Raw genomic sequence first — 57438 nt, forward strand, 5'->3', positions numbered from 1 at the left:
TGAAGGGTACCGGTCCCGTGCTTCATATAAATTGCTTGATATCCAGGCAAAATTTGAGATCATACGGCCAACAGATTCGGTGGTAGATCTCGGATCGGCACCGGGATCCTGGCTACAGGTATTGAGAAATCTCACCGAAGGGGTAATTGTCGGGGTTGATCTCTCGCCAATTGCACCTCTTCAGGGAGTCACTACAATAACAGGCGACTTCACGAACCCGCTTATACTCGCGCAAGTCAAAAGGATTATCGATCCTGTAAGTATTGTCACCTGCGATGCCTCACCAAAACTATCCGGAAAAAAGAGCTACGATCAGGCGCGCATAATCGATCTGAATGAAGAAGCGCTTCGTTTTGCCAAAGCCATCCTGAAACAGGGAGGAAATTTTATTGTAAAAACTTTCCAGGGGGAACTGTTCAATGATTTTCTCGCAGATGTAAGGGCGAATTTCTATTCAGTCCGTGTATATCGTACAAAAGCCACCCGGAAAGGCAGTACTGAGACCTATATAATTGCGAAGAACTATATACATGCACGAAATGAACCAGGCACTGATTGATCCATTCGGGCGTCAGATAACAAATGTGAGGATCTCCCTGACACCCGCCTGTAATCTCAACTGTATCTATTGCCATGCAGAAGGTGAAGAGCATCCAAAGAACCAGTTGAGTACTGACGAGATTAAAACAATTATACATGCATTCTCCCGCTATCCGATACGGAGCATGAAATTCACAGGGGGCGAACCCACACTGCGAGATGATCTGACAGAAATTATCAGATCAGTTCCATCACATATCGAGTCTTCAATGACAACGAACGGGACGCTTCTTGAGGATATTGCTCATGACCTGAAGGATGCAGGGTTATCACGTGTAAATATCAGCCTTGATACACTCAGGCAGGATAGGTATAAGCAGATTACAGGAAAAGATCTCCTGGGGGATGTGCTTGCCGGTATTGACGCTGCCCTTGATGCAGGCCTAACTCCAGTCAAATTAAATATGGTCCTTCTAAAAGGCATCAATGATGATGAGATCCCTGATTTCTTCCAGTTTGTTCGGGGGAACCGGGATCTAGTACTTCAGATTATTGAATTGATGGAATTTAATGACTGCACCTCCCATGCAGATGTGGATAATCTCGAGAAGAAGATCGCTTCGCAGTCGACGGAGATACTGACACGAAGGATGCATCACAGAAAAAAATATTGTGTCGACGGTGCCGAAGTTGAGGTGGTGCGCCCATTGCATAATACAGAATTCTGTGCGCATTGTAACCGCATCAGGGTCACTTCAGATGGTAAGCTCAAGCCATGCCTTCTCAGGAGAGATAATGAGGTCGATGTCAGGGGAAAAAGCGGCGAAGAGCTGGATGCGTTGATCCATAAGGCAGTTCAACAGCGTAGACCTTTTAATCAGTAACAGAACCCCTCCATATGAGGTTGTCACAATCCTTTCTTGTAGCAACCTTCCCCCGATACCATCCTTCATCGAATCATATCATCTGCAGCCACAGTAATCCTTTTTTCTCACCCCTTCATATATTCCCATATGATGATGGAGAAAAATGAATATGTTCGTGAACTAGAGTATCTCTATTCAAAATCTCTTGTTCTTGAATCTGTATCAGAATTCCACCCGGTATTGTGGTTTCACTGGATTGATGCCGTTGCTCATATAGATTATACGCTGAGCATTGCCGGATATAGTTACGAATCCCCGAGATCCATCATGGCTGGAGAATATATGCGGTGGAGAATTGACGAGGAGAAGAAAGGGGATCGTCCGCTCTTCCGTCCATTTGTGAACTGGCTGAGAGAGAACAATCCGGAAACCTATGGAAAACTTCCACTTATCTGGCAGGGCATTTACTCTGATTCTGATCCAGCCCAGTACAGGAGTTTTCGGATTGTGCTCGATCCGGCATCAACAAAACCGATTCCGGCACACGTGTACCACAGCATGATCGAGGATCTCTTCCAGAAGGATCTTATAAAGAGCATATACAAAGGAGCCTCGCTGGCATCGCTCTTTGAAGCATTCAAACAGAATCAGACAATATAGGATGCCATTATGGATCCGGTTCGGATATGTTCGGAGCTTATCAGGATAAACAGTGAGAACCCCCCGGGGATCACCTCAGACGTCATTGAATACCTCAGCAATCTCCTCAGTTCACTTGGCATCGCCACAGATACAATTGAGAATGCCCCGGGCCATTGCAATCTCATAACACGGAGACAGGGAGATCCCCTTCTCCTCTGCGGGCATGTCGATGTGGTTCCAGCCCTTGATGAGGGTTGGACACATCCGCCTTATTCCGGCTTTGTCGATGACACCTTTGTCTGGGGCAGGGGCAGCACCGACATGAAGGGAGGCTGTGCCGCAATAATTGCAGCAATTGGAGAACTCATAGATACTGGCCATGAACCCGCCGTCTCCCTTGCCTTTGTCTGCGACGAGGAGGTAGGAGGTCCTCACGGCATACATCACCTCCTTGAAAAAGAACTGATCCTCCCCTCAGACTGTATAATTGCCGAGCCAACTCCGGCAATAGCTCCATGTATCGGACAGAAAGGGCTGTATCGCTTTAGTATGACCTTCAACGGCACTCCAGGACATAGCTCGTTGTATCCTGCAATTGGGACAAGTGCAGTGATGGAGGCTCTGAAGTTCCTTGGCTTTTTGAAATCTCTCCACGAACGTGAATTTCCGATAGATCCGGCTATGGCAGGTATTATCGATCATTCAGAGAGAGTCCTTGAGACGATCTTCCAGATACCCAATCTTCGATCCGTTCTCACCAGGATTATGTATAATCCCGGGATCATATCAGGTGGGGAAAAAGCCAATATCGTTGCCCAGAAATGCGTTCTTGAAGTCGATCTTCGACTGCCTTTTGGATGTGACGCCCATGAGCTCCAGAGAGAGATCCAATCATTGGTGCCTGATGTCAACATTCAACCTTCAAGTGTCTGGAACCCATCACTAACTCCGCCTGATGCGGGTATTGTACATCGAATCTGTAATCAGATTGGCAGAACATATGGAATAACAACTGAGCCGATCGTCCAGTGGGCTGCCAGTGATGCACGGGAGCTCCGAAAGAAAGGTTTCGATGTGGTTGAATATGGGCCAGGAGATATCAGGACGCTGCATGCCATTGATGAGCGGGTCCGGCATGAAGATCTCAGAAAAGCAGTGGAGGTGTATTCCGGGGTTATACTCTCTTACGATGAGGGTCATCACTGATTCAACCATCTTCTCTTATATACTTTAAGTGGCAACTGATGAACCATGAGCCTGGGGAATGGGAAGTATCTGTTTATTGCATTCCTCCTCCTTGTTCTCGCGGGAGGGTGTACTGCCCCCCCACAGACAATGGTGGAGAACCCGGAATCCACGCCAGAACTGATGCAGCCAACGGCACCACCCACAGCGACGCCTGCTGCTGTCCTTGATCCATCATATGTCATACCAGCAACTCCCTATGCAACAGGGACATCCAGGCCTCAGGGCGAGCCAACGCCTGCAAGTGCCACCGCACAGCCGGAAACCGTCGGTTACAAGACGATCTATTCTGAAACGATTCATCCTCAGTTTACTGAAACCGCGATGATCGTCGAGGTGACACAGGCACCACTCATCATTACCGCTACAATCACTCCTGAAACTGTAACTCGTTCAGTTGTGAGCCAATATGGATCAAAAGATTTTTCAGTCGTTTATACAAGACCCTCAGACCTCGCATGGTTTGAATGTACTGTCCGAAATGCCGGAACAGGAGAGATCATCGTGCAGGACGGATATGGCCGTGGCTATACTCAGAATACCAATCTGGCAATCACGATACGGAGAACAGGCGTGTATCATATCACCTTTGGAGGGAATTTTGTGAGAGCAGAGGTCAGGATGCAACTCCCCGAGACTGGAATTTTGACAGAGCCCATTAACTAATCAATATCTTTTTATCAGAACATCACGTATAGAGTAGAGCACCTTTGCAGGGTCCCGGTAGGGTAGTGGATATCCTAGAAGCCTGCGGAGCTTTTGACCCGGGTTCAAGTCCCGGCCGGGGCGTTTCATCTTTTTGTTAAAATTCAAGGATCGAATCGTTTTCGTATTTTTTCCATGCCCCACCGGGATACCTTCATCTATTTTCCAGCATATACAGAACATCAGGTGAAAAACGATGAAATACGAGATTCGGTACAAACCATCCTTCTCACTCCTGGTGGTAACTTTAAGTCCCGGTGAGAAGATCACAGCAGAAGCCGGTGCGATGACGTATATGCATCCCTCGATTACTGTATCGACAAGAAAACGCGAGAAGAGCCTCCTCGGGTCGATCGGGCTCTCGCTTCTTGGGGGGCAGAGCTTCTTTGTTACAGATTATACAGCCGGAAACGAACCCGCCGAGGCCGCATTCAGTGCAGCTCCGCTTGGTGATGTGGACACCCTCCAGATAGCACCCGGAAAGGGCTATATCGTCCAGAAGTCATCGTATCTTGCCGCAACTGAAGGAGTTGACCTGAACATGAAGTGGGAGGGCTTCACAAAAGGCCTCTTCGGGCAGGGGCTGTTGATGATAAAGGTCTCGGGAGAGGGGACGCTCTTCATTAATACGTTTGGAGCAATCGATAAACATGTCCTAAAAGATGGTGAAAAGATGGTCGTTGATAACTTCCATCTTGTTGCCTTCAGCGACACCTGCCAGTACCGTGTAACGAAGTTCGGAGGTTTAAAAGAGACTCTTCTCTCAGGTGAAGGTCTGGTCACAGAGATTACAGGGCCTGGAGAGATCTATATCCAGACAAAGAATGTCCGTGAACTTGCAGAGATGATCTGGTCGATCATTGAGCCAAGGGTGCAGGCTAAATCCAGGTAATCTTTTTAATTGAAAATGTATGGAAACAACCATCATTTTCATCTTATATGCCTGTTGCCCTCGATGGCATCACAGATGTTTTTTCGTGAGGATGAAGCCCACCCTCACACCTTAATACTTCTCCCTGCGATTATATTTGGTTAACAGGATTTTGATGAATTGCAATTTTCGCAAAGAAATCATATCCAGAAACACTCTCACAGAGGGAGATAATGAATGAATGAGACGCCCGGCCTGAATTTTGATGAACAGAAAGTGGATAAACTCAAGGAACTGCAGGAGAGCGGGATTTTAGTCTATCCCTGGGAATATGCAAGAATAGATCATGCAGCTGAGATAAAAGACAGATTCTCAGAAATCTCGCATGAAAAAAGTGAAGAGGCAGTATCTGTTGCAGGCAGGCTCTATACCAAGCGATCACATGGGAAGACTGTCTTTGCCGATCTTGGAGATGAAAGCGGAAGGATTCAGCTTTATATCCGGAAAAATGATCTTGGCGATGATGCGTTTTCCTTCTTTGCAAAAAATATAGATGTCGGGGACATCGTCGGTGTCAGAGGACATATCTTCAGGACAAAGGTTGGCGAGATCAGTATCTGGGTTGATGAGATCACTCTTCTCTCCAAGGCAATCTGTCCACTTCCTGAAAAGTACCATGGTCTGACAAATGTTGAGACGAGATACCGCCAACGATACCTCGATCTCATCATAAACGATGAGGCGCGATCAATTTTTAAAACCCGGAGCAGAATCATCAGCAAGCTCAGATCAGATCTCTCCGGGAACGGGTTTATGGAATTTGAGACTCCAACTATCCAGCCGATTTATGGAGGTGCAAATGCCCGGCCATTCACGACATACCACAACTATCTCGATCAGAAACTCTACCTCAGAATTGCTCCGGAACTCTACCTGAAGCGCCTGATTGTCGGGGGCTTTGAGAAAGTCTTTGAGATTGCCAAAAACTTCAGGAACGAGGACATCGATACCCATCACAACCCTGAGTTCTCGATGGTTGAGATCTATTCGGCATATGCAGACTATAACGATATGATGAGTCTCACCGAGGAGCTCATTTCCGGCATCATACAGGATGCAGCCGGGACATCTGAAGTGGAATTTGATGGAAAGATGATAGGCTATTCCAGGCCCTGGAGACGGATATCCATGGAAAAGGCAGTACTTGATGCAGCCGGCATTGATATCCATGCCCAATCAGTTGAAGAGCTCAGGAAGCTTGCAGAGAAGGAGAGAATCGATGGCTGGGATAAAGCCGGTTCACCTGGTGAATTCCTTGTCCTCTTCTTTGAACATTTTGTCGAACCGACGCTTATCCAGCCGACATTCATCTATGACTTCCCGATCGAGAACTCTCCACTCGCAAAAAAGCACAGGTCAAAGCCGGGCTATACGGAACGGTTTGAACTCTTCGTTGCCGGGATGGAGCTTGCAAATGGGTTCTCGGAACTAAATGATCCCCTTGACCAGAAGGCGCGGTTTGAGGAGCAGGATGCAAAACGCCAGCGTGGTGATCTTGAAGCCCAGATGATCGATTATGACTTTATCAATGCACTTGGATATGGAATGCCCCCGACCGGCGGGGTTGGGATAGGTATTGACCGGCTTGTGATGCTCGCAACAGGGCAGAACTCCATCAAGGAAGTGATTCTCTTCCCATCAATGAAGCCCGTCAGAACTTCAGATGAGCAAACAGAGGAATAATATGCTGAATAACAGAATGCCAGCAGACATTAAGTTCATCAGACACCCCTGACGACCATTGCACTTTTTATATAATATTCTCTGAAAAAATTGGGATCATTCCCAATTTTCAGGCTTTGATTTCAGAGCTTCAGTAAGGATCCGGATTCCATCCCTGATATCCTGCATATCAACAACTTCAACAGGAGAATGGATGTAACGAGCTGGAATTGAAAATGGAACGCTTGGAATGCCACCCTGCTCGAGATGAATGATTGTTGCATCGGTATTGCCGCCTGTCCCAACCTCAATCTGGTATGAAATGCCGGCTGAATCTGCCGATTCGCGGAGCCACTGAACCATCTTCTGGTCAGATAAAAGCCCTCTCCCACTTGCCGATACAAGAATGACAACAGGTCCTTTCCCCATCTCAATACTTGCATCTTTTTTGTCAATGCCCGGATGATCACCGGGTATAGTGACATCGATTGCTATTGCACAATCCGGTTTTATTGAATAAGCACTCGTCTTCGCACCCTTCAGCCCGACCTCTTCCTGTACAGTAAAAACGGCGTAGAGCGTATGATCGGTCTCAAGGTGTTTCAGCGTCTCGATAATCATCGCAACACCGACCCTGTCATCAAAAGCCTTTCCAGTGACCCGCGTGCCAGCAAGTTCTTTCAGCTCACGATCGATCGTGATTGGGCACCCGATCTCGATCCCAAGACCCGCCACTTCTTCAGCCGAGGCGGCACCGACATCGATGAAGAGATCGTCCTGCTTCAATGACTTCTTTTTGTCCTCATCAGTCATCATGTGAGGTGGCTTTCCGCCAAGAACACCTATGACAGGACCTTTCTTTCCATGGATGATCACTCGCTGGGCATAGAGGGCAGGGGTAAACCAGCCGCCAATTGTGACAAACCTGATGAAACCACGTTCATCAATGTACTGGACCATACACCCGATCTCATCCATATGGGCGGCAAGCATCACTTTGAAATCGCTCCCTTTCTTTACTGCAATGAGGTTGCCCATCGAGTCAACCTTAATCTCATCCACATATGGGGTAATTTCAGCTCTGATAATCTCCACGATATTCTGTTCATGCCCGGAAAGTCCATGTGCATCCGAGAGTCGCCTGAGTAATTCAAGTACCACAATAATCACTTATATAACGCTTTCAATTCGATTAAGTGCTTCTTTCAGGGCATCCTGTGAGGCTGCATAACTGATCCGTGCATATCCTGCTCCATGCTCACCAAATGCGGTTCCAGGCACAATGATAACGCCTGCTGCGATGATCGCTTCCATCAGTTCAGTCCCCATAGGCACGAAGAGATAGAATGCTCCTTCAGGTACCGGGAACTCAAAACCCAGCCCCTGCAATCCTTTCACCATCAGATCACGGCGGTCGCGATATTCATCCCGCATTCTTGCGACAACGCTCTGATCGCCGGTGTATCCTGCGAGAGCAGCATACTGGGAGATGGACGATGCACAGGCGATGGTATACTGATGGACTTTCAGGCATTCCTCGGCAATCTCTAAAGGTGCTGCCAGAAGGCCAAGCCGCCATCCCGTCATGGCATAGGTTTTGCTGGTAGCATTGATGGTGATGACATTATCTCCATAAAGAGCTGCGCTGTAGTGTTTTCCTCCATAAATAAAGTGTTCATACACTTCATCTGAGATGACAACAGTCCCCTGATCATCGGCATATTCAACGATCCCCCTGATAGTCTCCTCGGATTCAACCACTCCTGTAGGGTTAGCGGGGGAGTTGAGCACAATCATCCGGGCACCATCGATTGCCTCGCAGGTTCTATCCATATCTATTCTGAGATCCTCTCCAAGCGGAACCGGATCGGCAATACCGCCAGATAGCTCGGCTAAGGCCCCATAGGAGACAAAACCAGGATCCGAATAGACAACCCGATCACCGGGATTTACAATTGCCTGCATAGCAATATTGAGTGCTTCACTCGCACCTGCACATGCGATAATCTCTGAGGGCAAGTATTTAAGCCCATTTTCACGCTCAAATTTTGCACATATTGCCTCCCGAAGTTCAGGTATGCCTGAATTCTGTGTATAGCCTGTCTTTCCATCCCGGATCGCCTGTATTGCTGCTTCCTTAATGTGGTCGGGCGTATCAAAGTCCGGCTGGCCAAGGGCAAGGCTGATCGCATCAGGCCCCGCCGATTCGAAGATCTTCCTGATACCGGAGATCTCAAGATTCATTACCCTGTCTGCAAATTGCATAAACAATCCTCATTACTCGATATTCGTATGTCTTTTCTTCAGCTCCCCTTCAGAGGTCTGCGTGATCTCCATAATGTGAGATACCAGTGCATCAGAGAAGACCATAGACGTTGTCTCAAAGATGGTGCCAAGAGGTGCAAAGGATTTATGTTCTCCCATCATCTGGCGGATGTCATATTCATGGGATTCATCTGTCACCGCATCCCTCTGGCTTTCGATCACAACGATTACATCAGCAATTATTCCAATAGTCGAATCCTTATTTGAGGTGATCAGCCCAATGGTTGATCCGATACCTTTGGCGGTCTGGGCAACATCTGCAATCGATTTTGTATTTCCTGATCCTGAAAAAGCGATGAACATATCATTCTTTTCAATTGCCGGTGTAATTGTTTCACCAACCACAAACGAGGTGAAACCAAGATGCATTAGCCTCATTGCAAATGCCTTTGCAACGAGTCCTGATCTTCCTGCACCCATTACATAGATCCTATTGGCAGAGAGGATAGCATGTGTGAACGCGTCCACCTCTTCATCTGCAATCGAATCGGCAATAGACTGGATCTTTTGGGCCATCAGCCTCATCATATCCAGCACTCCCCCATTCCTACTCATTTAGAACACCTGTAATCATCTTGTATCGCACCCTAGATGAGAATATCCCACAAACCCTACAGTTTGAATAGGGGAGTTATGATATGAGCATAAACATGCGATGGAAGAAACGTGATCCTTATCTAGTGGCATACACACTGTTACAATAACTATGGATTACCTGCACTATGTATTAGATCTCTTTATACTCCTTTTCGAAGCAATTGGTGCTGTTATGATCATCTATGGCGGCGTCCGTGGAGCCATAGGGTTCCTCAGGATTGAAGTTCTTCAGCACAGAACACTCTCATATGATTCTATACGAAGAGATTTTACAAATAAACTAATATTTGGGCTTGAATTTATCATCGCGGCCGATCTACTTGCAACAATCATTGCACCATCTATGGAAGACGTCCTTCTCCTTGGTTCGATAGTGGCAATTAGGACGGCACTCTCGTATTTCCTTTCAAAAGAGACGCTTGAATATCCGATGAGTGACGAATACAATTCCTCGATGATAAAAAGGATAAAAAACGAGCAATAATCGCTATCTGGAACCAAGCAAAAGACGAATCAGTTCCTCTGGCCGCTCGATACGGAGTGTCCTTATAGAGGACGCTTTTGTTTCATCAGGATGCCAGTCGCCATATGCAGCATGAATGGTACACATACCAAGCCTTTTTGCGGGTTCTATATCCCGGCGGATGCTATCGCCGACATGGATAGCATGAAGCGGGTTGGATCGAAGCGAATCAAGCGCCATCAGGAAAGAGTCAGGATCGGGTTTTCTCCTGCCGCTGATATCCGGTGAAATAACTACATCAAAGTATTCCCTAAGATTTGCCTGCTTCAGGCGTTTTTCGGCCTGAACGGAATCCGCATCCGTAACAACTCCAAGGCGCATTCCTTTTGATTGAAAGGCATCAAGTGCCTCTTCAATCCCTACGTAGGGTTGTATATTTGAGAGTTTCACATCCTCATAGATTGTACATGCTTTCAGATAAGTTGCCGAACCGGTGATCTCCATATCCGAAAGATAGTCAAAGATATTGGCGTAATCTTCAAATCCATGTCTTTTCCTGAGGAAATATGAGAAAAGAATGTCAGGGTCGCCACATCCGAGCTCGTCAATCACGGCAACACAGGCCTTTTGTTTGGCTGATATGAAATCAACAAGCGTATTGTCAAGATCAAAAAGAACAGCATCGAAGAGGCCATCCCGGAGTAGGAAATCCTGCATATCCATTAGACACTCTTATGGTTGCATGCGCATCTTGATACAGGTTTGGATAGAAACAGTTGATAGCATGAGCGAAAGAAGGGATTCTGATGACGAGGAGAGTTAGTCTCCGTATCATCTTCATCGCGGTTTTTGCCTCGATGCTCGGACTTGGAATTGTCGTCCCGTTGCTCCCTTATTATGCAGATGCCCTTGGCGCAACGGGTATTGGCATCGGACTGATCTTTTCAGGCTTTGCCCTCTCGCGTGCTGTGTTTATGCCCTTAATCGGCAGATATTCAGACAGAAAGGGACGCAAATATTTCATCCTGATTGGACTTGGCCTTTTTGCCATACTTTCTGTTGCCTATATCTTCGCCTCATCAGTGGCCGGGCTGACCCTCATCCGGATTGCCCATGGTTTTGCTTCTGCAATGGTAGTTCCCGTTGCAATGGCATATGTAGCGGATTTCTCTCCACCCGGAAAGGAGGGTATCGATATGGGATCGTTCAACGCCTCTCTCTTCCTTGGACTTGGATGCGGACCATTGATCGGTGGCGCGGTTCTTGATTCAGTTGGAATTGAGATGGTATTTCTGCTTATGGCAGCCCTGTCAGGTCTTGCTTTCGTTATCTGTCTGGCATTTTTGCCTGAAGCCCCCACTCTTCACAGAAAGCGTTCATCCATACGCCTTGCTGCAGGAAGTATCCATATGAAACCGATCCTTTTTTTCAGGATTATGAATGCATATGCAAATGGCACATTTATGGTATTTCTGCCAGTCATAGCAATATTCTGGTTTCATCTGACTGCTTTTGAATCAGGCATCATCATCTCCATGTCGATTTTGGCAACCGGTTTCCTCCAACGCACATTCGGCGGTTTTGCGGATCGTTTTTCAAAAACAGGGCTTATCGTTATCGGAACGGTCATTGTTTCTCTCTGTCTTATCATCATTCCCTTTTCATCAGGTTTTTTCGGTCTTTTTGTTGTCTCATTCATCCTGGGCATTGGAAGTGCTCTTGCAATACCGGCATCAACTGCAGTTGTTGTAATAGCCGGGAGGGAATTTGGACAGGGAGCCTGTATGGGTGCATTCAATACTGCCATGAGTGTCGGCATGGTAACCGCACCGATCATATCAGGGCATCTGATGGATATTCTTGATATACGGGCATTATTTGAAATTGCAGGAGCTATATCACTTCTTTCAGCATTTCTCTTTCTCATATTTGCACGCCGTGCCGGCATAGATTCATATCGATGATGCAAAACCAATAGCTTTAAACGGGCTGAGACAGTATCGATCATTAGGTGAATGGATGGAGATTATCAAGATCCCAAAGATGGAGAAGAAGGAGTACGACCGGCTCATTGAAGAGGGGTATGTCTCCCGTATAGCATTCCAGGGTGAAAAGTACCCATATATTGCCCCCTTCCTGTATGTGTTTGATGGCAAATTCCTGTATTTCCTCTCGACAAAGTATGGAAGAAAGGTAAATCTCTTCCGTGAGAGCCCGTATGTATCCGTTGAAGTTGAGAAATACTCAAATGATCTCTCCTGTTACACATTCGTGACAATGCAGGGGCGGATTGAGGAAGTGACCGACTCAATAGAGAAGAAAATTGTGCGGGAGAAATTTGTGAACCTGATTACAGAGCGGAAGCTCTCAAACAATATCCTCGCCGCGCTTGGCCACTCACCTCAGGATCCACCGGAATCTATAGCCCGTGAGGAGAGATCGATGGTCTGGAAATTGTCAGGAGTAAAAGATATCGTGGCGCTGAAGAATGTATGATTACTTATATTCATTCTTTTATTGAGTAGACGCCGGCTTCCTCACGGACAAAACCTTCCTTTTCGAGGTCGTTTAGTACCTTCTCGATTCGTCCATCCTCTCTTTCATTTGAAGCATTTAGCGCACTGATAAAGGAACTTTTGTTGATCTTTTTTCTATCAAGGAGGAGGCGTAGTGCCTGGCCACGGATCTTTCGATCAGATCCATCGAAAGGAGCCTGTCGTGTATAATGCGTGCTTCGCCTGTTCGGATTTGGCAGCCGTTTTTTCAGATAGGTTCCATAATCCATGAGTGCGCTATACCACTCCCTCGGGTTATCCGGAGAGAGAGCAGCATGAATGATCGGCAGAATCTCAGTATCAGGAATATCATTTTGATCCTGGAAGAAATAATGGATACAAATCCGCCTGATATTCGTCTCAATATAGACAACAGGCATGTTGAATGCATATGCACAGATTGCAGCAGCAGTTGCTTTCCCAATACCCGGGAGCCTAGCAAGAATATCCGGATTGTCCGGAACAGATCCCCCATACTCGTCTCTCAGGATGATTGCCGCTTTCTGGAGATTGATTGCCCTCCGGTTATACCCAAGTCCTGACCAGGCAGAAAGAACCTCGGAGAGCGGAGCTGATGCAAGGCTATTAATCGTTGGGAATTGTTCAATGAAAAAGATAAATTTTGGAGCAACCCGTTCCACCTGTGTCTGCTGGAGCATTACTTCTGAAACAAGGATAGAGTATGGATCGGTCGTTCTTCGCCAGGGGAGATCTCGTCCGTATTGCTGGTAATATGAGAGTACCATATCAGAAAAAAGCGATATTGCCTCATGACACGGCCCTTTCACAGCAGCTTTCATCACTGCCAGCTCTTTTGTTGCAAGTTCATAATCAAGAGTACTATTCACAAAGACTCATTCGAATCTCATTAAACAAATACTTCCTGATCCGGCATATGGGAGGTATTATCGTCTTGATCCGAGATATCACATCTCATGATCAGCCCGGAACGCATACATTACCGAAAAGAAGGGAGTCAGGGGCGCGGAGATCGTGTAGTTTACTGGATGCAGCGATCTCAGAGGGCAGAAGAGAACCATGCCCTTGAATATGCTGTCAATGAAGCAAACCTGCGCCAAATCCCCCTGAATGTGGTTTTTTGTATCGATCCGGAGTATCCCCTCGCGACATCACATTCATTTCGTTTTATGGTTGAGGGGCTGGCTGAAACCAGGAATAATCTCCTTGAACGCGGTATACCCCTTTCATTGATGACGGGCGATTCAATTCATGAAGTTCCGCGATTTGTTCAGGATGCTGCGCTCCTGGTCGTAGATCGCGGCTATCTCAGGCATGAGCGGCAGATCCGCAATGCTGTTGCTGAACAGACAGGCTGCCAGGTTATTGAGGTTGAATCAGATTGTGTGGTTCCGGTGAGGGCAGCTTCCCTGAAAGAGGAATGGTCTGCTGCCACGCTTCGGAGAAAACTAAACCCCCAGGTGTCACATTTTCTTCATCTGACTGAAAAAATAGAACTGAAAACTGACTCCCTGAATGATATTGATGATTCAGATCAGATTCTATCAGATCCTGATCGCTTGCTGAAGCAGATAGGCTTCTTTGATCCACCCAAAATCCTCTTTGCACGCGGTGGCAGAAGTGAAGCATTGAAGAGGCTCTCGGCATTTCTCGCCACTCCTGTAACACTCTATGACAGAACAAGAAACGATCCTGGCGTTGAGGTTACATCGGGTCTTTCTCCGTACCTCCATTTTGGCCAGATATCTCCTCTTGAAGTGGCACGCGCCGCTGCCGGACGCGCAGGGTTTCTGGAAGAGCTAATCGTGCGGCGCGAACTGGCAATAAACTTTGTCTGGTATAACGAAAAGTATGACCAGATTGACTGCCTGCCTGATTGGGCTTTAAAAACATTAGGCGAACACCGGGATGATCTGCGGGAATATACCTATTCACTAGAAGAACTCCGGCATGCAGAGACGCATGATCCCTTCTGGAATGCAGCCCAGAAGGAGATGCTGCTCACCGGTAGAATGCATAATTACATGCGGATGTACTGGGGGAAGAAGATCCTTGAGTGGTCTGACACCCCGGAAATCGCATACCAGAATACAATTCAGCTAAACGATATATATGAACTCGACGGCCGCGATCCAAATGGCTATGCCGGGGTTGCCTGGTGCTTTGGCAAACATGACCGTGCCTGGAAGGAACGACCAGTCTATGGAAAGGTGAGGTACATGAATGCAAACGGTTTGCTGAGAAAAGGGGATATCCGTGGTTATGTCGAGAAGGTGGAAGAGCTGGAAACGATGCTGGACGATCAAACCGGGATCTGATAACAGATATTGCCATTTCAGAATGGAGCTATAGCAAAGAACCCGGATAGCGATTAATCGTCAGAGAACATCATTCTCTTCCAATAGAGTTTGGGATGCAGAATATGATAGCAGCTTCTTCTTCAAAACACCCGGATGCACAGGAAGTGATAATACCTCTTCTGCAAGCTGTCTGGCAATGAGACAGGCAGACACATTCCCCCGGTATACCGGCTTGTTTTAGAAGGGATTTTGGGTAATAAATTGTGGTTTCGACTCCATCGACCTTCATGTATGCTGCAGGCTTGTCACGGGAAAAAGGCATCCCTTGCGAACCTGCATCACATACTGGCAATAGACATGCCTGACACCCGACCCCACCCGGGGGCATGGAAATTCCGGGTGCGGAAATCAGTTCATCTTAAAAACTCGCATTCCAAATCCGCACCTCATTATAGTATTCAAGCCTGCCAGGCTGCACAAGCCCGATTGCCGCTCCGATATCAGTCCTACGGAGATTTACCTGAACATCAAATGGAGATACTTCTTCGCCCTGCCAATGATTCACAAGAAGCCGCACCTTCTCAGCAAGAATTTGATCATTAGTTGTCCCCATCCCTCCTTCACTTGTTGTCATATTCTTTATCGGATAAAAGGAGAAGGATCCAAATGATTCAAAACTGCCTGCTCTTCTGTTATTCATCCCGGCTCCGCGATCCTGTGCGGCATCCAAAAAAAAGCATGAAATTGTGAGCATTGCAGATATCAGTGATAGCAGAGGATCAAAAGGTTGACCAAAGAGATGAATTTTTTGGAGAAATCTAACTGATTTTCATTCGGAATCAATTCAGGCCTGGATCCTCCCGATCAGCCCGATCCAGATGACACCAATATCCATCCAATTTCGTAAGAAAATCGAACCTTCCTGAATTCGATGTACAGTATACTTCTCATGTTGCGGGCTAAAAGGGTTCAGACAAGAGCCATTTCATCTTATAAGCCTTATGTATTTGCGATGACCACCCATATGCGGAAGAACCGATATGAATAAAAAATGGTATGGTTGAAGTGAGATCATCCATACCCGGTGATCTCATAGTCAATTACAGTCGATTGTCCGGCGCATTCCTTTGCATTCTTCATTCCCTCCTCGATCATCTTCCTGATGAGTGCCGGATAGACGGCGCCCACAATCTGGGCTACAGGACGGCCCTGGCAGAAGACAGCAAATGTGGGCGTGCTCATAATCCCGTAGCGCTCAGCAATCCAGGGATTAATTGAGATATCTATCCTGACGAAGCTGATTGCACCTTCAAGCTCCCCCGCATAGTTTTCGAAATAGGGCATTATCGATCTGCAATGGGGGCATGTCGGAGAATAAAAGAGGACGGCGACTGGATCTGCTGCTTTCTCGACATTCGTCTCCCAGTTCATTGTATTCAGATCAAAAACAGGTGACACAGTACCACCATCTTCGATTATTGCTGCCCCACTACTTGAATTTACTCCTCGCCAATGCAGTGGTTGATGACGATCTCTGAAATATCACTCGAATACTCACCTATCCGGGCGATGCTGTTTGCAATATATCCGCAATAGATACTGGACGGGCTCTTAAGCTGTATACTCTCATGCTTGAGTTTGGTATAAAGCTGGGTAAGCGCAGTCAGCGATTCTATTCCTGCATTCGCCTCGCGGATGTTTTTGTCATAGAAGGATCTCATGCTCCGCTTGAAGATCGATAGTGCCATCTCATCCGCGATCCTGAATTTCGTGATGAGATCAGATCCGAGATCCGGTTCCACACCGGATTCGGGGGCCAATAGAAGAAGGCTCTGGATATTTGTTGCAATCGTTACGGCATGGTCAGCAATCCGCTCAATTGTCCTGGATATCTGGAAAAATGTCATTGCCGCCCCGACCGTTATATTCATCTTCCGTGAAAGGGACGGATTATGTGTGATCAGGTGATACTGCCTGCTGATCAGCCAGTGGAGGCGATCGATATCGTTATCACGTGAGATGATATCCTGGCAGAGTAGAGGATTATTCTCTTCAAGTGCGGTGATAGCATCCTCATGCATCGACTTCACAATCGTATACATCCGTTTGATCGTATTGTCAAGCGGCATCTCAATCGGATTTAAGATATCTTTCAGGAGAATTGACGTATCATTCTCTTCAGCCACCTCCTGGCCGATGGTCATCTGGGTGTAAAGCCGGACCCTCTGCCGCACTTCCGGGGGAATTCTGATTTTTGAAGTGATCTTAATCGCAGTATATCCTGTTATATATGCACTGATCAAGCATCGGAAAAGGCAATCCGGATCGGCATAGTCCTTCAGGAAAAACTCCTTCTCCCTCTGGGAGGAGATTCCTTTAATATCTGCTGTAATCAGCAGATTCCCATCTGCCTGGGTGATGATCCCGATTGGATCGTTTTTCTGTATATTATGTTTCACTGCCCAGTTTTTTGGCAAAGAGAGGACAAAGGATGAGCCTCCGGTCACCTGGATCTTCCGGATATCCATAGTATCTAATCACATCCTGAAGAGAAGATATACTCCTATAGAGAATAATTATTAGTATATATACACATATACTTTCTGATTGATCATTATTCTCTATCAGGATTTATCATAGTTTTTTCTACCCAACAGATGATCGATGACTCGTTCATTCAGCATTCGATCATCTTCGGCATTCCTCGCCGGAGCAGTAGTTCTCCTGCTTGCAGCAGCCCTTGTGAGTGGTTGTGTAGGCAGCGACCCATCAGTTGAACAACGCTCGATCTCAGTCACCGGATCGACAACCGTCCTGCCTATTGCGCAGATAGCAGCCGATGCCTATATGGATCAACATCCAAATGATGAGATTCTCGTCTCTGGGGGAGGATCAAGTGTCGGTATCAAGGCAGTTGGCGAGAAAACAGCCGATATCGGAATGGCATCCCGTGACATCAAATCATCTGAGATGGAGCAGTATCCGGGAGTTGTTGAGCATGTTATAGCAGTTGATGGGATTGCACTCATCGTGAACCCTGAGAATCCGGTCTCCTCGCTCACACTTGATCAGATCAAAACAATCTACAAGGGGGAGATCAACAACTGGAAGGATGTCGGAGGCAGTGATCGCCAAATCGTTGTGGTTGGTCGGGATAGTGCATCGGGAACCCGTGAGTTCTTCTATGACGAGGTCATGAAGAAGGAAGAGTTCGTCAGAAGCCAGCAGGAACTCAACTCCAACGGCGCAGTCAAACAGACTGTTGCCCAGACACCTGATGCAGTCGGCTATGTCGGGCTTGGCTATATCGACACAACCGTCAAAGCAATCAGCATCAACAAGGATGGCACGCTCGTTGCACCAACGATTGATAATGTGAAGAATAAAACCTACCCGATCGCCCGTAGCCTCCACATGTATACAAACGGCCCAAAAACCGGTCTTGTCAAAGATTATCTGGATTTCCTGATGAGTGCAGAAGGACAGCAGATCGTCTCAAAAGAAGGCTTTGTGCCAATTCTTTAACTCTTTTTTCTGATCATTATGCAGAAGAACAGATGTGAATCCCAGATTACTGATCTCTTTACCAGACAGAATAAAGAGAAGGCAATCAGTGGTATCTGGCTTGGAACAGCACTTGTCGCAGTCATTACTATAATTCTTATCCTCGGCTTTCTTCTCAAAGAAGGCCTTCCTGCAATCCTTGAGATTGGTATTCCTGCATTCATCTTCAATGAGATCTGGACACCAACCAGTGAAACCCCAAGCTATGGCATCTACTCCCTGATCATCGGAACCATTCTTGTCACCATCGGAGCTATCGCAATTGCTGTTCCTCTTGGGATCGGATCTGCTATCTTCATTGCAGAAGTTGCACCTCCAAAATTCCGTGAGGCAGTAAAGCCCGCAATCGAACTTCTGGCAGGCATTCCATCTGTTGTGTATGGATTTTTTGGTCTTGTTGTCCTGACACACTGGCTCAGAATCTCACTTGATCTCTCCTCAGGCGCCACATGGCTTGCAGGATCGATTATCCTTGGGATCATGGCCCTGCCGACTATTGTGTCTGTCTCAGAGGATGCAATCAGCAGTGTTCCAAAAGACTTTCGATCTGCATCTCTTGCCCTTGGAGCAACACGGTGGCAGACGATCACCGGCGTTCTGATCCCATCTGCCCTATCAGGCATCACAGCTGCAATAATACTTGGTCTTGGCAGGGCAATCGGCGAGACGATGGCAGTGCTCATGGTAACAGGAAATGCAGCCATCATTCCTGATCCGATCTATAATATCCTCTCACCGATCAGGACACTCACCGCCACACTGGGAATTGAGATGGGGGAGGTTGCAATAGGAAGCACGCATTACCACGCATTATTTGGAATGGCGCTTGTACTTCTTCTGATCACCCTGATCGTCAACCTTTCTGCAACAGTTATCCTGGCGCGGATTCGGGAGGGGCAGATCGGCAGTTCCAGAGCGCCATTCCTCTCTCATGATCATCAAAACCAGATTAAATCAATACTCCTCCTGGTTATCCTGGCTGGATTGTGTTTATTCTCCTATCAGGTTGTTGGCATTTTCGGAATAGCCATTCTTACAGCTATACTTGCACTCTGTTATGGCGGATTAAGAATCCTCTCAAGACAGTCAAAAGAGAAGATTGCCTTTGCTATAGTCACCTCTGCAACAGCTCTTGTTCTCTTTGCACTTGTTGCGATCATCTTCGATATTGTCTCAAACGGACTCCCCGCAATCACATGGGAGTTTCTCACAGAAGGGCCCCGCAATCTCGGCCGTTCCGGCGGTATCTTCCCTGCAATCATCGGGACACTCTACCTTGTTATCGGCGCTATTGCAATAGCTCTTCCAATTGGAGTTGGCGCTGCAATTTACCTGAATGAATATACCCTCGAAGGCCGGCTCACCAGGATTATTCGGGCAGGAAATGATCTCTTAAATGGTACACCCTCAATCGTCTTCGGCCTCTTTGGATTTGCATTCCTTGTGATCTTTGTCGGCCTTGGTGTTTCGCTCCTTGCCGGACAGATCACCCTTACCCTGATGATACTCCCGACAATAATCAGGACGAGTGAAGAAGCACTGAAGTCAGTACCTGACTCCCTCAGGCATGGGAGCCTGGCACTTGGTGCAACCCGCTGGCATACCATCTTACGGGTTGTACTCCCGGCTGCTGCTCCGGGCATTCTGACCGGGACAATTCTCGGTATCGGAAGAGCTGCAGGAGAGACTGCACCGCTCCTCTTCACTGCCGTCGTCTTCTCAAAACGATATCTCCCGACATCAGTCTTTGAGCCGGTGATGGCCCTCCCCTATCACCTCTTTATCCTGGCAACCAACGTACCGGGTGCAGATACGCAAAAATATGGAACAGCCCTTGTTCTCCTCGTCCTTGTCACTGGCATTTATGCAGTTGCAATCCTGATGAGGAGGCATGCACAGAAGACAGTCAGGTGGTAAAAACCCATGAAACAACAGAATAATGCACTGGAGACACAAACACTCAATCTCTATTACGGATCAACACAGGCACTCATCGATGTCGATATACAGATCCCGAAAAACAAGGTCACCGCATTGATTGGTCCATCCGGATGTGGTAAATCCACGCTCCTCCGATGTTTCAACAGGATGAACGATCTCATCCCGGACTGTTCCTTATCAGGTTCAATACTCTATCATGGGGAAGAAATAACCGGACGATCAACCGATGTTGTGGAGCTTCGGAAGAGGATCGGCATGGTCTTCCAGCAGCCAAACCCCTTCCCGAAATCAATCTATGAAAATGTCATTTATGGACCGAAGGTTCACGGGATGAAAGATAGAAAAGAGCTTGATGCAATCGCTGAGAAGAGCCTGAAAGGAGCAGCTATCTGGGAAGAAGTGAAGGATCGGCTCCACGATGCTGCTCGTGGTCTCTCAGGGGGCCAGCAGCAGCGCCTCTGCATCGCACGGACACTCTCTGTTGATCCTGATATCATTCTGATGGATGAGCCCTGTTCGGCCCTGGATCCGATAGCAACAGCGAAGATAGAAAACCTCATCACCGAGCTTAAGGAAGAGTATACGGTTGTCATTGTTACCCATAATATGCAACAGGCAGCACGTGTATCAGATTACACCGGGTTTATGTACATGGGGAGATTAATCGAATTCGATACAACGTCGGTTATCTTCGAACGTCCAAAGGAAGAGCTGACTGAGAATTATATTACCGGGAGATTCGGATGATAATGATGAAAGATCACTTCCACAAAGAAATTGAGGAGTACCAGATATCGGTTTGGAAATACAGCATATTTGCGCTAAAGATGCTCCGTGATTCCTTTGAAGCATTCAGATCCCTGGATCGGGAGCTGGCATGTGAGATTGCCGGTGGCATGGAAAGCCACTGCATTTCCTGCGGCACTTCAGATGGGCAACCCGAGATGCATCAGCAGATAATGGTTCCAAGAAAGGTGTTACTGGGTCTAAAAAGCGACCAGCTCGAAGAAGAAGGGCTCATGTTAATTGCACTCAACCAGCCTGTGGCATCAGATCTCCGGACTATCTCCTGCTGTATGAACCTGATCAACTCATCAGAGAGGATCGGAAGATATGGAAAAGATATCTGCCATTGCACCTACAAGCTCCCTCGCGGCATTCACATTCATGATATGGTCGGGCTCCCGGAGATGGCTGCGCTCTCAATATCGATGCTTGAAGACGCAATCACCGCCTTCAGAACCCATGATCTTAGGATGATCAGTGGCTTCTCTGAACGTGATGATGTAATTGATCAGATGCGGTATGCCATCTATGAGGATTGTATCAGGATCATGGAAGAAGATCCAGGAACCATCCCCTACTGCGCAACATACCTCCTCATCGATCGGTATCTTGAGCGGTGTGCGGATCATGCATGCAAGACCGCCGAGAAGATCCATTACATGGTCACCGGTGACCGGGTCGATATCCGGTAATCCCCTCTTTTTATCTCCATCTGTGCCAAAAGTATGCATAATGGAGAGGAGGACCCACATCCCCGAGCTTCTGGCACCTGCCGGATCCCGTGAGGCATTTGAAGCTGCTGTTGCAGCAGGAGCAGACGCGGTCTACCTCTCAGGCAGCCGCTTCGGCGCACGGGCATATGCTGCAAACTTCGATGATGAGACACTTAAACAGGCCATACAGGATGCCCATGCCCGTTCAATACGAGTCTATGTTACCGTCAATACCCTCGTATCAGACGATGAACTGCCTGCTGTGGCCGAATATCTCCTCTTCCTCTACAAAATAGGAGCTGATGCTGTACTGATCCAGGATCATGGGGTGCTCTCGATTGCACGCCAGATTGTGCCAAAGCTCAACCTCCATGCCTCAACCCAGATGACGATCCATTCCATCGAAGGACTCAGGTATGCGAAAGCACATGGGATCAGCCGTGTCGTCCTGGCGCGGGAGCTCTCAATCGATGAAGTCAGGAGTCTACAGCATGAGGCAGAGGCGCTGGACATAGGGCTGGAGCTTTTCGCACATGGGGCCCTCTGCATGGGCTATTCCGGGCAATGCCTTCTTTCTTCAGTCATCGGCGGGCGAAGCGGAAATCGGGGTACCTGTGCCCAGCCATGCCGCCGGAAGTACATGCCGATCATCGGATCAGTAGATCGATTTGAGAGAATAATTCCGGATAGAGAGGAGAGAGATTGGGCATACCTCCTCTCACCCCAGGATCTCGCTACATATCCCCGGTTACCTGAGATGATGGATTTTGCGGCACTCAAGATTGAAGGGAGGATGAAATCCCCTGAATATGTGGCAACCGTCACCTCGATCTACCGGAAGGCACTTGATCAGATTCAATCCGGGATATTCTCACCCGATCCGGTGGAACTCCTCTCAGCACAGTTTGCATTTAATCGCGGCTTTACTGAGGGACATCTCTTTGGCGCAATTGGATCAGGATTTGTCTCTCTGGATCGCCCTGATAACCGGGGTGTCAGATTTGGAGCCGTCCAGTGGTATGATCGTGAGCGCGGGGAGGCAGTCATCGGGGATCTCATAGCGCCATACCCGGAGAGAGGGGATGGGATCGTCTTCTCAAAAGAAGGAGAGGAAGATATCGGCTGTGAGATCCGGACCAATCTTCGAATTGAAAGCGGACGGATGCGGGTGAGGGTCCCTGTTCCCGTGAAGAGGGGGATGGAGGTTGCGATCAACAGGCGTGCCTCTGTGGAGCAGGCAGCCGCAGCAATTATCGCAGGTTTTGGACGAGGAAGCGGCAGGAAGGTCAGGATATCGCTTTTCATTGGAATGGATGAGGGGTATCTCTCTGTGTCTGGACATCTCAGGGGGATGAAGGGAGAGGATCTTATAGTCACCGCACGGTCTGCCTCCCCGATGGCAGAGGCGAGGACACGGCCGCTGACTGCGGAAACAATCTCAAATCTCTTAACCCGCACAGGTGAGACACACTTTGAGGCTGTTATCGAAGAGCTGCACTATGATGGTGGGCTCTTCCTTCCCATACAGGAGATAACCGCACTCAGGAGAGAGCTTCTTTCCGAAGCAGAAAACGCCCTGATCCAATCTGCTGAGCCCGCTCCCGGGGAAGTGGAAGAATCAAGGAAGCAACTCGGGCTCTTTAGACAAGAGAGAAGAACCCCCGCTGTCAGGCGATCCGATCCCCCGGTGATCGCCACCTATGCCGACTCAATCGATCAGGTGAGGGGTGCACTTGCAGGCGGATGTAAAAGGATCTATTTTGAGCCCCGGGCTGCGCTTGCCTCATGTGGACGGAGGGAGAAATTAGAGATCCCGGAATGGCAGGCGGCAATCCTGGATGAACTCAGTGTAGTGAAGGAACTCTGCCATCATCATGATGCAGCCTGTTACTGGAAGTTTCCCGATATCACACGAAGGGAATTCCTTGATGCAGCCCTGCCACTTCTTGGGGATCTGTATGCTGCCGGAATCAATGGAGTGATGGTCGGTGGTGTGGGTATCTCTGAGGCAGTGCGGGCACGTGTTCCGGAGATGGCAATTGCCGGATCTTCAGCACTGAATATCACCAATCACTCTGCGCTGGAAGCACTCAAACCATCACACAACTCAGTTGCCCTCTCAAGAGAGATTTCACTTGCAGAACTTCAAAGCCTCTGTATCGGGGATGATGAAGTGGTTGAATTCTTTGTGCAGGGATCGGTCCCGGCGATGATCACCGAACACTGTATTGCATATGGTAGATACCCCTGTCCGTCAGGTACCGGATCGCATCTTGCAGCTATCATGGATCAGACAGGGCGATCATTTCCGATCAGGGTGGATGGCGGGTGCAGAACAATTATAGGAAATGCCGTTGAGACCTGCCTCATCGATCATCTGGATCTGATCCTTGATGCCGGAATTGCAATCCTCGGAATTGAACTCCGCTCCAGAACTGAAGAATATGCCGCGGCTATATGCCAGGCGTATATCTCAGCTCTTTCAGGAGGCACCATCGATCAGCTCAAAGATGATATCCGCTTAATTTCATGGGGTGGAATCACAACAGGCCCCTTTCCTGGCGGTGGTTTCAGATGAAGTATATCATATCAATCAATGACCTCTCTCAATTTGATGTCGCAGCAGCAGAAGATCCCTGGGCGATTGAGCTGCGGCTTGACCTGATGGAGGCCTGCACGCCAGCAGACCTTCAGGCAATCAGATCCGGATGGAATGGGCTGCTGCTCCTTACAATCAGGAGTACTGATGAAGGTGGCCGCTTTGCCGGAGATGCAGATGAATGGAAACGCCGCATTGAACTCCTCCTTCCCTATGCAGATATGGTGGATATCGAGCGGCGGTTCTCTCTTCATGCAGACTGGGTACGGTCACTGAAGAAGACGATCATCGCCTCATATCATACTGAAGAGATGCCAGATTCCGATCAATTCTCTCTCTGCGAACAAGAGCTCCGAACATATGGTGAGATACCAAAGATCGTCGTCTCCCCAAAAAAGAACGAAGATGCAGTTACACTCCTTGGATATACCATTGAAGCGGAAAAACCGATCTGCGTATCGATTATGGGCTCCGGGTATGCATGGCTCAGGCCCCTGCTCCTTGTTATGGGATCAGGATATGCCTATTGCCATGCCGGGAATGCGACTGCTTTGGGGCAGTACCATATCAGGGAGATGAGAGAGATTATCAGGCTCCTGCTCAAAAGCCAGTGAACCTCTTCTGCATCAGAACTGCATCTATAAGCACGAGTGCAAGCATGCATTCGGCAACGACAAGGACCCTTGGCACAATACAGGGGTCATGACGCCCCCTTATTGATATCTCGACCTCCTCACCCTCCGAATTGATCGTCTGTTGCGGAAGCGAGATCGAGGGTGTCGGCTTGACAGCACACCTGATAACTATTGGGTCGCCATTGCTGATGCCACCAAGGATACCTCCGGCATGGTTTGTGGCAAAGCCGCTCTTTTGCATGGGATCATTGTGCTCACTCCCAGACATCCGTGCAGCAGCAAACCCTTCCCCGATCTCAACTCCCTTGATCGATCCGATCCCCATCATCGCACCTGCAATGGCAGCATCCAGTTTTCCAAAGACCGGATCCCCAAGCCCTGTAGGGCAACCCTCAGCAAAAAGCTCGATGATGCCGCCGACTGAATCGCCGCGCTCCTTTGCCACAAGGATCTCCTCTTCGAACTGATCGGGATTGGAATTTCCATGAATCTCCAGTATGCGGGATCGGATCGAGATCCCCTGATTGAAAAGGCACTGGAATGCAACTGCACCCGCAGCCACACGTGCCGCCGTCTCCCGCCCTGAGCTCCGCCCGCCACCCCGGTGATCGCGGTGCCCGTACTTCAGATGGTACGTGTAATCCGCATGTCCCGGACGGAATACCGATCTGAGAGAGTCGTAATCACCGCTTCTCTGTGCAACTGATGGAATCAGTATCGCTATCGGCATCCCGGTGGTTCTGCCTTCAAATACTCCGGAGAGGATCTCCACATGATCCGGTTCTGCCCGTGGCGACATGGTCGAATCCCGGCCCGGCCGCCGCCGTTCCATGTATGGCTGAATCAGATCTTCTGTGAGCGGTATGCCCGGAGGGCAGCCATCCACGACCACTCCGAGTGCAGGGCCATGGCTCTCGCCGAATGTGGTGCAGGAGAAGAGGCGGCCGAAGGTATTCATGAGAGCACCTCGCGGATCCGTTCAATTCCGGGATCGATTCCCGTGAATAGTATAAACTGGGCGCGTGCCTGATGGATGAACATCTCTGTCCCCGATATAATACGGCACCCCGCCGCTTCAGCCTCCCTGAGAAGCGGGGTCATCGGGGGAGTGTAGACAAGATCAAAGACTGTGACACCGGGTTTCAATAATCCGGATGGAACCGGAGAGTGGTCACGCTCCTTCATCCCGACAGGGGTCGCATTGACGATTAGATCGGCGTTTATCGAAGAGGAGAGCGGTGCACTCCTGCATCCAAACCGCTCTGCAAGCACCTCACCACGCTTTTCTGTTCTGTTTGAGATGGTAACATCCATCTCAAGCGATTGAAGGGCATAGACTGCGGCTGCGGCTGCTCCCCCTGCACCCACCACCAGGGCATTCCCTCCACGAAGATCACGTATGGGGGAACAGATGCCGATCCAGTCAGTATTGTGTCCATAGAGCCGCCCGTTACAGGATAAAACAGTATTGACGGCGCCAATAGCATGAGCATCCGCATCCGGCTCATCGATACAGGAGATCATCATCTCTTTGAATGGAATCGTGACAGATAGCCCTTTCGCTCCAAGGCCACGCATTATCCGGATTGCATCCTCTGCCGAATTCGCCGGGAGAAAGAGATATTTTCCGGGTATTGCATACTCGGGGAATAATGAATTGTAGAGGTGGGGGCTCCGGCTATGGGAGACAGGGTTTCCTGTGATCCCAAAGATAAGCGGGCATTTGATGAGATTATCCTGGGTATCCTGGTTGATTGCTGCCAGGGTTTCAGCAAAGAGTTCCGGATTCCGTCTTCGCATCCCATTCAGATGGATGATCCTGGCTGCGGCTTCATCAGTCCTGAGCGAGCCGGTGTCAATGCAGAGATCGGCCAGACCGCGAAATACCGGCATCCGCACCCCGGCAAGATGGCGAATCTCATCCAGATCCGACAGATGGGTGAGTGCCGGACGGCTGCTCCCCTGTATCCGGGAGTGAAGGATTTCTTCATCTGCTGTCAGGAGGATGATGTGTGATCGCCTTCGGAGCCTGCGAGTATTCTCCGGATCCATCACCGCACCGCCACCAGTGGCGATAACAGCAGGCCCATCCGGAAGCGATGAGATCACTTCCCGCTCCATCTGCCGGAATATAACTTCTCCAGAATATGAGAAGATCTCCGGGATGCTCCGCCCTCCCCTCTCCTCAATTAATCTGTCCGTATCATACAGAGGAATTTGGAGTTTTTCTGCCATTTTCCTCCCGATAGCAGATTTTCCAGATCCCCGAAGCCCGATTAAGACATACCGTTCCATAGGTCCGCACCTTTCAGGACATCCCAGAATTTTGGATATGATTTACTGACACATTCTGCATCCAGGATTGTTATGTCCCCAATACCAAGGCCAAGGATTGCTCCGCTCATCGCAGTCCGGTGATCATTTGCCGGATCGATTATCCCTCCGTGAAGTTCCCCGGGAGTGATTGTCATAGAATCCCCGGTTGTAGCTACACCGGCCCCAAAACCAGACAATACCTGTTCGATTGCCGCTATCCTGTCACTCTCCTTATGCCTGAGATGTGAAATCCCCCGGATCATCGTCGTGCCGCTGGCAAACGGTGCCACTGCTGCTAATGTCTGGACGGTGTCTGGCATCCCGGACATGTCACAGGTGATCCCGGTGAGCGGGCTATCCCGGATGAGGTGGTATCCGTCCTCAAGAGAGGAGATCGTGCATCCCATATCCCTCAGGAGAGAGAGGAACTGCCGGTCTCCCTGAGGAGATGTTGGTTTCAGGTTTGTTACCGCAGCCTCCCCCCCGCAGACCGCTGCGATCGCAAAGAAGTAGGACGCAGACGAGTAGTCGCCTTCAACCTCATAGCTTCTTCCTGCAAATGGCTTCCCGCATCCAACCTGGAACGTTTTCACTGCATCGACGTTGACAGATATGCCAAATGAAGCCATAAGGTCGAGGGTAATATCGAGGTAGCTGGCAGATACAGACCTACCCCGGAGCGAGATGTGGAGATCCTCCTCAGCATATGGTGCTGCCATTAATAGCGAGGTGATGAACTGGCTGCTTATCTCAGGAGATATCAGAACGTTCCCACCAAGAATCCGCCCCGATACTTCAATCGGAGGATAGCCGGTTCTGCCAAGATACCTGACCTGCCCCCCGATTGCATTCAATGCAGAGACGAGATCTCCAATAGGACGCTCACACATCCTTTCGCTTCCTGTTAGGATCACAGGCCGATCCGCAAGCAATGCAACCGAGGCGAGGAGCCGCATGCTCGTCCCTGAATTCTTCAGATCAATTTTGATCTTTTCTCCCGGATGGAGAGCGCCTCCGGTCCCGTGAATGATGATTCCATTTTCGCTCTCCTCAATTGTAACACCCAGCTGTTTGAGGGCATTGAGGGTGAGGAGGGTGTCTTCTGCAATCAGTGGTTCAATGATGTTTGAATCACCTTCTGCCAGAGCGGCAGCTATGAATGCCCGGTGTGTATAGCTCTTCGATGGCGGAGCCCTCACCTGTATCTCAACCGGTGTATTCATCTTCCTGAGTTTTACGATCATATCTGCACCAGAAGCTTCGGATAACAACCAAATTCCCGGATGGGAACGGTCTTCTTTAATTCATTGATAGCATCCTCTGCCAATGCCCCTGCCTCAAAGTCAAGGAAGAACCGGTAGCTGCCTATCCCCCTTCCTGAAGGTCTTGATTCGATCCGGGAGAGGTTGATCTTTCGTTCAGCAAAAGGGCTCAGCAATGCATGGAGAAGACCCGGAACATCCTTCATGGGATCTATCAATACACTGCATTTTACGGCATCCTCTCCCGAATATCCATTCTTCTCGATCCTGATGAAACGGGTGGTATTTGTAGTGCTGTTCTCGAGGTTGCGGAGGATAATTGGAATCCGGTAATATGCTGCCGCAGCCTCAGAGATGGCAGCAGCAGCCTGCCTGTTCTCTTGTGCCTTAAGCGCACTGGCTGCATTACTGCTTGTATGGATCACCGGCAGATCCAGGCGATCGAATGCCTCACTGCATTGCTCATGTGTCTGGGGATGCGCATATATCTCTGTCACCTCTTCTATTGAAACAAATGAGGCAAGGGTATGGTGTACCGGGAGGTAACATTCCCCGGTGATCTTCACGTCATATCGGCAGAGCCCATCAAGGGTCGGGCCGACACCACCTGCCTCACTATTCTCTATCGGCACAATGCCAATTGCCTCTCCTTTCTCAGCAAGCACAAAGACCGCCGATATGGTCGGAAGAAGGAGCGGCTCGGCTCCGGTCAGTGCAACAGCTACCTCATGGCTAAAGGTTCCGGCAGGTCCAAGGACTGCGATCACCATTCGTTCACCACCTGATCGAGGAGGTGGTCGGTGAGTGGAATAGCATCTCCAGTAAATGAGGATAAGAAGGCAGCATTCTTCTCAAAAACCTGCCTGAATTCTATTGGATCATGCCGGATTATCATATTCTGCATCTCCTCAACAGCTGCAAAATAGGCAGATATCGCTTCTTTAACTGAAGGATTATCAAGCAGAATTCCTCCATACAGGCTGCTGTCCTGTGAGAGTGTCCTTGCCATGAATGCAAATGTTGCATGGGCATTTGGAGTGGCAAAAGGGAGGAGTTCCTCTGGTGTGCAATTCATGCTCCTGAGCGTCTGAGCCAGGGCAATGCTCTGGAGATGAATAACCCCCTGTGTGACTGCCATTGCCCTGTCATGCTCTTTGGGGGTTGTCAGGTGAACCTGCATGCCTGCCTCTTCAAATATCCCTTGTAGCCAGATTTGTGTCTCTGGATCCGCCCTCGCAGGGGTCATAATCAGCTTCTGATGTTGTATTGTTGCCATATTCGGGCCAAAGAGCGGATGCAGGCCGATCACCTGGGCAGCTGATTCAAGCATAGCTGCAACCGGCCTCTGCTTGATGGAGGTGAGATCAGCAATAAGCTGGTCATTCTCAAGGACCGGTGCTAAAGATCTGATCACCTCCTCTGTTACGGAAATGGGAACGGTGATCAGCACAACTCCGCATCTTCTGGCTAGCTCCTGATACTCAGAAGCGGGAGCTCTGCCGATCACCTCCACAGAGCAGCCAAACACCTCAAAGATCCTTCTGAAGAGAGACCCCATCCGGCCGGTTCCGCCGATTATTCCAACGGTGCGCCCCTCATCTCTCAAGGATGGTCTCATCGATGGCAACTCCAAAATGCCGTCCTCCGGTCATCAGATGCCCAAGCACCAAATCCCCCTCTTTGAGTTCAACAATGCTTCTTGCAACACCATCTTCTCCGACAAGCCTGACCGTCTCTGCATTCTGGATGACAGCACTTGCGACCCGCCCCTCATACTCTGCCTCCACAAGAATGAGTGGGCGGCGCTCGATCTTCACGCGCCCGACAGAGACCGTCCGGATCTGCCCGGCGCCTGTGACTGCGCATCCGGTCTGCCCGGATCCAATCTCAGAGAGGTAGCGGGTCTTCCCATCAGGCGAGAGGATGTACATGTGTACTGCTCCTGCATTCACCCTGAATGGACGGGGAGAGACATAGGGATTCTCAAGGGTCTCAGCAGCAACGAGGAGGAGGGCGGAAGAGGTATTCCCAACCAGCATCCCTTCTCCTTCATCAAAGAGGGAGCAGGTATCTATACAGACCCTATCCCCTACACCAACCGGCACAATCCTGGTAATTGTCAGGGGAATAAGGGGGATGGTACCACCATCACCTTCAAGAAGTGTAGCTACCGCGCGAATTTGCTGTGGATCCTGTGATGCGAGAAGGATCCCGCCAACACCCTTCTCGAGGATGCCCAGAGCCAGTGCTGCCTCCCCTGCATCAGTGACTTCTGCGATGATCCGATCTGATACAGCTACAAGATTTTCAAGAGGGATTACGGTCCAGTCGGTTGTGCTGACAACGACACGGGCCGTTTTTGCATATTCGGCCGCCCGCTCTTCAGTTGCCTTGTCTCTGATCTCAATTCTGTGAAAATCCTTTCCTTCAATTAGATCGCCATCAGAGGATATGATGGATATTCTTGCGAGATTCGAGGCCTCTTCCCTGCTATTGAGGAGAAGCGCCGTTGCCCCTCCCTCAATTGCAGCAAGTGCAGCTTCTTTGTTCCAGGGACGGATATCGACCCAGAACTCTTTCATGAGAGCCTCCCAAGAACCTTGCCCGGGTTTTCACGATCATGCACAACCCGGCAGATTGAACCAACAAAGGAGGTGGTATTCTCTCTCTGGAATGCATTCCTACCCATGCAGACCCCGGCACCACCTGCGCCGATTGCATCATCGATCATCATCAGCGAGTCGATATCCCCTCCTTTCTCACCACCGGCAACAAGCACGGGAACCGAGCAGGCTGCGACGATCTGTGCAAACGCGTCTTTATCTTTTGGGTAATTCGTCTTAATGAGATCAGCACCAAGCTCTTCTGCCACCCTGACACAATGGGCTACTGCACGGGGATCATTTGGATCAATCCCTTCTCCACGCGGGTAGATCATGATCAACAGTGGAATACCCCACCGGCTACATTCTCTGGAAACCATGCCGGCTGCCTCGATCATCCGGGATTCCTGGGGGGCACCAAGATTGATGTGGATTGATACCCCGTCAGCGCCAAGAGTGATGGCCTCTTCAACAGTACATATCAGGACCTTGTCATTTGGATCAGGATTCATGGAAGTACTTGCTGAAAGATGCACTATCAGGCCAATATCTCGGCCATGCCTCCTGTGTCCTCCTTTGACCATCCCTTTATGCAGTATAATGGCATTTGCTCCCCCGGCACTCACCTCATCGACCACCTTCTGCATATCAAGCAATCCTTCTATCTGTCCGAGGGTAAATCCATGATCCATCGGGATAATAACCGCCCGTCCGGTGTTTCGATCCATAATTCTTTCAAGACGTATCTCTTTTCCGATCATATTCAGCTCCCCCTTACTATCTCCAGAGCCTCTTGTGCAGTTCTCTTCTCCATCAACACCGCCCGTGCCGCATGCAGGAAGGCTCTTGGATTTTTATGCTGGAATACATTTCTTCCGATCGAGATCCCAGCTGCACCTCCAATCATAGACCCTTCGATCACCTTCAGCATCTCCAGATCATTCATCTTAGAGCCCCCGGCAACAACAACCGGTACGCTGCACCCCTCTGTTACCTCGCGGAATGAATCCGGATCTCCAGTGTACACCGTCTTCACAATATCAGCACCAAGCTCTGATGCCACACGTGCGGCAAGCTTTACGTATTCGCATCCGTTTTCTTCAGATATCTTCCTCCCCCTCGGGTACATCATTGCGAGTAGGGGCATTCCCCATTCCATACATTCTATCGATATTCTCCCCAGATCTGCAAGCATCGATGCCTCAGAGTCGGCACCAATATTTACATGCACCGAGACCGCATCTGCTCCCATCTTCAGTGCCTGGGTGACAGTATTCACGATCACCTTGTTGTTTGGATCAGGTCCAAGCGAGGTGCTGGCGGAGAGGTGCAGGATCAACCCGATGTCCTCTCCTGATCGACGGTGCCCGTGTAGTGCGAGGCCGACATGGCCAAGGACTGCGGTTGCCCCGCCTTCTGCAACTGCATCAACAGTTCCACAGAGGTCTATTAAGCCCGTAATAGGACCCTGCGATACCCCATGGTCGAGCGGGACGATGATCATCTTCCCTGACTTTCGATCCATGATCCGTTCCATGCGAATATCTTTTCCATGCATAGTATAACCACAACACACATACTGCCTTCTGACACCAGATTAAACGTTGGTGTCCTCAGGCGTAGCTAAAAAAACGATAAAAACCAAAGAAAGCCTCCGCTTTGGAGGAAGACTTCAGAAGAATGTCTGCGAAAACGGAAGATGCTACGCTACCGGAGATAAAAGCATTCACCGGCGAAAAAACATCCACCACGCATTATACTAGTGTTGTCGTGAACACTATAAAAAGATGTGGGTGGACAGGATACCATGGATTAATCGTTTCCGAATTCATACACCTTTATTGATTTATTTTGGAAGACTCATTAGACAATCGTTCATGGCTGCGCTTAATCCTTATTATTTCGACACTGGGATCATTTCTGACACCATTTATCGGCTCAATGGTCAATCTCGCCCTCCCGCAGATTGCAACAGAATTCTCAGCTGATGCAATCCAGATCGGCTGGATTCCTACGATATTTTTATTGTGTTCGGCTATGTTCCTGATCCCTGTTGGAAAGCTGAGCGATATTTATGGGAGGAAAAAGATCTTTCTTATCGGAATCACAATCACCGGAATTACATCATTTCTCATCCCGTTCTCCCCTTCATTTCCATTTTTAATAGCGCTCCGTGGAATGCAGGGTATTGGAAGCGCCTGCATCTTCGGAACATCGGTTGCGATCGTCTCCTCAGTCTTTCCAAAAGAGCAACGTGGCAGGGCACTTGGGATCAATGTAACCGGCGTCTATGCCGGCCTCTCGCTTGGTCCGGTCATTGGGGGAGTACTTACGCATTATCTCGGGTGGAGGAGCCTCTTCTTCATTCTCGTGCCATTATGTATCTTCATCATCTTCGCTGTCACACGCTGGATAACTGTGGACTGGGCAGATGACGATGCACCTCCATTCGATCTTGCGGGGGCCCTTCTCTATGCAGGAGTGGTATTTTGTGGGATATTTGGGATCACCTCGATCACCTCATTGGAAGGGATGGTATCGATCATCCTCTTCTTCCTCCTCCTCCCAATCTTCCTTTCACATGAGATGCGGATACAAAATCCAATCTTCGATATCCGTATCTTCAAAAATAACCGTGTATTTACTTTCTCAAATATCGCAGCCCTGATCAACTATAGTGCCACATTTGCAATCGGATACCTGCTCAGCCTTTATCTCCAGATCATCAAGGGACTTGATCCACAATCTGCCGGACTGGTTCTTGTAAGCCAGCCGCTGATGCAGGTGCTCTTTTCTCCATGGGCAGGAAGGCTCTCTGATCGGATAGAGCCGCGAATCATCGCATCAGCCGGGATGGGACTGAATGCAATCGGCCTCTTTATTCTCGCAGGAGTCTCAGCAGATACAATGGTTCCGATCATCATACTGGCTCTCCTCTTCCTTGGCTTTGGGTTTGCCCTCTTCTCATCCCCAAATACCAATGCGGTAATGGGATCTGTTCAAAAGACAGAATATGGGGTTGCTTCTGGCACGATTGCGACAATGCGGCAGTTTGGAATGGTCATGTCAATGGGAATTTCCCTCTTTCTCTTCACCGTCTTCATTGGTGCTGTTACGATTGGAACTGAACAGGCACCGGGTTTTATTCTTGCCCAGAGATCGGCATTCATCATCTATGCAGTGCTCTGCATAATCGGGGTTGTGATCTCGCTTGCGCGAGGGCGAACCGGGTGAAACCACCTTATCGGATGAATTTTCGTACAAAGCCAGAGATAGCAAAGGCAGTTCCCATCATCCAGACCGAGAGAAAATCCTTTGCCACAAAGAAGAGCGATTTATCAGGATACTGATCATTCCGTACATTTCTGACTGAGAAATACGCAAGGAGGAACCATATCGATGCAACAGTGGTCTGGCCAATCACCGATATCCAGAGTCCAAGGGAAGCAAAGATAAAGCTGAGAATATATGCAAGAAGACTTGTAAAACTCGCAGTAAAGAAGTTCACCACCGCCCCCCGGCTAAGGACATCCTGAAGCTGGGGGAGAAGCATGACTGCAAGAAGGAAGGTGATGATCGTAATAGCAATATCCTGCCAGCTCATATGCTCTCCTGTAGTGTCGGGTTCGTATCCCTCAAACGGTATCTATCAGATTGTTTGAACGTTCTGGCATATGAGAGGATCAGAATTGTCATAAGTGATCAAACAAGAGGTTTGCACAAGAGGCAGAGCGCCTATGGAGATAATCGCTGCACATCACCTTGAAAAATATTTTGGTACTCTTGCAGCAGTAGACGGCATCAGCTTTTCTGTTCAGAAAGGTGAAATTTTTTGTTTTCTCGGTCCAAACGGTGCCGGAAAGACAACTGCCATGAAGATGATCCACTGCGTATCAAAACGAACCCGTGGAGATCTTTTGGTATTTGGGATGGATCCTGATACGCACTCCCGGATGATCAAGCAGCGGCTTGGAGTGGTTCCGCAGGAGAATAATCCAGATCCCGACTTCTCTGTTTTCCAAAACCTCACCATCTATGCACGATATTTCGGTATCCCGCGCGAGCAGGCAGAAGAGCGGGCTATCGGGCTCCTTGAATTCATGCAGCTCTCAGATAAAATGGATGCGCCGATAGAGACACTCTCAGGCGGTATGAAGCGGCGGCTGATCATTGCACGTGCGCTGATAAATGACCCCGAACTCCTGATCCTGGATGAACCTACAATCGGCCTGGATCCCCAGGCACGCCACCTTATCTGGGAGAAACTCCGTCATCTTAAATCTCTTGGATGTACTCTTGTGATGACCACACACTACCTTGATGAGGCTGAGCGGCTCTGTGACCGCCTTGTTATCATGGATTCCGGGAAAATACTGGTAGAAGGAAGCCCGGCGGCGCTCATCAGGGAATATGCCGGGGAGGAGATCGTTGAGGCTTTCTCAAGTCAGGAGGTGATCTCGTGCCTCCAGTCTCAGGATATCGGATATGATATATTCGGGGACACTATTCAGGTCCAGGCAGAGGATTCCAGATCCATTGCACATATACTGATGCAGGCAGGCTGTTCTGATCGGATTACTGTCAGGCGTGCAACCCTGGAGGATGTATTCCTGAAACTTACCGGGAGGACATTAAGGGAGTGAGCTATGGCGTACGGAGGTTTAACTGAGATTTCAAGAGGTTCGCTGGCTGTATGGCGGCGAAACCTCGATGCATTTATTAAAACATATAAGGTGAATTTTATCCCGCCATTCGTTGAGCCGGTACTCTATCTCCTTGCCCTTGGATATGGTGTCGGTGCCCTGATCCAGGATGTGGATGGTATCCCATACCCTGTCTTCATTGCACCTGCTCTTGTCTCAATATCGGTGATGTACTCTTCATTCTTTGAATGCACCTATTCGAGTTATGTCCGGATGTACTATCAGAAGACATTTGATGCGATGATCGCAACGCCTCTCTCGATAGAAGATGTGATAACCGGGGAGATTCTCTGGGGGGCGACACGCGGGACGATTTATGCGGCTTTTATGATCCCGGTTCTCTTCCTCTTCGGAGTGATCGATATGCCGACATCCCTTTTGCTGATACCGTTTGCACTCCCTGCCGGACTCCTGTTTTCGGCTATTGGAATCTGTTTCACGGCAGTTACCCCGGGTATTGACGCCCTCAACTATCCGGCATTCCTCTTCATCACCCCGATGTTCCTCTTCTCAGGCACATTTTTTCCTATTGGCATCCTGCCGCAGACACTCCAGTACTTTGCTTTTGGCTTTCTGCCACTTGCAAATGTCGTCAATGTCAACAGGGCGATTACGATGTCAGAGTTCTCCCCGATGCTCATTTACAATATCTTCTGGGTGTTTCTTGTCGCCCTGCTCTTCTTTATCATCGGGCTCAATCTGATGAAGCGGAGACTTGTAAACTGATTTGTGAGATAAACCTCATTCATCAGTGTCAGATTCCAAAAACCTGAGGAAATAACAGGCTCCCCATTCCTTCCTTTCTCCTGGCTTTAAGTTCAGGAGATGTGCATCCGCATGCAGAAGGCAGACATATGATCCAGAGCAGCCATATACCTGACAACCAACTGCTTTCTCTCCACAGATTGTACAGCGATAATCTGTCAATGCTTACACCACCTGGATGAATGCAGAATCTTAGATTTATTCTTTGTGATCGAATTTTTCGTTTTTCGGGGAGAGGAGATACACTGACAAATATTATTGGAGAATACAAACTACATATGATTCCATGAAAAATAATACAAAGTGAACAAAAAATTGTCATTTTTGTACGCATAAATATTACAAGCATATTTATTAATACAATAATGATACATCATTACTCATCGATATAAGAGAGATTTCAATCGACCCTTTTTGCTTAATAGTCAATTTTTTAAAAGAATAAAAGCGAAACTTATATATATTAACAAAGAAGTATACACTGTATGCTCTCAGCGGGGGAGATTAAAAAGGAGATCGAAGCACGCTTAAAAGCGTACCTCTCAAGAGACAAATCGGGCATTCGCAAAGAACTACTCTCAATGTTCATACGCATACGTTCACTTACCATCTCTGAAATCCATGCACGATTGAATGAGAGGTTTAGCATCAGTATCAAAGCAGTTGCATCAATGGTCGGGACCATTGCATCCCGTATCGGTATTCTTCATGTTCGGCGTAATGCCGAAGGAACAAACAGCATCTATGAAGTTAAAGAACAGTATCTTGATGTAATGACCCGGGTTGTTGCGTCAACCTGATTGCCCTTTTTTTGAAAATGCTCTGGCTCTAACAGAACTATTTTAATCAACCCCTTCCCATTAATCTGATACATGAGGAGACCGTTTGGAGAGATAAATGATATACCGGAGATCATCGTGGACGATGATGTCCGTGCGTATATACAAGAACGGGGATGCGATTTCCGGGTATGCACATCATGTGGAGGTCCGATTCTCCTCCCAACATCCATAAAAAATCCAAAATCCACTGATATCCCGATCACTATCGGAGACTATATGCTCTACGTTTCACGATATCAGGTGAAATGGATCCAGACGATCACTATGCAGATGGTTCCCAGATATTTCAGCTATGGTCAACCAGATGGGTATTGAAGAGCTTGAGCATACAGCTGATGTCAGAATACGCATCAGGGCAGAAAGCCATGAAGAGCTCTTCACACTAGCTTCGTCTGCGCTCTTCAGTATCCTGTACACAGGAGATTGCAGGATAGAAAGGGAGAGAGAATTAAAAGTTTCCGGAGATAATATTGAAGATCTCTTATGGGATTTTCTCTCAGAACTCCTCTATATCTCTGAGGTAGAATCCTTTGTTGTCTGTGAAACATCAGTCTGTTTCATCGGCAATGATCTCTACGCCACAATACGAGGTGAGACATTTCATCCGGAGCGGCATGGAGGAGGACGGGAAGTCAAAGGGATATCATACTCGGACCTCTTTATCAGGGAGATGGATTCAATGATCTGTTCTGAGATCATCTTTGATATATGAGGTGAGCATTGATGCTGAGCGGAATAACACTTACCGGCATTCACGAATGGGAGGTTCCTCTGGGATATGTCCCGGATATGCGTGTCTCCGGGCGTCTCTTTCTTTCTGAGACTCTTGGAGAGGCACTTGAAGAGGGGGCGGCCCGGCAGCTGGCAAATGTCGCAACATTACCCGGGATCATCGGACATTCATTTGGAATGCCGGATATCCATTGGGGATATGGCTTTCCTATCGGCGGCGTTGCAGCGTTCTCTGAGGACGAAGGTATCATCTCACCCGGCGGTGTTGGTTTTGACATTAACTGCGGCGTACGGCTTATCGCAACACCACTGACGCTCGGAGATCTCACAGATAGAACGTCAATCATTACAGAACTCTTTAAGAAGATCCCCACCGGTGTCGGATCAAAAGGTTCGCTCAGGTTCAGTGGCTCTGCCCTTGATGAACTACTAGGCAGAGGATCGGCATATGTGATCGAAGAGGGACTCGGCCTCCCTGATGATGCCCTCCTCTGTGAGGAGAATGGCCATATGAAAGATGCAGATCCCGATCTGGTGAGTGAGAAAGCTCGAAAACGGGGTGAACCCCAGTGCGGAACCCTCGGATCGGGGAACCATTTCCTTGAACTTCAGGTTGTATCCAAAATCCATGATCCGCTGACAGCTCAGGCATTTGGTATTACCGAGGGATCCATCTGTTGTATGATTCACTGTGGATCACGCGGTCTTGGGCACCAGGTCTGTACCGATCACATCAGGAATATGGAAAAAGCATCGAAGCGGTATGGGATCAGGCTTCCCGATCGCCAGCTCGCCTGCGCCCCGCTCACCTCATCAGAAGGGCAGAATTATTTCGGAGCAATGGCTGCAGCAGCTAATTATGCCTGGGCAAACCGGCAGATCATCACCCATGATCTCCGGACACTCTTTGAATCTCTCTTCAGGATTGATTATAATGAGATGCCGCTCATTTATGATGTCGCGCATAATATTGCCAAATGGGAAGAGCACATTGTTTCCGGGAAGACCCAGCGCGTATGCGTCCACCGTAAAGGGGCAACACGAGCCTTTGGACCGGGGCGGGCTGAGTTGCCTGGGAAATACAGGGATACCGGCCAGCCGGTGATTATCCCGGGAAGCATGGGAACAGCTTCGTTCCTGCTTGCGGGAACTGAGACCGCCATGCAGAAGACGTTTGGGAGTACCTGCCATGGAGCAGGCAGGGTTGGCAGCAGAAAAGCCGCAAAGAAGGCACTCCGTGGAAGCGAGGTTTCAGCTGACCTCAAAAAACAAGGCATTATCGTTATGGCACCATCAGGTGATGCAATTGCCGAAGAAGCACCCTCGATGTATAAGCCAAGCGAAGAGGTGGTGCGCGTTGTTGATGAAGCAGGATTATCAAGGATCATTGCTACTCTGATGCCGCTTGGGGTGATCAAAGGATGAATAATGGGTCCCCGGCTGTCATCTGGGAGGATAAGCTTATGTTTCAGCGGCTGATCGATGACTGTGTCGGCTGTTGTGAGCTTGTGACACCTCAGCTGCTTGCAGCCCCTTTCTATCGGGGATCATTTGGCTCGCTCATCATCCCGACCGGATTTGCCAATAAGGAGTATTCGCGTGTTCTGCCGGCTCTCAGGGCTACAAAAAGTCGTATAAAGCGTTTTCTTGAATCTGGCGGAGAGATCCTTGTATTTGGCGGGGGAGGCGATATCCCCGACTGTTATGACTGGCTGCCGTTTCCAGTCGGGTATCATTTTGAATATGGTTCCCGGAGCATAACAATTCAAAGAGAGACCGAATCCGCCTCTCTTCTGGAGGGTTATGATCTCAATGCATTCGAATGTGACGGGTATTTCACCGGATATCAGGGATATCCGGTGGCAGTTACGCGAGAAGGACACCCTGTCATTATTGAAGAGAGGATAGGATCCGGCCGCGTGATCCTTACCACATGCCATGAATACCCGTCCCGGACATTTCTAACCCGCTTCTGTGCCTGTAGAAAGGAAAACTTCTTTTAGCTGGAGCAGGTATGGTTGTTAGTGTTGAATGATGCATCAATATACTATTGCCCGTAATTCATCTGCAGATGATCTGGAGCCGGTTTTAATGGCAATTCACACGATAGTCTCAGGACTCCCTGTCACAGGAAAATCAGCAGATAAACCTGGAATCCGTATTGAAGAGGGAAAAATTATTGATCGGGTCTATACGGGACCGGTGCTTGAGGAGGCGATTTCAACAAATCGGTTGATCAAGCGACGGCCGGAGACCGGCACATATAAGGGTGTTCCGGTTGTGGTAGCCCCTCTCCGTGATAGTGATGGGGAAGCAATCGGTGCTATCGGGGTCGTTGACATCACTGGCATTTTCGACCTTGCAACATTAATGGAACATCAGTCATTTATTCTCCGTCAGGTTTGCGGAACAGATCCATGCCCGATAGAGACCGAACAGATCAGTTCAAAAAGGTAATAGAAATGACCAACGCTGCGTTTAATGTTCTCAGGATTCTCGATCGTACCGGTGAGAAGCTCTCCGGGGAAAAGATAAGCAAGGAGCTTGGCATCAGCAGATCCGCAGTCTGGAAACATATCCAGGAACTTCGTGATCTTGGCTATGAGATTGAGGCATCACAAAAGGAAGGGTACCATGTCGCACAGAGGACAAAACGCCTCCTTCCATATGAAATAAAGCGCCACCTGAAAACAAAAAAAATCGGATCAGATCTTCATTATGCCATAAGTACCCCCTCTACAATCTGGCTTGGCAAGCAGATGATGCGTGAGATAGAGAATGACGTCGGAGAGGGTCTTGTCATCATCGCTGAGGAGCAGACTGGCGGCATCGGCAGGCTCGGACGTTCATGGGCATCCCCGGCAGGGGGAGTGTGGACAACGATAGTCCTGAAACCATCAATTCCAATAGCACGTGCATACATGATCATGATGGCAGCCTCTGTGGCGGTTGCACGCGCTATCCGAAAAGAGTATGATATCGGCGCTTTGATCAAATGGCCAAATGACATATTCATCGGAGATAAGAAAGTTGCGGGAATGCATCTGGAGCTTTCTGCTGAGGCGGATATCATCCACTATTGCCTTCTCAGTGTCGGAATAGATGTGAATGTATCTGTTTCAGATTTGATGCCGACTTTAAACCGTGAAGTTACATCCATCTCAGAAGAGCTTGGATATGATGTTGACAGGGCTAAGTTCCTTGCCCGAGTCTTAACTGAATTTGAACGTCGCTATGCTCTTGTTGAACGAAATGAATATGATGCCCTCATTCGTGAATGGAAGAGCCTCTCCTGTACGCTTGAACACAGAGTGGAGATACGGACATTAAAGAAAACCTTTGAAGGTGAAGCGATCGATCTTGACGAACACGGCGCCCTGATTATCAGGAAAGACAATGGCAAGATCGAGCGGGTAATAGCTGGAGATTGTTATCTTCTCTGAACACCAGAACATTTAAAATACCATCTTTTTTATCGTCAACCAGCATATCATAATCAGGTTGATGATGTACGGCAATATCGAATATGCAAGAGTTCTGACAAAAACCGCTGCATTCACCGCACTTATTGCAATAGGAGGCTGGATATCCATTACAATTCCATTTCTCCCACTAGTCCCCTTCACCCTCCAGACACTCTTTCTCCTGCTGGCTGCAATTGTGATGAAGAGATATGCAGTATTGCCTGCCGCCCTGTATCTTCTCCTTGGGATCTGCAACTTCCCTGTGTTTCATAACGGAACTGCCGGAATAGGAGTTCTCCTTGGACCCACAGGGGGCTATATCATTGGTTTTATTCCCGCAGCCATAATCGCAGGCTTCTTCTTTGAAAAATCCTGGAAATATTCTGGTATTACCGGAGTTGTAGCAGCTACAATCGCCATTTATACAATCGGTATTGCGTGGCTCTCTGTTTCAACAGGGATGCCTGTTTTTGCCGCAATCATGATCGGTGCAATTCCCTTTATCCCGGGTGATATTCTAAAATCAACTGCGGCACTTATGATAGGTAAAAGGATTCCATGATCACAATTGAGAACCTTTCCCATGGCATACTCTCAATTCCTTATTTTGAAATTCCTGAAGGAATTACATCAGTTTTCGGACGAAATGGGGCCGGAAAGACGACATTACTCTCCCTTTGCGCAGGCGTGCTTCTCCCGGATAAGGGCCTGGTGAGGATAGATGAGAAATCCCCACGAACACTTGATATCGGGTGGGTTTCAGAATTTCCCGACAGGAACATCCTCTTTGACGAAGTATTCAATGAGATCGCAGCACCACTGAGGTTCCGCCACAATCCAATCGATCAAATTGAGGAACGCACCGGGGAGATTGCAGAAGTCCTTCAGATCACCCATCTTCTTCATAGAAAAACCCGTTCTTTATCCGGGGGAGAGAAGATCCTTGTCTGCCTCGCCTGCGCCCTTGTAACTGATCCCATCCTGCTTGTTATCGATGAAGCAGATTCACATCTTGATAGAGAGACAGCCAGGAGAGTTCAGGAGGCAATTCGAACAGTATCCCCCCGGCATGTCCTTCAGAGCAGCCAGTACAGGGATAATGCATCCCACTCAGATCAGGTGGTCATCCTTGAAAATGGGCAGATATCCTGGGAAGGGATCTAAAATGAAGCTTATCGCAGATGGACTCAGGCATCGCCAGGGATCATTCAATCTCACTGTGAAACATGAATTTGAACCCGGCATCTACCTGATCACCGGACCAATTGGATCGGGGAAGAGCACACTCTCTCTCCTCCTGTCAGGATATCTTGCACCGGACATGGGTAAAGTTGTTCGAGCAGGCATTACAACTGATGCCATCTCACTGCAGTTTCCGGAATATCATGTCACGGGTGCAACTGTTTGGGACGAGATCCGATCCTGGGGCGTTGATCCGGATATAATTGACAGATCCATACTACCCGAAACAATGTGGGAGCGTGACCCGCTTCACCTCTCACGAGGCGAGTTAAAAAGGCTTAATCTCGCATTAATTTTTGCGAAAGATACCGATCTCCTCATTCTTGATGAGCCGTTCTCATCCCTTGACACAGAAATGAAAAAATGGCTCTGCATGAAGATTGATAGCCGATCATCCGGCATTACCATCATCTTTACTCATGAACGTGAGATCCTCCCGGAGCATGGATATCATCTCTATATGCAAAACGGCTCTCTCTATGTGGCAGATACTGTTCCATCAATCCCGGAAAGGGTATGTGAGAGACAGGCAGAAGAAGAGGATGGATTGCCTGTTTTTCGAGACGGGCGCATCAGGCTCTTCTCCGTGGCCATGCTTTCACTGGGGGCATTTCTCTCTGTTGGAGGAGCTATTCTTGCACTTCTCTGGTGGGTGGCGGCTGCATGGGGACGCTTCAGATTTCCAGACAGGCACCTTATATTCGCATTCGGGATGCTGATCCTGCTGCCTGCAATCGTAACTGAATTATTTACCGGTGGCGGGTTATCCTATGGTATCAGGATGGGTGTTATCCTACTCATCTCATTCTGGGTGTATGCTGACTACCGGAGTGGGGAGATGCTTGATATCTTCGTCTGGGCAGGATCTGATCGTAAGGGCTTTGATATCGGCCTTGCGGCTGAGATGGCAATGCAGGGCATTAATCTTGCAAGAATGGATATCAGGCACATACAAAGGGCTTATGCAATAAAAGGCCAAAATATTGGATTGAAAACTTTTATTCCTGCGGCAATTTCTTTGCTGCTCATGCACATACGCCGATCAGAGGAGACGGCCATGCTTCTTGCACTCAGGGGCTTTACTGGAGGCGGCACATATACACCATTATTCCAACAAGGAAAAAGAGATGTCCTGCTTGCTTTAATTGCTGTTATTCCGCTATTTTATAGTTTTATGTCTTTTTGGTGAGTTATTTATACTATCAGGTGTAATTTTTGAGAGGCTCGATTTTTACAATTCCTCAGCCCACGAGGTGTTTAGATGACGCAATCAAAAGATTCGAGAATATACATCACTGATACCACGCTGAGGGATGCACATCAATCGCTCATCGCAACCCGCCTTCAGACAGAAGATATGATTCCGATAGCAAAGGAGATCAATAAGATCGGTTTTTTTTCTGTTGAGGCATGGGGCGGTGCTACATTTGATAGCTGTATCCGCTTTTTAAATGACGATCCATGGATGCGTCTTCGTTCACTCAAGGAAGTGCTGCCGGATACTCCGATTCAGATGCTCCTGAGAGGCCAGAATCTTGTCGGATACAGGCATTACCCTGATGACGTTGTGGAACGATTTGTCACGGCAGCCCACTCAAATGGAGTTGATATCTTCAGGATATTTGATGCATTGAACGATATCCGGAATATGAAGAGCTCCATTAAGGCCGCCTCCGATCTCGGCGCACATGTGCAGGGGGCCATCTCCTATACGACGAGCCCGGTGCATTCCATACCCACATTCATTGATATGGCTGAAGAGCTGTATTCGCTTGGATGCGATTCGATCTGTATCAAGGATATGGCAGGGCTGATCATGCCAGAGACCACCCGTGAACTTATCCAGGGGATAAAGAAAAGAGTGGATGTTCTGGTTGATCTCCATAGCCACTCCACAAGTGGTATTGCTCCGATGAGTTACCAGGCGGCAATTGAGGCGGGGGTTGACATTCTGGATACGGCGATGTCGCCATTTGCATTCGGAACATCACAGCCTGCTACCGAGAGTGTCATTGCCTCGGTGATCGGCACACCTCGTGAGACAGGAATCGATCTGCTTGCACTCCGGAATGTCAGAAATCTCTGCATGGATGTCAGGAAGAAATATAATGCACTCGTCGATCCTATCTCAGAGCGGATCGACAGCGATGTACTTGTCTATCAGCTGCCAGGGGGGATGATCTCAAACCTCGTCTCCCAGCTTAAGGAACAGGATGCAATCGATAAACTTCAGGCGGTCTTCGATGAGATTCCACATGTGAGGGAGGATCTCGGTTATCCGCCGCTTGTCACTCCGACAAGCCAGATCGTTGGTACACAGGCAGTACTCAATGTCCTGATGGGTGGCCGTTACCTGAATGTCACAAAAGAAGTAAAGGACTATGTACGGGGACTGTATGGTCGTCCCCCCGCAATAATTCCTGATGCAATCCGGCAACAGATCATCGATGGGGAGGAGATGATCACGGTACGTCCGGCGGATCTGCTGGGGCCAATATATGAGAGCATGAAGGAGGAAGCAGCCGGCATGGGTCTCATCAGGAAAGAAGAGGATGTGCTGACATATATCCTCTATCCGGCCATTGCCCCGGCATTTCTCAAGGGAGAGAAGACCGCTGAAGTCATCCCTGTCCCAAAAAAGGAGGGGACAAACCCTGTTGATTTCCCTCACGCAATGGAAGTTGAAGTTGATGGAGAGATCTTCTCTGTCCGTATCGTCTCTGTTGAAGGAAGTGCATTGTCGGCACCGGTTGGAAGCTCAACAAAATCACATATCCCCCGTGGCGATCTCCCGGGCGGCATCAAGAGCAATATGCAGGGGATGGTCCTCGATATCAAAGTGAGCCTCGGTCAGGAGGTGAAGAAAGGGGATACTCTGGTCGTTCTTGAAGCGATGAAGATGGAGAATCCAATCCAGAGCCCTGTAGATGGAAAAGTCGCAGAAATATTCGTCGATGCCGGTGCAGTGGTCCAGAACGGGGATATTTTGCTGGTGATCCAATGACCTACTTTGATAAGGTGCTCATTGCAAACCGGGGCGAGATAGCAATCCGCGTCATGCGTGCCTGCAGGGAACTGGGTATTGAAACAGTTGCGATTTATTCGACTCCGGATAAAAATGCACTCCATGTGAAATATGCCGATGAGGCATTTCACATAGGAGAGGCCCATCCCTCGAAAAGTTATCTGAACCAGAATCGAATTATCGAGATTGCAACACTCTGTGAGGCAGAAGCGATTCATCCGGGATATGGTTTTTTGGCAGAGAATTATCACTTTGCCGAACAAGTGGAGCAGTCGAATCTCACATTCATTGGACCCTCTTCAAAGACAATTCATATGATGGGATCCAAACTCGACTCAAAAGAGGCGATGAGTGCTGCCGGGGTTCCTGTTCTCCCCTGGACAAAAGGGGGCGTCACTTCAAGTGAGGCAGGCATCGCATTTGCCGAAGAGATTGGATATCCGGTGATTGTGAAAGCGAGCGCCGGTGGTGGGGGCATCGGGATGCAGATCGTCTGGGACAGTTCAGGGATTGCCGAGGCGATCGAGAAAGGGATGCGTATTGCGCAGTCCGCTTTTGGTGATCCTACTATTTTTATCGAGAAATATCTTGATAAACCCCGCCATATTGAGGTCCAGGTGCTCTCTGATTATGACGGGCATGGGATACACCTCTATGAACGCGAGTGTTCGATCCAGAGGCGACACCAGAAGCTCGTTGAGGAGGCTCCATGCCCGATCATGACGCAGGATCTTCGGGAGAAGATGACCGACTCGGCATTGACGGTTGCGAAAGTCTGCAACTATACCAATGCCGGGACTGTGGAATTCCTCTATTTTGAGGGCGAATATTATTTTATGGAGATGAATACCCGCCTTCAGGTAGAGCATACCATCTCCGAGATGGTAACAGGTGTCGATATTGTCCGCCAGCAGCTTGCAATAGCATCCGGTGAACCGCTTGCATATGAACAGGATGAGATTTCTCTTCGTGGTCATGCAATCGAATGCAGGATCAATGCAGAAGATCCCCTGAATGATTTTACTGCAGACCCGGGCAAGATCGTCCGGTACCGCTCTCCCGGCGGGCCAGGTATCAGGGTGGATTCGGGTATCCATGTCGGGTATGCGATCCCGCCGCAATATGATTCGATGATCTCAAAACTCTGTGCCTATGGTCTTACCAGGATTGAGGCAATTGAACGGATGCGGAGAGCCATTTATGAATATGTGATCCTGGGTGTCAAAACAACATTGCCACTTCACCATTCCCTGATGCACAACCGGCAGTTTATACAGGGCAATACACACACCCATTTCTTAACTGATCAGCAGATTATGCGGAATCTCCAGAGCTATTATCGCGATGAAGAGTCACGCATGCAGACACTGGCCGCTTCCCTGCGTCAGGGGAAGGAGACGGCTGCGGTTACAGCCGCAATCAATGTCTATCTCCAGCATATGAATAAGGGAAAATAAGACTAAAAAAGTATTCTTATCGACTCTTTTTCGATTTCTTTCATTTTTTGAAAAAATTCCGGATTTCAGATCTACAAAAGCCATATGGTAAGCTATTTACGAGCAGGCAACCTTCTTATTATGCACAACCCGTGCGAACATCAGATGCTGCGGTGGCCTAGCTGGTTAGGGCGCCAGACTCATAGGGTTTTGAGCAATCGAAGGCGCCATCATCTGGGATATCTGGAGGTCGGGGGTTCGGATCCCCCTCGCAGCACTTCTCTGATTGTGATCTTTTCTGATTTTTTCCAGGACATCTTCCAGGTATAGTCTGACAAAATCTGATCATCTGTCGCCAGAAGCATTCATTACTCTGATAGCCAGATAGATTTCTGATTCACATGACAACTGTCCTGATCGTCTATTATTCACTATTTGGCCATGTCCACAGAATGGCAGAAGCTATTGCGGAAGGAGTCCGCCTTGGAGGAGGAGAGCCTATTCTCCGCCGCGTGCCAGAAACCCTGCCTGAAGAGGTGATTGAAAAAATGGGAGCCTCGGATTTTCTGGAAGAGTTCTCAAAAATTCCTCTCTGCACTCGTGAAGATCTGACTGATGCAGATGCAATCATCTTCGGCACACCTACCCGGTTTGGGAATATGTGCGGCCAGATGCGACAGTTCCTTGATGCAACTGGAGGCCTCTGGCAGAGAAACGTGCTTCTTGGCAAAGTGGGAAGCGCCTTTACCAGCTCGGGAACCCAGCACGGGGGGCAGGAGTCAACACTCCTCTCAACCCACATCACTCTCCTCCATCATGGCATGGTGATTGCCGGACTTCCCTATGGCTTTTCCGGCCAGACACGGAACGATGAGCTCACTGGCTGTTCGCCATATGGTGCATCAACAATAGCAGGAGGGGCCAATGAGCGCTGGCCTTCAGAAAATGAGCGTGCCGGTGCCTGCTGGCAGGGGAAATATGTTGCAATTCTTGCGAGGAGGCTTTCAGAGGATTATGGGGCGATGAGAGAAGAGCTTGGGGTTTAACTCTTGTCTAATAATCCCTTTTCCATCAGAATTTGTTAACTCTTCTCCATATCTCTGACAGGTGGAAAACACAAGGAGACTCCTGATTTTCCGGATGCCACATCTTACCACTATTTTTTCTTCTTCCCGACCGTTGCCAGGTAGATAACAAACTCCTCCACCCCGTCTGCCCCGATAATCCGTGCCATTTCCTCATCATCAAATGCCCCTATTGCACATGTTCCGCAGCCGATCTCCTCTCCTGCAAGGTAGAGATTCTGGCAGATATGGCCGGCATCGAGGTGGACAAGCCGGTATGCCCGTTCGCTATACCGCCAGCTCATGCGATAGATGATACATGACCAGATGAACGTAACAGCAGATGATCTGACAAACGGCTGTCCAAGACAGGCAGCCATTACATTGTCTGTGATACCAGAAACGGTATCGATCTCAAGCAGTTCGTGGGAGAAGGCAAGATACCGGTACAGGCCGGGTGTAAGTCCCTCCACACGGTTGATCAGGAGGTAGGTCTCACATGCGTGACGGCCACCGGCTGATGGAACGGTCCGGAGAGTAAAGTAGGGTGCCCTGCTATCCATAATCCCCTGGGTTGACCAGAGAAGGTATGCAAGCTCCTTCTGTGTCAGTGCTTTTTGGGAATAGGTGCGTATTGAACGGCGGCTTTCGATAAGATCAAGAAGATTGTGTTCGGGAAGGAAGACCTGATCTGCCGGTTGTAACCGGATACGTATTCCATCATGAGGATATGGTTTTTCGAGGGGAGGGGGTGTTTCACCCATCTGCTGATCTGAGGGTGTCAGATGCAAATACCGGGTCTTCTCCATGAATTGTCTGCCAATAAACTGCATACCGTTTCAATGGTTAGCGAGGATGATGAAGTATTCGATGAGGAATACATAATAGAAGAAGAATTAATACAGAATAACTCCTCATGCTGAATATGCCGGCCGATCCAAATCTCATTTCAGCTCTCTATATTGAAGATGATAATGCCTTGCGGCAGATATACAGGAAATTAATAGAAGAAGATGGCGATATTATTGTCGCAACTGCACGTAATGAGGAAGTAAAAGAGCTCCTTGAGACATTTCACTTTGATGTTATTATATCAGAGTATCAGCTGACAGGTAACGAAGGAACAGGAATACTTCGTCATTTGAAACAGAAAGAAGACAAAACGCCATGTATCATTCTTTCAAGCCACAATGATACCGATATGATCATTCAGGCTTATAATCAGGGGGCAGTTGATTATATCCGGAAGTCGGAGAATCCGGCCAGCATAGCTGTCATTATAAAGAACAGGATCAGAGATGCTGCATTGAAGAGAAGGAGGGAGAGGGATGTTGAAACAAACAGACGCCTCCTTCAGGCCACGCTTGATGCCATACCAGATATTATCGGCATTCAGACACCCGATCACAAAATTGTCTATTATAATCAGGCTGGATACTCATTTCTTAATATGAGACCTGAGGAGGTGAAAGGCAGACATTGTTATGAGTTAATCGGACGCGCCCGACAGTGTGATATCTGTGCGACAGAGAAGGCTCTTTGGTCAAAGAAACTTGAGCGAGTGGAAAAATACATTTCTGAGCTGGATGCATATCTGGATTGCAGATCCTACCCGGTTCTTGATGATGATTCTGAGGTGATCTTCATCATTGAGCAACTCACTGATATAACCGAAAGAAAACGTGCTGAAGAGGAGATCAGGGCACTCTCCACCGAATACGAGACGGTCTTTAATGGAACACAGGATTGCATATTCCTGATAAGGGTGACTGATGATGGAGAGTTCCGGTTCATCCGCAACAATCTCGCACATGAGACTGCAACCGGACTAACCACAGAGACATTACACGAAAAGACACCGGAAGAGCTTCTGGGTAAACAGGCTGGATCGGTTATATCAGCGAACTACCAGCGGTGTCTCGAAACAAACGGCCCGATCATCTATGAAGAGACACTCAACCTTCCAGCAGGTGAAAAGACATGGGAGACACTCCTGACACCTGTTATCCGGGATGGAAGAGTTACGCATATCGTTGGATCGAGCAGGGATATTACGAATCAGAAGCGAATCGAGATGGAGCTTCGATTGAGTGAGGAACGCTATCGTGACTTCTTCGATAATGCAAATGTGATGATCCAGAGTGTGGATGAAGAGGGTCATTTTATCTTTATTAACAAGACATGGAAAGAGAAGATGGGTTATTCAGATAAGGAGATTGAGAACCTTTCACTCTTTGATATCATTCATCCTGATTCTTTGGATCATTGCCAGAGCACATTTCAGGAGGTGCTCTCAGGAAAAGCTGTAAACGGAGTTCAGGCGGCATTTCTCACAAAAGATCGGCGTCCGATCCAAATCGAAGGAAATGTGAATTCATTTGTCTATAATGGAAAAAGAAGAACCAGAGGCATTTTTCACGATATCACCGAGCGAAAAATTGCTGAGGAAGCCGTTCGAATAGCGAACAAAAAGCTCCAACTCCTCTCCAGTATCACCAGGCATGACATACTCAATGAGGTTATGGTACTACTTGGCAATCTGGATTTTGCAGAAGAGACCAGTAATGATACTGAGGTGGAGAAATACCTGGCCAGGGCAGGCGAAGCAGGCAGAACAATACAGCGCCATATCGAGTTTACCCGCCTCTATGAGAACCTTGGTGTCAGTGAGCCGGAATGGCAGGAACTTACCGCACTCATTCCGAAATCAAAGGGTCCGGTAACAATCACGAATAACTGCACCAGTCTCTCCCTCTTTGGAGATTCGATGCTTGAAAGGGTTTTTTCAAACCTTCTTGATAATACCATTCGCCATGGAGAGCATGCTACCGCCGTGACAATTGACTGCCGCCGGAGCGATGATGGGCTTCATCTGATATGGCGAGATAACGGGGCCGGGATCGAGGAGAATCTAAAAGAGACCATATTTAAACGTGGATTTGGTAAAAATACCGGTTTTGGACTCTTCCTCTCCCGTGAGATCCTCGCTATCACCGGAATAACCATGAGGGAGACGGGTACTCCCGGTGAAGGGGCGCAGTTTGAGATACTTATTCCAAAAGAGGCATATAACTTCAATTAAAACGATTGTTTGGGAGAGAAAAGAGATCTTTCCCATTCTCCATGCGACGTATCTATTTTACGGGTGAGAACTCAACAGACCAGCTGCCGTCACAGACGATGTTGAAGAGATAATTGTCGCCTTCTTTGATTGTAACCGGAACCGTTGTTGCATAATCCCCGACATAGAGTTCAAAGTCGTCATTTCGTAGCCCATGGAATGCTAACGGTGCCACTAAGTCACCATCCATAAGCATAGTGCCATTATAATCCATCAGTTCCACACTGATGACGGTCATATTCTCACCCTTGATTTGACAGCTATAATTTCCAGCAGGAATCATGAAGAAGGGGGTTGCTGTGTTGCCGATACCAGAAAATGTCTGAGGCGGGATCCCATTGATCATCTTCGGGACACCGAAGTGAAGTGTCCATGGAGCCAGCTGGCTGACTTCAACTGTTGTATTGGCATCCTCAGAAAGCATAAATGCATATGTCCAGCGGTAATTCCCGTCAATGATAGCATCAGGTCGAACTTCAGCAGTATAATTACCTTCAACCATAATGTCATCTTTCTCGCTTGAAATAGAGACTTTTGATGCAACAGGCTCTGATCCATCCGTCTTCTCAATTTCGAATGTCAAGAGGTGTACACCGGATGAAAGGGGCATTACAGTTTTCTGATCTCCGGCTCCAGAGAAATAAACAGCACCATCATTTGGGGGTTCTGCCCTCGGTGTTGGGGTTGGGGTGGCTGTTCCAGGCTGAGCCTGTTGATTCGTCTCCTCGCCAACACAACCTGCAAAAACTGTACATCCAGTCAAAAGGAGGAAAAATGCCAGATAAAAAGTAAATACACGTCTATCCATAGAAATATAATACTCAATTGAGCTATATACAGATTTCTCTTGGACACCGCGAGAGGTTTCATAGTATATGAGCATCCTTTATCCGGTATGGCAAACCGGCTTGTAGATGAGAAGAGTCCCTATCTCCGTCAGCATGCAGAGAATCCTGTTGAATGGCACCCGTTCTCTGATGAGGCATTTGAGAAGGCACGGGAAGCGGATATTCCGGTCTTTCTTTCAGTAGGATATTCAACCTGCCACTGGTGCCATGTTATGAACAGGGAGTCGTTCTCTAGTCAGCAGGTGGCAGAGGCACTCTCAGGCAGGTTTATTGCGGTAAAGGTGGATCGTGAGGAGCGTCCCGATATTGATCGGATAGCAATGATCTCCTGCCAGCTGATGACTGGCGGCGGTGGCTGGCCACTCACCCTTGTCCTCACTCCGGATAAGCGCCCATTCTTTGCCGGGACATATATTCCGAAAGAGCCCCGTTATGGAAGTGCCGGGCTTCTCCAGATCCTTGATCGAATCTGGGAGCTCTGGCATGAGAGACGGGATGAGGCAGAACGCCTTGGCAGGCGTGTCGAAGAGGCGGTGCAGTCGTACCTGGCAGGGGATATCCTGGTGCCGGAGATGACAGACCTAATCGATGATCCCCTGGATACTGCATATGCTGCCCTTCTGACTTCATTTGATCAGGAATATGGCGGTTTTGGAGAGCGAATGAAGTTCCCCTCACCCCATCTCATCTCGTTTCTGCTTCGATATGGTGGAGTCGCCAGGATTCATGATGCGACAGAGATGGCCCAAAAAACACTCCATACAATGAGAAAGGGGAGTATAAACGATCAGATTGGGGGAGGTTTTCACCGGTACACAACTGACCGCCAATGGATGATACCCCACTATGAGAAGATGGCAACCGATCAGGCCCTTCTTCTGCATGCGTTTTCGGAGGGGTACCGGATCACCGGCGATCCCCTCCTGAAAGCAGAGGCGCTCCGTATTGCCGCATACATCAGATCCGATCTCACCTCACCTGAAGGTCTATTCTATACAGCAGAGGATGCCGAGAGCGGAGGTGAGGAAGGGGCTTTCTATCTCTGGTCAAAAAAGGAGATTCGATCACTCTTCAATCATGATGATGGAAAACAAGCCTGTGATCTCCTGCTTGGAGATGCAAGTGAGACCGAGAGAAGACCACTGGCGCTTCATTTGGATGCTGTCGATCCAATATGGCTGAAGAGGGTGAGAGAAACGTTTGCCGATGCCCGTAAACGCCGCTCCCGCCCATTCCGTGACGAGAAGATCCTCCTCGATACAAATGCAATGATCATCGGCGCCCTTGCGGGTGCCGGATTCCGGATGAATGAACCTGACCTGATTCAAATGGCCACGGAGGCATATTCCACTATTCAGATTGTGATCAATGAATCAGATGAAGCTCTTTTCCACGCCAGAATGAATGGGTCTATCATATCTCCTGCATTTCTGCCAGATTACGCTGAGATGATTGCTGCTTCAATAGAGCTCCATCAGGCAACACAGAATACAGAGTATCTCCTCAAGGCTATCAGCTATACAGAGGCGGTTGTTTCCCTCTTTTACAACCCGGATGGCAGCTGGTTCTGGTTTGAGGAGGAGGGACATGCCCTCTTCCGGACACGTGATACAGAGGATTCTGCGGGGCCTTCCGGGAATGCCGTCATGCTGCACAACCTTCTCCTCCTTTATCGGATCACCGGTAATCAGGAGTTCGGAGATATAGCTCATGCCATCATGGGACGTATACGTCCGGCTCTCCTGCACCATCCGCAGGCATATATTCACAGTATCAGTTCATTGTTTCATCTCTCTTCTGCTGCTCTTGATATCATCACAACAGGTAGCCCGAAGGTCTTCTCCGAAGCGATACGATCCTCACAGAACCCTCTCATCACTCATCTGCATCTCTCCCCGGATGTGCGATCATCGGCTGAAATACTGCCAAAAGTAATGGATTTTTCACAAGATTCCATAGAGCCGACCGCATACCCCTGTAGGGTGGGATCATGCCTCCCCCTGATCACCAACCCAGAAGAGCTGAAAATGCTGCTTGACTCTGCATTTTACCGGCATTCGCAACAGAAGCAGCTGGACTGATTCGAAGGTTTCAATAATGACAGCATCTAAGTGTTCCCTATGATAACAGACGAAAAGAAGGGGCGGTTTGTACAGGGTAGATTTGTCATCGATGAAGAGCCGGACACCGAACCTGCCCATTCAGAAAAGGCCGAAGAGACGAAGACAAAAAAACCGACAATTGAAGACCTGATACAGTTAACCTCAAAGAATGTCGAGATGACGATTGAAAGTGTCGTTATACTGGGTAAAAAGCTCTTTCTCACACAAGAAGGGCGTGATCATATTGAGGCTAAGACCCGGAAGATAGGAGACGATCTCCAGAAGACTGTAGGTGAGATTGCTGAGGCTGCAAAAAAGGCAATCGAGAAGAAATAATAGGATAATCATAAATGATGTGGTTTATTCAGGGATGATCTTTTATAGTCCTGGATTCAATAATTATTTGCAGAACCTACAACTGCATGAGATATACAATGGAAGGAAGAAATTTTGGCGGCCGGGGTAACTTCGGCGGCCCAAGAAGATTTGATGGTCCTCGTGAGATGTCAAAGGCAATCTGTTCAGATTGCGGTTGCGAATGTGAAGTCCCTTTCAAGCCAACAGAGGGCAGGCCAGTCTATTGCCGTGACTGCCTCCCAAAGCACCGGAAACCCCGGTTCTAACCTTTTTTTCTGGCACTATTGCTGCCTCAATAAATTATTAACATTCTGACTGAATGTTATTGAAGCATAATCCTCAGCATATTCTTACGATAAATGCACCGGATTTGAGTGTTTTCGTATGAGGGTTTTTTATACTAAAATAACCAATATTATTTGCAGAACTAAAAAAGCTGCATGAGCTATACAATGGAAGGAAGAAATTTTGGCGGCCGGGGTAATTTCGGCGGCCCAAGAAGATTTGATGGTCCTCGTGAGATGTCAAAAGCAGTCTGCGCAGACTGTGGTTGCGAATGTGAAGTCCCCTTTAAGCCAACAGAGGGCAGACCGGTCTATTGCCGTGACTGCCTTCCAAAGCACCGGAAACCCCGGTTCTAATACTTTTTTTTAATTAATCCGTGATAGATGCGCGGAACCTGTTTCAGACAGATAGTGCAATTGATCCTTTTCCATTCCAAAGATTTCCGGTGAAAACCATAAACACCTTGCCTACAGAGATCATATATATTCTCTTCAGAAGAGGGTGGAATACGTGCTTGATATAAAATTCATACGGTCAGAGCCGGATATTGTCAGGGCAGATTTGATCAAAAGAAATGATCAGGAGAAACTTGCCTGGGTTGATGAACTGTTAGAAACCGACAGGAAAGTCCGGGAACTGAAGGTTGAGATCGATCAGCTTCGCCAGAGAAGAAACACCATCTCTCGTGATATTAATGCCGAGCGGAAAGCCGGCCATGATACATCGGCGCTGTTGGAAGAGGCAAAGTCACTCCCAGATAAGATAAAAGAACTCGACTCGGTAAAAAATGATGCAGAAGAGAAGGTCAGGTACTACCTGATGCGACTCCCGAATATTCTCGATGAGACTGTTCCCGTCGGCATTGATGAGAGCGGAAATGTTGAGATACGGCAGGTCGGAGCAAAACGGGATTTTGCATTTCCTATTAAAAATCATGGCCAGCTCGCTGTTGAGAAAGGCTGGGCTGATTTTGAACGGGCAGCACGGGCATCAGGTGCCGGTTTCTCGTACCTGAAGGGAAGCCTTGCACTCCTTGATATGGCACTCCAGAGATATGCAATCGATCTCCTGGTAAACAAGGGCTTTACACCGGTTATCCCCCCGTATATGATGAACCGCACATCCTATGAAGGCGTAACCGATCTCTCCGATTTTGAGGATGTGATGTATAAGATCGAAGATTCTGATTCATACCTGATCGCAACGAGCGAACACCCCATTTGTGCGATGTACCAGAACGAGATCTTTGAAGAAAAGACCCTCCCCCTCAAGCTGGCAGGCCTGTCCCCCTGTTTCAGGAAGGAGATCGGGTCGCATGGCATCGATACAAAAGGGCTCTTCCGGGTCCACCAGTTCCATAAAGTCGAACAGTTTGTCTTCTGTAAGCCGGATGACTCGCCCCGCCTCCATGAGGAGCTCCTTGCCAATGCTGAAGAGCTCTATACAAACCTCGGGCTCCCCTACCATGTCGTTCTCATATGTACAGGCGACATTGGAACAGTTGCTGCCAAGAAGTATGATATCGAGGTATGGATGCCGCGGGAAGAGGCATACCGGGAAGTTGTGTCCTGTTCAAACTGCACATCATACCAGGCTGTCCGACTTGGTATGAGGATGCGTGATCCTGACGATTTCGAGACGAAATACCATATTCATACCCTCAACTCAACTGAGGTTGCAACCTCGAGGACTATCCGTGCCATCCTGGAAAATTACCAGTATGAAGACGGATCTGTTGAAATTCCGGAAGTTCTCAGACCATACATGAATGATCGTGAGTTCCTCTGATTCACCTTCTTATCTGTTCATTTTTTCTGCTGCATACCGTGCAAGCGAGATGATCGCAAGGATTGGCGGTGCTCCCGGCGCAGTTGGCAGAACCGAAGCATCGGTGACATAGAGGCCCGGGATAGCAGTCTCCAGATTTGTATCAACAGAGACTCCGATTCTCGCGGTTCCACAGGGGTGCGAGCCCCGGAGAGGTGCGGTTACAAATGTTGACGGATCAGATCCAGCCTCCGCAAGTATGGATGCAGCATATGCAGATCCAGCTATGAGTCGCACCGCATCCTGCACAGAGACGCTTTTATGGATTGTATCGTTCACTGATCCCGCATCCTCATCTTTGATCTTTACCATCATTCCAAGGATATCTTCAGGCTTTGCTAAAATCCCCCTATTATTCATGAGAGCATGCAGGGGACGCGAGTAGTGGGTGAGGAT

58 protein-coding genes and 2 tRNA genes (2 of these 60 running past the window's edge) are annotated in these 57438 nt (G+C 48.6%); 40 read left to right on the top strand and 20 right to left on the bottom strand.

The window, feature by feature from the left end; all coding sequences use genetic code 11:
* The 8 genes from FTO68_RS01155 to lysS all read left to right on the top strand — a co-directional run.
* Nucleotides 1-559, top strand: the 3' portion of a protein-coding gene (locus FTO68_RS01155; protein ID WP_255331523.1) for an RlmE family RNA methyltransferase. It extends 47 nt beyond the left edge of the window; 559 of the gene's 606 nt are visible here — the last part of the coding sequence; its start codon lies beyond the left edge, outside the window; the stop codon is at nucleotides 557-559.
* Nucleotides 531-1424, top strand: a complete 894-nt coding sequence (moaA, locus tag FTO68_RS01160; protein ID WP_255331524.1) for a GTP 3',8-cyclase MoaA — start codon at nucleotides 531-533, stop codon at nucleotides 1422-1424. Before FTO68_RS01155 ends, moaA begins: the two co-directional genes overlap by 29 nt.
* A gap of 129 nt (nucleotides 1425-1553) precedes the next feature.
* A complete protein-coding gene (locus FTO68_RS01165; protein ID WP_368659862.1) occupies nucleotides 1554-2066 on the top strand; it encodes a hypothetical protein in 513 nt (170 codons plus the stop codon).
* 9 nt (nucleotides 2067-2075) lie between these two features.
* Nucleotides 2076-3254: a M20 family metallopeptidase gene (locus FTO68_RS01170; RefSeq protein ID WP_255331525.1), complete on the top strand. Its 1179-nt coding sequence runs from the start codon at nucleotides 2076-2078 to the stop codon at nucleotides 3252-3254.
* Nucleotides 3255-3299: 45 nt separating this feature from the next.
* Complete coding sequence (locus FTO68_RS01175) at nucleotides 3300-3959, top strand: hypothetical protein (RefSeq protein ID WP_255331526.1); 660 nt, start codon at nucleotides 3300-3302, stop codon at nucleotides 3957-3959.
* Nucleotides 3960-4010: 51 nt separating this feature from the next.
* Nucleotides 4011-4082 (top strand) — tRNA-Arg (locus FTO68_RS01180).
* Nucleotides 4083-4194: 112 nt separating this feature from the next.
* Nucleotides 4195-4890: a TIGR00266 family protein gene (locus FTO68_RS01185; RefSeq protein ID WP_255331527.1), complete on the top strand. Its 696-nt coding sequence runs from the start codon at nucleotides 4195-4197 to the stop codon at nucleotides 4888-4890.
* A 216-nt stretch (nucleotides 4891-5106) separates the two neighbouring features.
* The gene (gene lysS / locus FTO68_RS01190; protein WP_255331528.1) at nucleotides 5107-6612 is read left to right on the top strand and encodes a lysine--tRNA ligase; all 1506 of its coding nucleotides are present in this window, start codon (nucleotides 5107-5109) and stop codon (nucleotides 6610-6612) included.
* 96 nt (nucleotides 6613-6708) lie between these two features.
* Here the strand turns inward: lysS and FTO68_RS01195 are convergent, their stop codons facing one another.
* The 3 genes from FTO68_RS01195 to hxlB are packed head-to-tail and all read right to left on the bottom strand — an operon-like array spanning nucleotide 6709 to nucleotide 9471.
* Complete coding sequence (locus FTO68_RS01195; RefSeq protein WP_255331529.1) at nucleotides 6709-7752, bottom strand: M42 family metallopeptidase; 1044 nt, start codon at nucleotides 7750-7752, stop codon at nucleotides 6709-6711.
* A gap of 9 nt (nucleotides 7753-7761) precedes the next feature.
* Nucleotides 7762-8856, bottom strand: coding sequence for a pyridoxal phosphate-dependent aminotransferase (locus tag FTO68_RS01200; RefSeq protein WP_255331530.1), 1095 nt, complete (start codon nucleotides 8854-8856; stop codon nucleotides 7762-7764).
* A gap of 12 nt (nucleotides 8857-8868) precedes the next feature.
* The gene (gene hxlB / locus FTO68_RS01205) at nucleotides 8869-9471 is read right to left on the bottom strand and encodes a 6-phospho-3-hexuloisomerase (protein ID WP_255331531.1); all 603 of its coding nucleotides are present in this window, start codon (nucleotides 9469-9471) and stop codon (nucleotides 8869-8871) included.
* A 214-nt stretch (nucleotides 9472-9685) separates the two neighbouring features.
* Here hxlB and FTO68_RS01210 point away from each other — a divergent pair, with 214 nt between their 5' ends.
* A complete protein-coding gene (locus FTO68_RS01210) occupies nucleotides 9686-9997 on the top strand; it encodes a DUF1622 domain-containing protein (protein ID WP_255331532.1) in 312 nt (103 codons plus the stop codon).
* 3 nt (nucleotides 9998-10000) lie between these two features.
* Here the strand turns inward: FTO68_RS01210 and FTO68_RS01215 are convergent, their stop codons facing one another.
* Nucleotides 10001-10693 carry an HAD family hydrolase gene (locus tag FTO68_RS01215; protein WP_255331533.1) on the bottom strand — a complete coding sequence of 231 codons (693 nt, stop codon included), beginning with the start codon at nucleotides 10691-10693 and terminating at the stop codon, nucleotides 10001-10003.
* Nucleotides 10694-10782: 89 nt separating this feature from the next.
* Between FTO68_RS01215 and FTO68_RS01220 the strand changes: the two genes are divergently transcribed.
* Entirely contained in the window at nucleotides 10783-11940 is a 1158-nt protein-coding gene (locus FTO68_RS01220; RefSeq protein WP_255331534.1) for an MFS transporter, read from the top strand.
* 55 nt (nucleotides 11941-11995) lie between these two features.
* Complete coding sequence (locus FTO68_RS01225; RefSeq protein WP_255331535.1) at nucleotides 11996-12472, top strand: pyridoxamine 5'-phosphate oxidase family protein; 477 nt, start codon at nucleotides 11996-11998, stop codon at nucleotides 12470-12472.
* A gap of 10 nt (nucleotides 12473-12482) precedes the next feature.
* Here FTO68_RS01225 and FTO68_RS01230 read toward each other — a convergent pair whose 3' ends face one another.
* Nucleotides 12483-13379, bottom strand: coding sequence for an A/G-specific adenine glycosylase (locus FTO68_RS01230; RefSeq protein WP_255331536.1), 897 nt, complete (start codon nucleotides 13377-13379; stop codon nucleotides 12483-12485).
* Between the two features lie 87 nt (nucleotides 13380-13466).
* Here FTO68_RS01230 and FTO68_RS01235 point away from each other — a divergent pair, with 87 nt between their 5' ends.
* Nucleotides 13467-14828: a deoxyribodipyrimidine photo-lyase gene (locus tag FTO68_RS01235; protein ID WP_255331537.1), complete on the top strand. Its 1362-nt coding sequence runs from the start codon at nucleotides 13467-13469 to the stop codon at nucleotides 14826-14828.
* A 400-nt stretch (nucleotides 14829-15228) separates the two neighbouring features.
* Here FTO68_RS01235 and FTO68_RS01240 read toward each other — a convergent pair whose 3' ends face one another.
* From FTO68_RS01240 to FTO68_RS01250, 3 genes are all read right to left on the bottom strand, one after another.
* Entirely contained in the window at nucleotides 15229-15615 is a 387-nt protein-coding gene (locus FTO68_RS01240) for a DegT/DnrJ/EryC1/StrS family aminotransferase (RefSeq protein ID WP_255331662.1), read from the bottom strand.
* Nucleotides 15616-15881: 266 nt separating this feature from the next.
* Nucleotides 15882-16268: a thioredoxin family protein gene (locus FTO68_RS01245; protein WP_255331538.1), complete on the bottom strand. Its 387-nt coding sequence runs from the start codon at nucleotides 16266-16268 to the stop codon at nucleotides 15882-15884.
* Nucleotides 16269-16309: 41 nt separating this feature from the next.
* Entirely contained in the window at nucleotides 16310-17338 is a 1029-nt protein-coding gene (locus FTO68_RS01250; protein WP_255331539.1) for a phosphate uptake regulator PhoU, read from the bottom strand.
* 136 nt (nucleotides 17339-17474) lie between these two features.
* On the opposite strand from FTO68_RS01250, the gene FTO68_RS01255 reads away from it, so the two are divergent.
* The 6 genes from FTO68_RS01255 to FTO68_RS01280 are packed head-to-tail and all read left to right on the top strand — an operon-like array spanning nucleotide 17475 to nucleotide 25027.
* Nucleotides 17475-18335, top strand: coding sequence for a phosphate ABC transporter substrate-binding protein (locus FTO68_RS01255; protein WP_255331540.1), 861 nt, complete (start codon nucleotides 17475-17477; stop codon nucleotides 18333-18335).
* A gap of 18 nt (nucleotides 18336-18353) precedes the next feature.
* Complete coding sequence (pstA, locus tag FTO68_RS01260; RefSeq protein ID WP_255331541.1) at nucleotides 18354-20291, top strand: phosphate ABC transporter permease PstA; 1938 nt, start codon at nucleotides 18354-18356, stop codon at nucleotides 20289-20291.
* 6 nt (nucleotides 20292-20297) lie between these two features.
* Entirely contained in the window at nucleotides 20298-21062 is a 765-nt protein-coding gene (gene pstB / locus FTO68_RS01265) for a phosphate ABC transporter ATP-binding protein PstB (RefSeq protein ID WP_255331542.1), read from the top strand.
* Nucleotides 21063-21064: 2 nt separating this feature from the next.
* Nucleotides 21065-21793 (top strand): phosphate signaling complex PhoU family protein, encoded by a 729-nt coding sequence (locus FTO68_RS01270; protein WP_255331543.1) that lies wholly within the window; start codon nucleotides 21065-21067, stop codon nucleotides 21791-21793.
* Between the two features lie 40 nt (nucleotides 21794-21833).
* A complete protein-coding gene (locus tag FTO68_RS01275) occupies nucleotides 21834-24392 on the top strand; it encodes a U32 family peptidase (RefSeq protein WP_255331544.1) in 2559 nt (852 codons plus the stop codon).
* Nucleotides 24389-25027, top strand: coding sequence for a type I 3-dehydroquinate dehydratase (locus FTO68_RS01280; RefSeq protein WP_255331545.1), 639 nt, complete (start codon nucleotides 24389-24391; stop codon nucleotides 25025-25027). Before FTO68_RS01275 ends, FTO68_RS01280 begins: the two co-directional genes overlap by 4 nt.
* On the opposite strand, the gene FTO68_RS01285 is transcribed toward FTO68_RS01280, so the two are convergent.
* The 8 genes from FTO68_RS01285 to FTO68_RS01320 are packed head-to-tail and all read right to left on the bottom strand — an operon-like array spanning nucleotide 25014 to nucleotide 32787.
* Nucleotides 25014-26006 (bottom strand): chorismate synthase, encoded by a 993-nt coding sequence (locus tag FTO68_RS01285; protein WP_255331546.1) that lies wholly within the window; start codon nucleotides 26004-26006, stop codon nucleotides 25014-25016. The genes FTO68_RS01280 and FTO68_RS01285 overlap by 14 nt on opposite strands.
* The gene (gene aroE / locus FTO68_RS01290) at nucleotides 26003-27343 is read right to left on the bottom strand and encodes a shikimate dehydrogenase (protein WP_255331547.1); all 1341 of its coding nucleotides are present in this window, start codon (nucleotides 27341-27343) and stop codon (nucleotides 26003-26005) included. The genes FTO68_RS01285 and aroE overlap by 4 nt, the downstream gene beginning before the upstream one ends.
* The gene (aroA, locus tag FTO68_RS01295) at nucleotides 27325-28608 is read right to left on the bottom strand and encodes a 3-phosphoshikimate 1-carboxyvinyltransferase (RefSeq protein WP_255331548.1); all 1284 of its coding nucleotides are present in this window, start codon (nucleotides 28606-28608) and stop codon (nucleotides 27325-27327) included. Before aroA ends, aroE begins: the two co-directional genes overlap by 19 nt.
* Entirely contained in the window at nucleotides 28605-29396 is a 792-nt protein-coding gene (locus FTO68_RS01300; RefSeq protein WP_255331549.1) for a prephenate dehydratase, read from the bottom strand. The genes aroA and FTO68_RS01300 overlap by 4 nt, the downstream gene beginning before the upstream one ends.
* Nucleotides 29390-30244 (bottom strand): prephenate dehydrogenase/arogenate dehydrogenase family protein, encoded by an 855-nt coding sequence (locus FTO68_RS01305; RefSeq protein ID WP_255331550.1) that lies wholly within the window; start codon nucleotides 30242-30244, stop codon nucleotides 29390-29392. Before FTO68_RS01305 ends, FTO68_RS01300 begins: the two co-directional genes overlap by 7 nt.
* A complete protein-coding gene (locus FTO68_RS01310) occupies nucleotides 30222-31208 on the bottom strand; it encodes a 3-dehydroquinate synthase II (RefSeq protein ID WP_255331551.1) in 987 nt (328 codons plus the stop codon). Before FTO68_RS01310 ends, FTO68_RS01305 begins: the two co-directional genes overlap by 23 nt.
* Nucleotides 31205-31990, bottom strand: a complete 786-nt coding sequence (locus tag FTO68_RS01315; protein WP_255331552.1) for a 2-amino-3,7-dideoxy-D-threo-hept-6-ulosonate synthase — start codon at nucleotides 31988-31990, stop codon at nucleotides 31205-31207. Before FTO68_RS01315 ends, FTO68_RS01310 begins: the two co-directional genes overlap by 4 nt.
* 2 nt (nucleotides 31991-31992) lie before the next feature.
* A complete protein-coding gene (locus tag FTO68_RS01320) occupies nucleotides 31993-32787 on the bottom strand; it encodes a 2-amino-3,7-dideoxy-D-threo-hept-6-ulosonate synthase (RefSeq protein WP_255331553.1) in 795 nt (264 codons plus the stop codon).
* Nucleotides 32788-33080: 293 nt separating this feature from the next.
* On the opposite strand from FTO68_RS01320, the gene FTO68_RS01325 reads away from it, so the two are divergent.
* Nucleotides 33081-34463: an MFS transporter gene (locus FTO68_RS01325; RefSeq protein ID WP_255331554.1), complete on the top strand. Its 1383-nt coding sequence runs from the start codon at nucleotides 33081-33083 to the stop codon at nucleotides 34461-34463.
* A gap of 7 nt (nucleotides 34464-34470) precedes the next feature.
* Here the strand turns inward: FTO68_RS01325 and FTO68_RS01330 are convergent, their stop codons facing one another.
* The gene (locus tag FTO68_RS01330) at nucleotides 34471-34833 is read right to left on the bottom strand and encodes a hypothetical protein (protein WP_255331555.1); all 363 of its coding nucleotides are present in this window, start codon (nucleotides 34831-34833) and stop codon (nucleotides 34471-34473) included.
* A 133-nt stretch (nucleotides 34834-34966) separates the two neighbouring features.
* Here FTO68_RS01330 and FTO68_RS01335 point away from each other — a divergent pair, with 133 nt between their 5' ends.
* The 15 genes from FTO68_RS01335 (at nucleotide 34967) to wrbA (ending at nucleotide 48484) form a co-directional block, all read left to right on the top strand.
* Nucleotides 34967-35872: an ABC transporter ATP-binding protein gene (locus tag FTO68_RS01335; RefSeq protein ID WP_255331556.1), complete on the top strand. Its 906-nt coding sequence runs from the start codon at nucleotides 34967-34969 to the stop codon at nucleotides 35870-35872.
* A 3-nt stretch (nucleotides 35873-35875) separates the two neighbouring features.
* The gene (locus tag FTO68_RS01340; RefSeq protein WP_255331557.1) at nucleotides 35876-36658 is read left to right on the top strand and encodes an ABC transporter permease; all 783 of its coding nucleotides are present in this window, start codon (nucleotides 35876-35878) and stop codon (nucleotides 36656-36658) included.
* A gap of 524 nt (nucleotides 36659-37182) precedes the next feature.
* Entirely contained in the window at nucleotides 37183-37497 is a 315-nt protein-coding gene (locus FTO68_RS01345) for a DUF2551 domain-containing protein (protein ID WP_255331558.1), read from the top strand.
* A gap of 334 nt (nucleotides 37498-37831) precedes the next feature.
* Nucleotides 37832-38251 (top strand): archease, encoded by a 420-nt coding sequence (locus tag FTO68_RS01355; protein ID WP_255331560.1) that lies wholly within the window; start codon nucleotides 37832-37834, stop codon nucleotides 38249-38251.
* Between the two features lie 11 nt (nucleotides 38252-38262).
* The gene (locus FTO68_RS01360) at nucleotides 38263-39696 is read left to right on the top strand and encodes an RtcB family protein (protein ID WP_304364177.1); all 1434 of its coding nucleotides are present in this window, start codon (nucleotides 38263-38265) and stop codon (nucleotides 39694-39696) included.
* Nucleotides 39693-40274, top strand: coding sequence for a hypothetical protein (locus FTO68_RS01365; protein WP_255331561.1), 582 nt, complete (start codon nucleotides 39693-39695; stop codon nucleotides 40272-40274). Before FTO68_RS01360 ends, FTO68_RS01365 begins: the two co-directional genes overlap by 4 nt.
* Before the next feature lie 31 nt (nucleotides 40275-40305).
* A complete protein-coding gene (locus FTO68_RS01370) occupies nucleotides 40306-40728 on the top strand; it encodes a DUF2111 domain-containing protein (protein WP_255331664.1) in 423 nt (140 codons plus the stop codon).
* Between the two features lie 5 nt (nucleotides 40729-40733).
* The gene (locus FTO68_RS01375) at nucleotides 40734-41714 is read left to right on the top strand and encodes a biotin--[acetyl-CoA-carboxylase] ligase (RefSeq protein WP_255331562.1); all 981 of its coding nucleotides are present in this window, start codon (nucleotides 40734-40736) and stop codon (nucleotides 41712-41714) included.
* A gap of 61 nt (nucleotides 41715-41775) precedes the next feature.
* Nucleotides 41776-42297 carry a biotin transporter BioY gene (locus tag FTO68_RS01380; RefSeq protein ID WP_368659863.1) on the top strand — a complete coding sequence of 174 codons (522 nt, stop codon included), beginning with the start codon at nucleotides 41776-41778 and terminating at the stop codon, nucleotides 42295-42297.
* Nucleotides 42294-42899, top strand: a complete 606-nt coding sequence (locus tag FTO68_RS01385; RefSeq protein WP_255331563.1) for an ATP-binding cassette domain-containing protein — start codon at nucleotides 42294-42296, stop codon at nucleotides 42897-42899. The genes FTO68_RS01380 and FTO68_RS01385 overlap by 4 nt, the downstream gene beginning before the upstream one ends.
* 1 nt (nucleotide 42900) lies before the next feature.
* Nucleotides 42901-44166: an ATP-binding cassette domain-containing protein gene (locus FTO68_RS01390; protein ID WP_255331564.1), complete on the top strand. Its 1266-nt coding sequence runs from the start codon at nucleotides 42901-42903 to the stop codon at nucleotides 44164-44166.
* Between the two features lie 72 nt (nucleotides 44167-44238).
* Nucleotides 44239-45981, top strand: a complete 1743-nt coding sequence (locus FTO68_RS01395) for a pyruvate/oxaloacetate carboxyltransferase (RefSeq protein WP_255331565.1) — start codon at nucleotides 44239-44241, stop codon at nucleotides 45979-45981.
* The gene (locus tag FTO68_RS01400; RefSeq protein ID WP_255331566.1) at nucleotides 45978-47459 is read left to right on the top strand and encodes an acetyl-CoA carboxylase biotin carboxylase subunit; all 1482 of its coding nucleotides are present in this window, start codon (nucleotides 45978-45980) and stop codon (nucleotides 47457-47459) included. Before FTO68_RS01395 ends, FTO68_RS01400 begins: the two co-directional genes overlap by 4 nt.
* A gap of 146 nt (nucleotides 47460-47605) precedes the next feature.
* A tRNA-Met gene (locus FTO68_RS01405) sits at nucleotides 47606-47715 on the top strand.
* Nucleotides 47716-47839: 124 nt separating this feature from the next.
* Nucleotides 47840-48484, top strand: a complete 645-nt coding sequence (gene wrbA, locus FTO68_RS01410; protein ID WP_255331567.1) for an NAD(P)H:quinone oxidoreductase — start codon at nucleotides 47840-47842, stop codon at nucleotides 48482-48484.
* A 110-nt stretch (nucleotides 48485-48594) separates the two neighbouring features.
* Here the strand turns inward: wrbA and FTO68_RS01415 are convergent, their stop codons facing one another.
* Entirely contained in the window at nucleotides 48595-49335 is a 741-nt protein-coding gene (locus tag FTO68_RS01415) for a SagB/ThcOx family dehydrogenase (protein ID WP_255331568.1), read from the bottom strand.
* Between the two features lie 92 nt (nucleotides 49336-49427).
* Between FTO68_RS01415 and FTO68_RS01420 the strand changes: the two genes are divergently transcribed.
* Nucleotides 49428-51584, top strand: coding sequence for a PAS domain S-box protein (locus FTO68_RS01420; RefSeq protein ID WP_255331569.1), 2157 nt, complete (start codon nucleotides 49428-49430; stop codon nucleotides 51582-51584).
* A gap of 52 nt (nucleotides 51585-51636) precedes the next feature.
* Here the strand turns inward: FTO68_RS01420 and FTO68_RS01425 are convergent, their stop codons facing one another.
* Complete coding sequence (locus tag FTO68_RS01425) at nucleotides 51637-52431, bottom strand: hypothetical protein (protein WP_255331570.1); 795 nt, start codon at nucleotides 52429-52431, stop codon at nucleotides 51637-51639.
* Nucleotides 52432-52518: 87 nt separating this feature from the next.
* On the opposite strand from FTO68_RS01425, the gene FTO68_RS01430 reads away from it, so the two are divergent.
* The 5 genes from FTO68_RS01430 to serS all read left to right on the top strand — a co-directional run bounded on the left by FTO68_RS01430 (nucleotide 52519) and on the right by serS (nucleotide 57003).
* A complete protein-coding gene (locus FTO68_RS01430) occupies nucleotides 52519-54552 on the top strand; it encodes a thioredoxin domain-containing protein (RefSeq protein ID WP_255331571.1) in 2034 nt (677 codons plus the stop codon).
* Between the two features lie 39 nt (nucleotides 54553-54591).
* Complete coding sequence (locus FTO68_RS01435) at nucleotides 54592-54909, top strand: hypothetical protein (protein ID WP_255331572.1); 318 nt, start codon at nucleotides 54592-54594, stop codon at nucleotides 54907-54909.
* Nucleotides 54910-55007: 98 nt separating this feature from the next.
* Nucleotides 55008-55196, top strand: coding sequence for a CxxC-x17-CxxC domain-containing protein (locus FTO68_RS01440; RefSeq protein ID WP_255331573.1), 189 nt, complete (start codon nucleotides 55008-55010; stop codon nucleotides 55194-55196).
* Nucleotides 55197-55370: 174 nt separating this feature from the next.
* The gene (locus FTO68_RS01445) at nucleotides 55371-55571 is read left to right on the top strand and encodes a CxxC-x17-CxxC domain-containing protein (protein ID WP_255331574.1); all 201 of its coding nucleotides are present in this window, start codon (nucleotides 55371-55373) and stop codon (nucleotides 55569-55571) included.
* A 154-nt stretch (nucleotides 55572-55725) separates the two neighbouring features.
* Nucleotides 55726-57003 (top strand): serine--tRNA ligase, encoded by a 1278-nt coding sequence (gene serS, locus FTO68_RS01450; RefSeq protein ID WP_255331575.1) that lies wholly within the window; start codon nucleotides 55726-55728, stop codon nucleotides 57001-57003.
* A gap of 9 nt (nucleotides 57004-57012) precedes the next feature.
* On the opposite strand, the gene FTO68_RS01455 is transcribed toward serS, so the two are convergent.
* A protein-coding gene (locus FTO68_RS01455; RefSeq protein ID WP_255331576.1) for an FAD-dependent oxidoreductase crosses the window boundary here: on the bottom strand, nucleotides 57013-57438 show its final stretch. It continues 762 nt past the right edge of the window; only the last 426 of its 1188 coding nucleotides appear in the window; the start codon falls outside the window, past its right edge; it ends in the stop codon at nucleotides 57013-57015.

The sequence above is a fragment of the Methanocalculus taiwanensis genome, assembly GCF_024372745.1.
GTDB lineage: Archaea > Halobacteriota > Methanomicrobia > Methanomicrobiales > Methanocorpusculaceae > Methanocalculus > Methanocalculus taiwanensis.

What these genes read in the sequence shown, in the direction of transcription:
- FTO68_RS01320 (WP_255331553.1), bottom strand. Translation starts at nt 32,787, where the DNA reads ATGCATGGAAAAGATATTCGCATGGAACGGATCATGGATCGAAAGTCA.
- aroA (WP_255331548.1), bottom strand. Translation starts at nt 28,608, where the DNA reads ATGATCGTAAAACTCAGGAAGATGAATACACCGGTTGAGATACAGGTG.
- FTO68_RS01235 (WP_255331537.1), top strand. Translation starts at nt 13,467, where the DNA reads ATGATCAGCCCGGAACGCATACATTACCGAAAAGAAGGGAGTCAGGGG.
- aroE (WP_255331547.1), bottom strand. Translation starts at nt 27,343, where the DNA reads ATGGAACGGTATGTCTTAATCGGGCTTCGGGGATCTGGAAAATCTGCT.
- FTO68_RS01440 (WP_255331573.1), top strand. Translation starts at nt 55,008, where the DNA reads ATGGAAGGAAGAAATTTTGGCGGCCGGGGTAACTTCGGCGGCCCAAGA.
- FTO68_RS01170 (WP_255331525.1), top strand. Translation starts at nt 2,076, where the DNA reads ATGGATCCGGTTCGGATATGTTCGGAGCTTATCAGGATAAACAGTGAG.
- FTO68_RS01310 (WP_255331551.1), bottom strand. Translation starts at nt 31,208, where the DNA reads ATGAAAGAGTTCTGGGTCGATATCCGTCCCTGGAACAAAGAAGCTGCA.
- FTO68_RS01300 (WP_255331549.1), bottom strand. Translation starts at nt 29,396, where the DNA reads ATGGTGATCGCAGTCCTTGGACCTGCCGGAACCTTTAGCCATGAGGTA.
- FTO68_RS01285 (WP_255331546.1), bottom strand. Translation starts at nt 26,006, where the DNA reads ATGAATACCTTCGGCCGCCTCTTCTCCTGCACCACATTCGGCGAGAGC.
- FTO68_RS01370 (WP_255331664.1), top strand. Translation starts at nt 40,306, where the DNA reads ATGCATCAATATACTATTGCCCGTAATTCATCTGCAGATGATCTGGAG.
- lysS (WP_255331528.1), top strand. Translation starts at nt 5,107, where the DNA reads ATGAATGAGACGCCCGGCCTGAATTTTGATGAACAGAAAGTGGATAAA.
- FTO68_RS01210 (WP_255331532.1), top strand. Translation starts at nt 9,686, where the DNA reads ATGATCATCTATGGCGGCGTCCGTGGAGCCATAGGGTTCCTCAGGATT.
- FTO68_RS01400 (WP_255331566.1), top strand. Translation starts at nt 45,978, where the DNA reads ATGACCTACTTTGATAAGGTGCTCATTGCAAACCGGGGCGAGATAGCA.
- FTO68_RS01280 (WP_255331545.1), top strand. Translation starts at nt 24,389, where the DNA reads ATGAAGTATATCATATCAATCAATGACCTCTCTCAATTTGATGTCGCA.
- FTO68_RS01375 (WP_255331562.1), top strand. Translation starts at nt 40,734, where the DNA reads ATGACCAACGCTGCGTTTAATGTTCTCAGGATTCTCGATCGTACCGGT.
- FTO68_RS01315 (WP_255331552.1), bottom strand. Translation starts at nt 31,990, where the DNA reads ATGATCGGAAAAGAGATACGTCTTGAAAGAATTATGGATCGAAACACC.
- FTO68_RS01330 (WP_255331555.1), bottom strand. Translation starts at nt 34,833, where the DNA reads ATGAGCTGGCAGGATATTGCTATTACGATCATCACCTTCCTTCTTGCA.
- hxlB (WP_255331531.1), bottom strand. Translation starts at nt 9,471, where the DNA reads ATGAGTAGGAATGGGGGAGTGCTGGATATGATGAGGCTGATGGCCCAA.
- FTO68_RS01390 (WP_255331564.1), top strand. Translation starts at nt 42,901, where the DNA reads ATGAAGCTTATCGCAGATGGACTCAGGCATCGCCAGGGATCATTCAAT.
- FTO68_RS01360 (WP_304364177.1), top strand. Translation starts at nt 38,263, where the DNA reads ATGCTGAGCGGAATAACACTTACCGGCATTCACGAATGGGAGGTTCCT.
- FTO68_RS01425 (WP_255331570.1), bottom strand. Translation starts at nt 52,431, where the DNA reads ATGGATAGACGTGTATTTACTTTTTATCTGGCATTTTTCCTCCTTTTG.
- FTO68_RS01420 (WP_255331569.1), top strand. Translation starts at nt 49,428, where the DNA reads ATGCCGGCCGATCCAAATCTCATTTCAGCTCTCTATATTGAAGATGAT.
- FTO68_RS01185 (WP_255331527.1), top strand. Translation starts at nt 4,195, where the DNA reads ATGAAATACGAGATTCGGTACAAACCATCCTTCTCACTCCTGGTGGTA.
- FTO68_RS01345 (WP_255331558.1), top strand. Translation starts at nt 37,183, where the DNA reads ATGCTCTCAGCGGGGGAGATTAAAAAGGAGATCGAAGCACGCTTAAAA.
- FTO68_RS01305 (WP_255331550.1), bottom strand. Translation starts at nt 30,244, where the DNA reads ATGAGACCATCCTTGAGAGATGAGGGGCGCACCGTTGGAATAATCGGC.
- wrbA (WP_255331567.1), top strand. Translation starts at nt 47,840, where the DNA reads ATGACAACTGTCCTGATCGTCTATTATTCACTATTTGGCCATGTCCAC.
- FTO68_RS01250 (WP_255331539.1), bottom strand. Translation starts at nt 17,338, where the DNA reads ATGGATATCCGGAAGATCCAGGTGACCGGAGGCTCATCCTTTGTCCTC.
- FTO68_RS01165 (WP_368659862.1), top strand. Translation starts at nt 1,554, where the DNA reads ATGATGATGGAGAAAAATGAATATGTTCGTGAACTAGAGTATCTCTAT.
- FTO68_RS01395 (WP_255331565.1), top strand. Translation starts at nt 44,239, where the DNA reads ATGACGCAATCAAAAGATTCGAGAATATACATCACTGATACCACGCTG.
- FTO68_RS01445 (WP_255331574.1), top strand. Translation starts at nt 55,371, where the DNA reads ATGAGCTATACAATGGAAGGAAGAAATTTTGGCGGCCGGGGTAATTTC.
- FTO68_RS01340 (WP_255331557.1), top strand. Translation starts at nt 35,876, where the DNA reads ATGGCGTACGGAGGTTTAACTGAGATTTCAAGAGGTTCGCTGGCTGTA.
- FTO68_RS01365 (WP_255331561.1), top strand. Translation starts at nt 39,693, where the DNA reads ATGAATAATGGGTCCCCGGCTGTCATCTGGGAGGATAAGCTTATGTTT.
- FTO68_RS01435 (WP_255331572.1), top strand. Translation starts at nt 54,592, where the DNA reads ATGATAACAGACGAAAAGAAGGGGCGGTTTGTACAGGGTAGATTTGTC.
- pstA (WP_255331541.1), top strand. Translation starts at nt 18,354, where the DNA reads ATGCAGAAGAACAGATGTGAATCCCAGATTACTGATCTCTTTACCAGA.
- pstB (WP_255331542.1), top strand. Translation starts at nt 20,298, where the DNA reads ATGAAACAACAGAATAATGCACTGGAGACACAAACACTCAATCTCTAT.
- FTO68_RS01275 (WP_255331544.1), top strand. Translation starts at nt 21,834, where the DNA reads ATGGAGAGGAGGACCCACATCCCCGAGCTTCTGGCACCTGCCGGATCC.
- FTO68_RS01270 (WP_255331543.1), top strand. Translation starts at nt 21,065, where the DNA reads ATGATGAAAGATCACTTCCACAAAGAAATTGAGGAGTACCAGATATCG.
- FTO68_RS01415 (WP_255331568.1), bottom strand. Translation starts at nt 49,335, where the DNA reads ATGCAGTTTATTGGCAGACAATTCATGGAGAAGACCCGGTATTTGCAT.
- FTO68_RS01175 (WP_255331526.1), top strand. Translation starts at nt 3,300, where the DNA reads ATGAGCCTGGGGAATGGGAAGTATCTGTTTATTGCATTCCTCCTCCTT.
- FTO68_RS01200 (WP_255331530.1), bottom strand. Translation starts at nt 8,856, where the DNA reads ATGCAATTTGCAGACAGGGTAATGAATCTTGAGATCTCCGGTATCAGG.
- FTO68_RS01430 (WP_255331571.1), top strand. Translation starts at nt 52,519, where the DNA reads ATGGCAAACCGGCTTGTAGATGAGAAGAGTCCCTATCTCCGTCAGCAT.
- moaA (WP_255331524.1), top strand. Translation starts at nt 531, where the DNA reads ATGCACGAAATGAACCAGGCACTGATTGATCCATTCGGGCGTCAGATA.
- FTO68_RS01225 (WP_255331535.1), top strand. Translation starts at nt 11,996, where the DNA reads ATGGAGATTATCAAGATCCCAAAGATGGAGAAGAAGGAGTACGACCGG.
- FTO68_RS01385 (WP_255331563.1), top strand. Translation starts at nt 42,294, where the DNA reads ATGATCACAATTGAGAACCTTTCCCATGGCATACTCTCAATTCCTTAT.
- FTO68_RS01220 (WP_255331534.1), top strand. Translation starts at nt 10,783, where the DNA reads ATGACGAGGAGAGTTAGTCTCCGTATCATCTTCATCGCGGTTTTTGCC.
- FTO68_RS01255 (WP_255331540.1), top strand. Translation starts at nt 17,475, where the DNA reads ATGACTCGTTCATTCAGCATTCGATCATCTTCGGCATTCCTCGCCGGA.
- FTO68_RS01380 (WP_368659863.1), top strand. Translation starts at nt 41,776, where the DNA reads ATGATGTACGGCAATATCGAATATGCAAGAGTTCTGACAAAAACCGCT.
- FTO68_RS01335 (WP_255331556.1), top strand. Translation starts at nt 34,967, where the DNA reads ATGGAGATAATCGCTGCACATCACCTTGAAAAATATTTTGGTACTCTT.
- FTO68_RS01215 (WP_255331533.1), bottom strand. Translation starts at nt 10,693, where the DNA reads ATGCAGGATTTCCTACTCCGGGATGGCCTCTTCGATGCTGTTCTTTTT.
- FTO68_RS01355 (WP_255331560.1), top strand. Translation starts at nt 37,832, where the DNA reads ATGGTCAACCAGATGGGTATTGAAGAGCTTGAGCATACAGCTGATGTC.